General features: G+C 37.3%; 61 protein-coding genes and 1 tRNA gene (2 of these 62 running past the window's edge). 37 read left to right on the top strand and 25 right to left on the bottom strand.

The features are described from left to right. The 5 genes from AC0L6O_RS05130 to AC0L6O_RS05110 all read left to right on the top strand — a co-directional run. Positions 1-2,421 carry the 3' portion of a hypothetical protein gene (locus AC0L6O_RS05130; RefSeq protein ID WP_473306814.1) on the top strand. 1,209 nt of this gene lie to the left of the window's left edge, so the window shows 2,421 of its 3,630 coding nt (coding positions 1,210-3,630); the start codon falls outside the window, past its left edge; its stop codon occupies positions 2,419-2,421. A 2-nt stretch (positions 2,422-2,423) separates the two neighbouring features. After that, the gene (locus AC0L6O_RS05125) at positions 2,424-6,140 is read left to right on the top strand and encodes an RHS repeat domain-containing protein (protein ID WP_473306813.1); all 3,717 of its coding nucleotides are present in this window, start codon (positions 2,424-2,426) and stop codon (positions 6,138-6,140) included. Positions 6,141-6,143: 3 nt separating this feature from the next. Further along, complete coding sequence (locus tag AC0L6O_RS05120; RefSeq protein WP_473306811.1) at positions 6,144-6,437, top strand: hypothetical protein; 294 nt, start codon at positions 6,144-6,146, stop codon at positions 6,435-6,437. 578 nt (positions 6,438-7,015) lie between these two features. After that, a complete protein-coding gene (locus AC0L6O_RS05115; RefSeq protein WP_473306810.1) occupies positions 7,016-7,483 on the top strand; it encodes a hypothetical protein in 468 nt (155 codons plus the stop codon). Positions 7,484-7,571: 88 nt separating this feature from the next. After that, a complete protein-coding gene (locus tag AC0L6O_RS05110; protein ID WP_473306808.1) occupies positions 7,572-8,273 on the top strand; it encodes a hypothetical protein in 702 nt (233 codons plus the stop codon). Positions 8,274-8,394: 121 nt separating this feature from the next. Here AC0L6O_RS05110 and AC0L6O_RS05105 read toward each other — a convergent pair whose 3' ends face one another. Further along, positions 8,395-8,997 carry a tyrosine-type recombinase/integrase gene (locus tag AC0L6O_RS05105; protein ID WP_473306807.1) on the bottom strand — a complete coding sequence of 201 codons (603 nt, stop codon included), beginning with the start codon at positions 8,995-8,997 and terminating at the stop codon, positions 8,395-8,397. Positions 8,998-9,329: 332 nt separating this feature from the next. Between AC0L6O_RS05105 and AC0L6O_RS05100 the strand changes: the two genes are divergently transcribed. Then, positions 9,330-9,920 (top strand): hypothetical protein, encoded by a 591-nt coding sequence (locus tag AC0L6O_RS05100; RefSeq protein ID WP_473306805.1) that lies wholly within the window; start codon positions 9,330-9,332, stop codon positions 9,918-9,920. Here the strand turns inward: AC0L6O_RS05100 and AC0L6O_RS05095 are convergent. Next, positions 9,917-10,870 carry a hypothetical protein gene (locus tag AC0L6O_RS05095; RefSeq protein WP_473306804.1) on the bottom strand — a complete coding sequence of 318 codons (954 nt, stop codon included), beginning with the start codon at positions 10,868-10,870 and terminating at the stop codon, positions 9,917-9,919. The genes AC0L6O_RS05100 and AC0L6O_RS05095 overlap by 4 nt on opposite strands. A gap of 204 nt (positions 10,871-11,074) precedes the next feature. On the opposite strand from AC0L6O_RS05095, the gene AC0L6O_RS05090 reads away from it, so the two are divergent. The 5 genes from AC0L6O_RS05090 (at position 11,075) to AC0L6O_RS05070 (ending at position 12,743) form a co-directional block, all read left to right on the top strand. After that, entirely contained in the window at positions 11,075-11,347 is a 273-nt protein-coding gene (locus AC0L6O_RS05090; RefSeq protein WP_473306802.1) for a type II toxin-antitoxin system CcdA family antitoxin, read from the top strand. Then, a complete protein-coding gene (locus AC0L6O_RS05085) occupies positions 11,347-11,655 on the top strand; it encodes a CcdB family protein (RefSeq protein ID WP_473306801.1) in 309 nt (102 codons plus the stop codon). Before AC0L6O_RS05090 ends, AC0L6O_RS05085 begins: the two co-directional genes overlap by 1 nt. Before the next feature lie 38 nt (positions 11,656-11,693). Continuing rightward, entirely contained in the window at positions 11,694-11,948 is a 255-nt protein-coding gene (gene mazE / locus AC0L6O_RS05080) for a type II toxin-antitoxin system MazE family antitoxin (RefSeq protein ID WP_473306799.1), read from the top strand. Beyond that, positions 11,948-12,286, top strand: coding sequence for a type II toxin-antitoxin system PemK/MazF family toxin (locus AC0L6O_RS05075; RefSeq protein ID WP_473306798.1), 339 nt, complete (start codon positions 11,948-11,950; stop codon positions 12,284-12,286). The genes mazE and AC0L6O_RS05075 overlap by 1 nt, the downstream gene beginning before the upstream one ends. 91 nt (positions 12,287-12,377) lie before the next feature. Further along, positions 12,378-12,743, top strand: a complete 366-nt coding sequence (locus AC0L6O_RS05070) for a hypothetical protein (RefSeq protein WP_473306796.1) — start codon at positions 12,378-12,380, stop codon at positions 12,741-12,743. On the opposite strand, the gene AC0L6O_RS05065 is transcribed toward AC0L6O_RS05070, so the two are convergent. After that, on the bottom strand, positions 12,733-14,073 hold the full coding sequence (locus AC0L6O_RS05065) for an ApeA N-terminal domain 1-containing protein (protein ID WP_473306795.1): 1,341 nt from the start codon (positions 14,071-14,073) through the stop codon (positions 12,733-12,735). The genes AC0L6O_RS05070 and AC0L6O_RS05065 overlap by 11 nt on opposite strands. Before the next feature lie 536 nt (positions 14,074-14,609). Here AC0L6O_RS05065 and AC0L6O_RS05060 point away from each other — a divergent pair. The 5 genes from AC0L6O_RS05060 to AC0L6O_RS05040 all read left to right on the top strand — a co-directional run bounded on the left by AC0L6O_RS05060 (position 14,610) and on the right by AC0L6O_RS05040 (position 17,742). After that, a complete protein-coding gene (locus AC0L6O_RS05060; protein WP_473306793.1) occupies positions 14,610-14,819 on the top strand; it encodes a hypothetical protein in 210 nt (69 codons plus the stop codon). A gap of 48 nt (positions 14,820-14,867) precedes the next feature. Next, positions 14,868-15,194, top strand: coding sequence for a hypothetical protein (locus tag AC0L6O_RS05055; RefSeq protein WP_473306791.1), 327 nt, complete (start codon positions 14,868-14,870; stop codon positions 15,192-15,194). Then, the gene (locus AC0L6O_RS05050; RefSeq protein WP_473306789.1) at positions 15,160-16,131 is read left to right on the top strand and encodes an ArdC family protein; all 972 of its coding nucleotides are present in this window, start codon (positions 15,160-15,162) and stop codon (positions 16,129-16,131) included. The genes AC0L6O_RS05055 and AC0L6O_RS05050 overlap by 35 nt, the downstream gene beginning before the upstream one ends. 85 nt (positions 16,132-16,216) lie before the next feature. Next, on the top strand, positions 16,217-16,918 hold the full coding sequence (locus AC0L6O_RS05045) for an N-6 DNA methylase (RefSeq protein ID WP_473306788.1): 702 nt from the start codon (positions 16,217-16,219) through the stop codon (positions 16,916-16,918). A gap of 206 nt (positions 16,919-17,124) precedes the next feature. Beyond that, positions 17,125-17,742, top strand: a complete 618-nt coding sequence (locus AC0L6O_RS05040; RefSeq protein WP_473306787.1) for a hypothetical protein — start codon at positions 17,125-17,127, stop codon at positions 17,740-17,742. A gap of 11 nt (positions 17,743-17,753) precedes the next feature. On the opposite strand, the gene AC0L6O_RS05035 is transcribed toward AC0L6O_RS05040, so the two are convergent. After that, the gene (locus tag AC0L6O_RS05035) at positions 17,754-18,161 is read right to left on the bottom strand and encodes a hypothetical protein (protein ID WP_473306786.1); all 408 of its coding nucleotides are present in this window, start codon (positions 18,159-18,161) and stop codon (positions 17,754-17,756) included. A 40-nt stretch (positions 18,162-18,201) separates the two neighbouring features. Next, positions 18,202-19,596, bottom strand: coding sequence for a hypothetical protein (locus AC0L6O_RS05030; protein WP_473306785.1), 1,395 nt, complete (start codon positions 19,594-19,596; stop codon positions 18,202-18,204). A 144-nt stretch (positions 19,597-19,740) separates the two neighbouring features. Here AC0L6O_RS05030 and AC0L6O_RS05025 point away from each other — a divergent pair, with 144 nt between their 5' ends. From AC0L6O_RS05025 to AC0L6O_RS05010, 4 genes are all read left to right on the top strand, one after another. After that, positions 19,741-20,367 carry a hypothetical protein gene (locus AC0L6O_RS05025; RefSeq protein WP_473306783.1) on the top strand — a complete coding sequence of 209 codons (627 nt, stop codon included), beginning with the start codon at positions 19,741-19,743 and terminating at the stop codon, positions 20,365-20,367. Positions 20,368-20,379: 12 nt separating this feature from the next. After that, positions 20,380-20,865 carry a hypothetical protein gene (locus AC0L6O_RS05020; RefSeq protein ID WP_473306782.1) on the top strand — a complete coding sequence of 162 codons (486 nt, stop codon included), beginning with the start codon at positions 20,380-20,382 and terminating at the stop codon, positions 20,863-20,865. Between the two features lie 25 nt (positions 20,866-20,890). Further along, complete coding sequence (locus AC0L6O_RS05015; protein WP_473306781.1) at positions 20,891-21,634, top strand: hypothetical protein; 744 nt, start codon at positions 20,891-20,893, stop codon at positions 21,632-21,634. 302 nt (positions 21,635-21,936) lie between these two features. Continuing rightward, on the top strand, positions 21,937-22,716 hold the full coding sequence (locus AC0L6O_RS05010) for a hypothetical protein (RefSeq protein ID WP_473306779.1): 780 nt from the start codon (positions 21,937-21,939) through the stop codon (positions 22,714-22,716). Between the two features lie 3 nt (positions 22,717-22,719). Here the strand turns inward: AC0L6O_RS05010 and AC0L6O_RS05005 are convergent, their stop codons facing one another. Continuing rightward, on the bottom strand, positions 22,720-23,403 hold the full coding sequence (locus AC0L6O_RS05005) for a hypothetical protein (RefSeq protein ID WP_473306778.1): 684 nt from the start codon (positions 23,401-23,403) through the stop codon (positions 22,720-22,722). A 70-nt stretch (positions 23,404-23,473) separates the two neighbouring features. On the opposite strand from AC0L6O_RS05005, the gene AC0L6O_RS05000 reads away from it, so the two are divergent. The 4 genes from AC0L6O_RS05000 (at position 23,474) to AC0L6O_RS04985 (ending at position 28,768) form a co-directional block, all read left to right on the top strand. After that, a complete protein-coding gene (locus AC0L6O_RS05000; protein ID WP_473306777.1) occupies positions 23,474-23,920 on the top strand; it encodes a hypothetical protein in 447 nt (148 codons plus the stop codon). Between the two features lie 12 nt (positions 23,921-23,932). Next, entirely contained in the window at positions 23,933-25,477 is a 1,545-nt protein-coding gene (locus AC0L6O_RS04995) for a type IV secretory system conjugative DNA transfer family protein (RefSeq protein WP_473306775.1), read from the top strand. 188 nt (positions 25,478-25,665) lie between these two features. Next, positions 25,666-28,425 carry a MobF family relaxase gene (gene mobF, locus AC0L6O_RS04990; protein ID WP_473306774.1) on the top strand — a complete coding sequence of 920 codons (2,760 nt, stop codon included), beginning with the start codon at positions 25,666-25,668 and terminating at the stop codon, positions 28,423-28,425. After that, entirely contained in the window at positions 28,355-28,768 is a 414-nt protein-coding gene (locus tag AC0L6O_RS04985) for a hypothetical protein (RefSeq protein ID WP_473306773.1), read from the top strand. Before mobF ends, AC0L6O_RS04985 begins: the two co-directional genes overlap by 71 nt. Before the next feature lie 148 nt (positions 28,769-28,916). On the opposite strand, the gene AC0L6O_RS04980 is transcribed toward AC0L6O_RS04985, so the two are convergent. From AC0L6O_RS04980 to AC0L6O_RS04950, 7 genes are all read right to left on the bottom strand, one after another. Further along, positions 28,917-29,648, bottom strand: coding sequence for a hypothetical protein (locus AC0L6O_RS04980; RefSeq protein WP_473306771.1), 732 nt, complete (start codon positions 29,646-29,648; stop codon positions 28,917-28,919). Further along, positions 29,629-31,911, bottom strand: a complete 2,283-nt coding sequence (locus tag AC0L6O_RS04975; protein WP_473306770.1) for an N-6 DNA methylase — start codon at positions 31,909-31,911, stop codon at positions 29,629-29,631. Before AC0L6O_RS04975 ends, AC0L6O_RS04980 begins: the two co-directional genes overlap by 20 nt. A 144-nt stretch (positions 31,912-32,055) precedes the next feature. Then, entirely contained in the window at positions 32,056-32,532 is a 477-nt protein-coding gene (locus AC0L6O_RS04970) for a hypothetical protein (RefSeq protein ID WP_473306769.1), read from the bottom strand. A 9-nt stretch (positions 32,533-32,541) separates the two neighbouring features. Further along, positions 32,542-32,748, bottom strand: coding sequence for a hypothetical protein (locus AC0L6O_RS04965; RefSeq protein WP_473306768.1), 207 nt, complete (start codon positions 32,746-32,748; stop codon positions 32,542-32,544). A gap of 6 nt (positions 32,749-32,754) precedes the next feature. Beyond that, positions 32,755-33,018 carry a helix-turn-helix domain-containing protein gene (locus AC0L6O_RS04960; protein ID WP_473306767.1) on the bottom strand — a complete coding sequence of 88 codons (264 nt, stop codon included), beginning with the start codon at positions 33,016-33,018 and terminating at the stop codon, positions 32,755-32,757. Positions 33,019-33,022: 4 nt separating this feature from the next. Further along, the gene (locus AC0L6O_RS04955; protein ID WP_473306765.1) at positions 33,023-33,520 is read right to left on the bottom strand and encodes a hypothetical protein; all 498 of its coding nucleotides are present in this window, start codon (positions 33,518-33,520) and stop codon (positions 33,023-33,025) included. A gap of 361 nt (positions 33,521-33,881) precedes the next feature. Beyond that, positions 33,882-34,082 carry a hypothetical protein gene (locus tag AC0L6O_RS04950; RefSeq protein WP_473306763.1) on the bottom strand — a complete coding sequence of 67 codons (201 nt, stop codon included), beginning with the start codon at positions 34,080-34,082 and terminating at the stop codon, positions 33,882-33,884. Positions 34,083-34,738: 656 nt separating this feature from the next. Between AC0L6O_RS04950 and AC0L6O_RS04945 the strand changes: the two genes are divergently transcribed. From AC0L6O_RS04945 to AC0L6O_RS04920, 6 genes are all read left to right on the top strand, one after another. Beyond that, the gene (locus AC0L6O_RS04945; protein ID WP_473306761.1) at positions 34,739-36,181 is read left to right on the top strand and encodes an SIR2 family protein; all 1,443 of its coding nucleotides are present in this window, start codon (positions 34,739-34,741) and stop codon (positions 36,179-36,181) included. A 45-nt stretch (positions 36,182-36,226) separates the two neighbouring features. Beyond that, positions 36,227-37,114: a MazG nucleotide pyrophosphohydrolase domain-containing protein gene (locus AC0L6O_RS04940; RefSeq protein WP_473306759.1), complete on the top strand. Its 888-nt coding sequence runs from the start codon at positions 36,227-36,229 to the stop codon at positions 37,112-37,114. 89 nt (positions 37,115-37,203) lie between these two features. Next, complete coding sequence (locus tag AC0L6O_RS04935) at positions 37,204-38,205, top strand: nucleotide kinase domain-containing protein (protein WP_473306758.1); 1,002 nt, start codon at positions 37,204-37,206, stop codon at positions 38,203-38,205. A gap of 25 nt (positions 38,206-38,230) precedes the next feature. Continuing rightward, complete coding sequence (locus AC0L6O_RS04930) at positions 38,231-38,515, top strand: nucleotide modification associated domain-containing protein (RefSeq protein WP_473306757.1); 285 nt, start codon at positions 38,231-38,233, stop codon at positions 38,513-38,515. Then, positions 38,502-38,981, top strand: coding sequence for a TIR domain-containing protein (locus AC0L6O_RS04925; protein WP_473306756.1), 480 nt, complete (start codon positions 38,502-38,504; stop codon positions 38,979-38,981). The genes AC0L6O_RS04930 and AC0L6O_RS04925 overlap by 14 nt, the downstream gene beginning before the upstream one ends. Before the next feature lie 11 nt (positions 38,982-38,992). Next, on the top strand, positions 38,993-39,604 hold the full coding sequence (locus tag AC0L6O_RS04920) for an Nmad2 family putative nucleotide modification protein (protein WP_473306754.1): 612 nt from the start codon (positions 38,993-38,995) through the stop codon (positions 39,602-39,604). A 379-nt stretch (positions 39,605-39,983) separates the two neighbouring features. Here AC0L6O_RS04920 and AC0L6O_RS04915 read toward each other — a convergent pair. Further along, a tRNA-Arg gene (locus tag AC0L6O_RS04915) sits at positions 39,984-40,057 on the bottom strand. 223 nt (positions 40,058-40,280) lie between these two features. Here AC0L6O_RS04915 and AC0L6O_RS04910 point away from each other — a divergent pair. Next, positions 40,281-41,675, top strand: coding sequence for an aminopeptidase P family protein (locus AC0L6O_RS04910; RefSeq protein WP_473306753.1), 1,395 nt, complete (start codon positions 40,281-40,283; stop codon positions 41,673-41,675). A 3-nt stretch (positions 41,676-41,678) separates the two neighbouring features. Next, a complete protein-coding gene (locus AC0L6O_RS04905) occupies positions 41,679-42,140 on the top strand; it encodes a YehS family protein (RefSeq protein WP_473306752.1) in 462 nt (153 codons plus the stop codon). Between the two features lies 1 nt (position 42,141). Here AC0L6O_RS04905 and AC0L6O_RS04900 read toward each other — a convergent pair whose 3' ends face one another. Next, on the bottom strand, positions 42,142-42,537 hold the full coding sequence (locus tag AC0L6O_RS04900; protein ID WP_473306751.1) for a hypothetical protein: 396 nt from the start codon (positions 42,535-42,537) through the stop codon (positions 42,142-42,144). Between the two features lie 103 nt (positions 42,538-42,640). Here AC0L6O_RS04900 and AC0L6O_RS04895 point away from each other — a divergent pair, with 103 nt between their 5' ends. After that, the gene (locus AC0L6O_RS04895; protein ID WP_473306750.1) at positions 42,641-43,057 is read left to right on the top strand and encodes a DUF1761 domain-containing protein; all 417 of its coding nucleotides are present in this window, start codon (positions 42,641-42,643) and stop codon (positions 43,055-43,057) included. A 71-nt stretch (positions 43,058-43,128) separates the two neighbouring features. Here the strand turns inward: AC0L6O_RS04895 and AC0L6O_RS04890 are convergent, their stop codons facing one another. The 7 genes from AC0L6O_RS04890 to AC0L6O_RS04860 form a co-directional block, all read right to left on the bottom strand. Next, positions 43,129-44,112 (bottom strand): alcohol dehydrogenase catalytic domain-containing protein, encoded by a 984-nt coding sequence (locus AC0L6O_RS04890; RefSeq protein ID WP_473306748.1) that lies wholly within the window; start codon positions 44,110-44,112, stop codon positions 43,129-43,131. Between the two features lie 3 nt (positions 44,113-44,115). Beyond that, positions 44,116-44,439, bottom strand: a complete 324-nt coding sequence (locus AC0L6O_RS04885) for a type II toxin-antitoxin system RelE/ParE family toxin (protein ID WP_473306747.1) — start codon at positions 44,437-44,439, stop codon at positions 44,116-44,118. Next, positions 44,440-44,655 (bottom strand): hypothetical protein, encoded by a 216-nt coding sequence (locus AC0L6O_RS04880; protein WP_473306745.1) that lies wholly within the window; start codon positions 44,653-44,655, stop codon positions 44,440-44,442. It abuts the gene before it with no gap. A 29-nt stretch (positions 44,656-44,684) separates the two neighbouring features. Beyond that, positions 44,685-45,575, bottom strand: a complete 891-nt coding sequence (gene cysM, locus AC0L6O_RS04875) for a cysteine synthase CysM (protein WP_473306744.1) — start codon at positions 45,573-45,575, stop codon at positions 44,685-44,687. A gap of 1 nt (position 45,576) precedes the next feature. Continuing rightward, complete coding sequence (epsC, locus tag AC0L6O_RS04870) at positions 45,577-46,386, bottom strand: serine O-acetyltransferase EpsC (protein WP_473306743.1); 810 nt, start codon at positions 46,384-46,386, stop codon at positions 45,577-45,579. An 81-nt stretch (positions 46,387-46,467) separates the two neighbouring features. Next, complete coding sequence (locus AC0L6O_RS04865) at positions 46,468-48,858, bottom strand: TonB-dependent receptor (protein WP_473306742.1); 2,391 nt, start codon at positions 48,856-48,858, stop codon at positions 46,468-46,470. A gap of 3 nt (positions 48,859-48,861) precedes the next feature. Next, positions 48,862-50,064 carry a DUF4249 domain-containing protein gene (locus tag AC0L6O_RS04860; RefSeq protein ID WP_473306741.1) on the bottom strand — a complete coding sequence of 401 codons (1,203 nt, stop codon included), beginning with the start codon at positions 50,062-50,064 and terminating at the stop codon, positions 48,862-48,864. Between the two features lie 193 nt (positions 50,065-50,257). On the opposite strand from AC0L6O_RS04860, the gene htpG reads away from it, so the two are divergent. The 3 genes from htpG to AC0L6O_RS04845 all read left to right on the top strand — a co-directional run bounded on the left by htpG (position 50,258) and on the right by AC0L6O_RS04845 (position 53,747). Further along, entirely contained in the window at positions 50,258-52,069 is a 1,812-nt protein-coding gene (htpG, locus tag AC0L6O_RS04855) for a molecular chaperone HtpG (RefSeq protein WP_473306740.1), read from the top strand. A gap of 29 nt (positions 52,070-52,098) precedes the next feature. Beyond that, entirely contained in the window at positions 52,099-52,395 is a 297-nt protein-coding gene (locus tag AC0L6O_RS04850) for a hypothetical protein (protein ID WP_473306739.1), read from the top strand. Between the two features lie 233 nt (positions 52,396-52,628). Continuing rightward, positions 52,629-53,747, top strand: coding sequence for a T9SS type A sorting domain-containing protein (locus tag AC0L6O_RS04845; RefSeq protein WP_473306737.1), 1,119 nt, complete (start codon positions 52,629-52,631; stop codon positions 53,745-53,747). A 255-nt stretch (positions 53,748-54,002) separates the two neighbouring features. Here AC0L6O_RS04845 and AC0L6O_RS04840 read toward each other — a convergent pair whose 3' ends face one another. The 3 genes from AC0L6O_RS04840 to AC0L6O_RS04830 form a co-directional block, all read right to left on the bottom strand. Continuing rightward, positions 54,003-54,530, bottom strand: coding sequence for a hypothetical protein (locus AC0L6O_RS04840; RefSeq protein ID WP_473306736.1), 528 nt, complete (start codon positions 54,528-54,530; stop codon positions 54,003-54,005). Between the two features lie 149 nt (positions 54,531-54,679). Then, the gene (locus AC0L6O_RS04835; protein ID WP_473306735.1) at positions 54,680-55,810 is read right to left on the bottom strand and encodes an ATP-binding protein; all 1,131 of its coding nucleotides are present in this window, start codon (positions 55,808-55,810) and stop codon (positions 54,680-54,682) included. Positions 55,811-55,944: 134 nt separating this feature from the next. Continuing rightward, on the bottom strand, positions 55,945-56,544 hold the full coding sequence (locus AC0L6O_RS04830) for an IMPACT family protein (protein WP_473306734.1): 600 nt from the start codon (positions 56,542-56,544) through the stop codon (positions 55,945-55,947). A 124-nt stretch (positions 56,545-56,668) separates the two neighbouring features. Between AC0L6O_RS04830 and AC0L6O_RS04825 the strand changes: the two genes are divergently transcribed. Beyond that, on the top strand, positions 56,669-56,792 hold the 5' portion of the coding sequence (locus tag AC0L6O_RS04825; RefSeq protein WP_473306732.1) for a glutamine--tRNA ligase/YqeY domain fusion protein. Its footprint extends 1,535 nt past the window's final position; the window shows 124 of its 1,659 coding nt (coding positions 1-124); it begins with the start codon at positions 56,669-56,671; its stop codon lies beyond the right edge, outside the window.

Here is a 56,792-nt window from a genome sequence, read left to right as displayed (position 1 = left end):
GAGGCCAGTCCGACCATCTATTCAAGCTACCAATTTAATTACGGTTATTTTAATGGAGAAGATACTCAATCCTTACCGTCTGGCTATGTCAGCGGTGATGTAGGAAGCACTCATAAAAAGCGGTTAAAACTAAGTTCCTTGTCCATGCCTGACAATACCACCTACAATTTTAGCTACCTGAACGAGTCAGATACATTGGCCAGTAGATTTAGTTATGGTGTGGATCACTGGGGATATGCCAACGGAAAGGAAACAAACACCAAAGGGTTAATTGGGGTGGATTATTTGAACACAAACACCAGCTGTAGCAGCGATCGTTCGGTTGACTTTGCTTTTGCCCCAAAACATGTACTTTCCAAAATTGCTCATACGGCAGGAAGTGAGACCAGTTTTACCTACGAAGCCAATGAAGCCTATAATTATAGTCCACCAGTTGGGGGATTGAGAATCAAAGAAATTCATTACAAAGATTTAGTTCGGAATCAGGAGACTAAAAAAACATATGAGTACCTAAATGCCGCAGGCTCAGGCTCTTCTGGATTTCTTTTTATAAAGCCCATTTATAGAGTTGTTCAATATCCAAATTATTTTACCCACTCAGAACTTTATGCTTCACTTTTGGCAGAATCAGGCAGGCCATCGGTTGGTTATAGTCGGGTAACGGAAAAAACAAGTTCTTCTGACAATACTATTCAAACAGGGAAAGTAGTCTGGTATTTTGATCAGGACGAAACAGAGGGAAGTATTAAAGTTCCTTCCTGTAGTGGTATTTGTGATTACAACCCAGTCTATTTTAACCTAAGTCATGATTTTAGTTTAGGACAGCTTTTAGAGAAAGAGGTTTACAATCAAAGCAATGATACACTTCAAATAGAAAACTATGGCTATACCGCCAATGGAGGCATAAAATATGACAGCACCTATTCAGCTAAGTTTTACCAACAAAACTTTAGTAGTGGTTACTTTACTACCACAATACCTTACTACGAAGTTTTTAGAAAATATCGCCCTGAAAGCCAGCTAAGCAAGCAATTTTCAAGGGATGGGACGGGTACACCAATCGTTCAAGAGGTGGACTATACCTATAAAGATGAAATGCCCACGGCGTATAAAAACACCTACAAGGGCAAGCACAATATGCCTGTTAAAATTACCACCAACGATGAAGCGGGCACAGCCATTGAAAACCTAACTAAATACACCGCTGATTTTAACTTCGATTCCTACATCATTAACTTCTGCGACCCTGAATGTGAAGACAGAGTTTGCCCGCATCCCTTATGCTATAGAGATTCCATTGTAACCATTGTTCCGCCCATGAACTATGAGTCTAGAGGTATTTTTGAAGCAATCGAAAAACACATTTATAGTTATTCGGTAGAAAGCCTGACAAAGATGAATGACCAGACCGTACAGGCCATGTATCAAAACTATTATCCGGCAAATTCAGCCTATAATACTTTGCCCAACAGCTCCTATGCGTTGAGAAGTATTCCTAAAGCTAGTTTTCAGGAGGTGACTTATAATGAGTCCAATTACCTGATGGACAAAGACAGCGATTATGGCACAGCTCGGACGGCTACCCTAACTTACAATACAAAAGGTATGCCCCTCAGCTCAGAAATTAAATACGGAGCAAAAGCAATGCAAACCTATGATGCTACGGGTACTTTGGCTTTAAGTGGCACTTCTAATAGTGGTAAGAGCGACTCACTTAGACAAACGGTAGAATATGGGAAAGTTTTTCAAGGGGTGACTAAGAAGATTAGCCCTAACTTAATGGAGAGTCGTTATACGTATCAGGCGGGGACTAATCGTCTACTGAATGTCAGAGACCATAATAATAGGGTAATCAGCACACAAGCCTATAATGTCAATGTTACCCCTCAAGTCTCTAACTTATTATGGGATAACAGCCAGCGTTCTAAACTTTGTTCTGGCGGACAAATTAGCCTAACAATGGGCGTATCTGGTTTAGAGCTAGGCTCGACCGTTGAGTTCAGCACCAATGGTGGCGGCTCCTGGCAAGCGGCCAATTCGGGAGCAACAGCCTACACGTTGACCCTTAGCCCAACGAATGCCTATCAGAATTTCAAGGCTAGAGCTTCTGACAATTTGGCCACGGTAATTTCTCAGGATTATCATGCTTCTTGCACCACCAGTCCCCCCTTAACTTGGAGCAGTAATTCTTGCACGAATAATGCAGGTAATTGTGATTTTTTTGTTTCAGTGAGCGGCTTGGCGACAGATTCTTATGCAGAATTTTCAGTTGATAATGTGAATTGGTATAAAGCCAATGTTGGTGATAGTGGTTACAACGTGACCGTGCCTTACGATACGGGCGGCCCACAAGGCTTTTGGCATCGAGCGGCAGAAGACCATACACAATGGAGTTTCGGTTCACTAACTAAATGTCCATAACTATGAAAAGGTTACTGTTTTTCTTCCTTCTCCTTTCCAGTTGGGCACATGCACAGTTACAGCCTAGCACCAGTAAATTGTATATCCAAAGCAGTAGAGCACGGATTGCTACGACCAATCCCGCTGACCTGAGCGACCCTACAAAGGGCATCACAACCATAAGCTATCTTGATGGCATGGGCAGAGGTATACAACAGGTATCCTTTGGAACAAGTCCTGACAGCCTTGATATGATTCAAGGCACATCGGAACTGGATGCACTAGGCCGGCCGAAATATGGCTATTTACCTACACAGGCCAGTAGTCAAAGTGGAGCTTTTCAGAGCGGTTATGCCGCCTTAGCTCAAAGTTTTTATGACGATATTGCTCCCTTTAGTGAGGTGGATAGTTATGATGCTTCTCCTTTCAGTAGTCCCATCAAAAGTATTGCTCCGGGTCAGGCTTTTCAGGCAGGGAGTAAAAAAGGGGTGGTACAAAACTATGAAACAGCCGGAGCGGGAATCCGTAAATATGTGATTCAATCAAACGGAACGATTGACGGCACACAGACCTACAGCAATGGTGACTTGATAAAAACCACACTGGTAGATGAAGATGGAAATACCATTTTGGAATACAAAGGCGGAAAATCTGGTCGTTTGCTGTTGGTACAGCAAAAAGACCGTAACAGCAGCACCTATTTAAGTACGGCCTATGTCTATGATTTTATAGGACGACTTTGTTACATTGTACCGCCAAAGGCCTTTAACAACCAAAATACCTTTACAGAAACAGGCAGTTATTTTGAGGAAGGTATCTATGCCACACATTACGACGGAAGAGGGCGAGCCGTAGAAACGCATGTTCCTGGCGGAGGATGGACATACAGCATCTATAACGAATTGGATCAGCTGGTGCTATCACAGGATGCTCGCCAGCGTGAATCAAACCTATGGGTATGGGTTAAATACGATGGCCACGGGCGAACCCTCATGAGTGGCACATATACCAGTGCAGACAGCCGCAGTACTATTCAAAATGCGTTTTTAGCCTTTACGGCCAGCGAACAGTTTGAAGAGCGAAGCACGGCAGGCGGTAACCTGTTTGGGTATTCTAATCGAAGTTTTCCAAGCAGCATTACCCTTGCGTCTACAGATGTAAATAATGTCATTTACTATGATGATTATACTTGGGTCGGCAATACGGCTCTTAATTATCAGACTTATAAAAGCAGCCAATGGACAAGCACCAAAGGCATGACCACAGGAAGCTTGGTTAAAAACCTTGGTAATGGGCAAATGCTCAAATCGGTGGTGTATTACGATGATCGGGGCAGACCTATTCAAACACACACCGAAAATCGCTTTGGAGGAATTAACCAAACCGATGCCGTACTCAATTTTGCAGGGGATCTGCTGGAAGAACGCAGTATCTACAGAAAACCTAATGCTGATACCTTACAAATCCGTAAATACTATGCCTACGACCATGTAGGGCGATTGTTACGGGCGTATCATCAGGTGAATAATGCTGAACCAGAAGCCATAGCGGGCTATGAATATGACGGTATCGGCAGAATGGTAGCCAAGAAATTGAATGCCGGAGGGCAAACAAGCATTATTCGCAGTGCGGCTATTCCTGATCAGACTTTTGACTTAGCCGGAAAATCAGTTAACCTTTTACCAGGCACATACACGGCAACAAATGGCGTTTACCTAGCGAAGGTTGCAGGGGAATATATCCAAAAAGTGGACTATGCATATAATATCCTTGGGCAACTCAAAAGCATCAATAATGGCTCTTTAGATACTACAGAACATGACCTCTTTGCACTGAGTCTAGATTATTTTGAAACGGCTCAAACTTATAATGGAAAACTGAATAAGCAGCGTTGGGAAACCGTTAATACCGCTACAAGCACAGCAGAGGCTAGGTCTTTTACTTATGCTTATGATGGTTATGACCGTCTGAGTGCGGCTTCCTACACAGGACAAGGGGCAGAAAACTACAGCTTACCCGCTGTAAGTTATGACCCCAACGGGAATATCAACAGTTTGCAACGAAACGGACTTACTGCGGCCAGCACTTGGGGCGGTATAGATAACCTTTCTTACACCTACCTTAACAGCACCATAGGCAATAGGCTTCAGGGTATCACAGATGCGGCAAGCACAAGTCTTGGGCACAAAGACAATGGCAACGCAGTAGATTATACGTATTACGATGATGGTAGTATGAAGAGCGATGCCAATAAGGGTATTACGCTGATTGAATACAACTACTTAGGTTTACCAAACAAGATACACTTTGGTCTAAGCCAACTCATTGAAAACATCTATGATGCTGAAGGAGGGAAACTAAGCCAGTACCTAATTTCAGGAACAGATACCGTTAAAACAGATTACATAGGGGATCTGATTTATAGGAATGATACTTTAAAGACCATCTTTCATGATGAAGGCATTGCCTTATACAAGAAAGACACAAGCATTTTTACATGGTCTGACACTTTAGGGAATTCTTACTCCGACACCACAATTTTTGATTCACCTGATTATCAGTTTTTCATTACCGATCATCTAGGAAACACAAGGCTTATTCTTCAAAGGATTGATGACAGTACCGCCATCGTACAAGAAACCCATTATGGTGCATGGGGTGAAGCATTAACGGGTATTGGTGTTACAGGAGATTGGGACTTTCTCTTTCAAGGAAAAGAATATGTAGATGCCTTTGGTTATAATACCTCAGATTTTCATGCACGGCAGTACGATGCCTTTACGGGTAGATTTAATTCCATAGACCCCAAAAATCAATTTGCTTCTGGATATGTGGGGATGGGGAATAGCCCCGTTAATGGTATAGATCCAGATGGACAGGTTTGGAATTTTATTATTGGCGGAGTATTAGGCGGTTTTAGCGGTTATCAAATAGGAAAATCTCAGGGTGCTAAAGGCTGGGGAATGGCGGGATATATCTTAGCAGGGGCAGGCATTGGTGTTGCTACAGCTGGAATAGGACAAGGTGTTTTAAATAGTTTTTCAACTGCTGCTACAAGTGGCGTGAATCTAGGGCAAGCGGCTGTGGCCTATGGTACTGCCGGAGCGGCAAGTGGAGCATTTGGAGGTGGAGCATTTGCCGGACTGGCTGGTCAGGACATTGGCCGAGGTGCTTTGAATGGCTTACTTTGGGGTAGTATAAGTGGCGTAGCTGCAGGTGGCTTGCAGCATTTGGCGGCGTCAAGGTATGTTCATGGTCAGCCATTTTTAGCAGAAATAGACCCCAAAGGCTCAAGTAACAATCCTATTGATTTAGCGGGTGTAGTTGTCAAAGGTCAGCGTTTGGCTTATGCAGGTACTGGGGCAGTACAGCCTAATTACTTTTTTGAGGAATTGTTAACAGGAGAGGCAATATTTAAGGGCTTAGGGGTTGGACTTAAATATGGTGCTGGTTTCTTTGGTAGTCTTTTAAGAAGGGGGGCAAAGCAATCTTCAAAAGCTTTTACACATGGGTTTAAATATGCAGAAAGAGTAAGGTTAAGAGCACTTGAAGACCCTCTTAGCCACAATTTCCCTTATTCTTTTGACGATGCTATACTAAAGGTCGAACCTTTATTAAAGAAAAATGGGTATAAAATTTTTCAACAAGCAGGAACAATGAATAATAAAACAGGGGTGTTCGAAATAGGATTAACAAAGAGTGGAATAATAGATCACAGATTTTTTAGACCAATAAGGTAGAATATGAAATATTTAATAATTGATGGCTATTCTGGAGGGACAGGAATTAGGGACAAATATGAGGGAGGATATATAGAGCCTGAAAAATTGAACCTTAGTAAGAAGTTTTTAAAAAAATTACGTAGTTGGTTAATCGCATACGAAGAGGAAAAGTACTATGAGTACTCTAGGGAAGATAAAGTATTAGCTCTGGATGAAAAGGGAAAGGAGATAGCACATAATCTAAAATGGGAAATTCCTGATATAAAAGTCGAATATTTTTCGGATGCGACATTAACAAAAATTTTTATTGATTAAATTGTAAATTATTGAATCATTCAAAATAATTCATGTGATGAAACTTCAGAAATTTTTAATAACTATTCTGTTTCTATTTTTTTCATTTTTAGGAGTACTAGCACAAGAAAGGGTTGTGGAAAACAGAGTGATTTGTACTGTTGTTACCGTAGGTCTTCTTGAGGGCGGCGGGTCACTATTGGTGCAGATTTAGAAATAGTTACACCAGGAGGTTTTGGAGTTCAAGGCGGAGTCGGGATATTAGGCTATGGCTTTGGTATCAATGTACATCCTAAGAAGACACCCGCTTCTTCGTTTTTTTCTTTATTATATTGGCACCAGGGATTTGGGTCTGAGGCTTCACCAACTTCTCAGTCGGCAATTGGGCCAGCGTTTATATGGCGAGCGAAGAAATTGCTTACCGCCCAACTAGGACTCGGATTTATAACCTATAGAAACCCAGAAGTTTTTTCTCAATATAAATGGTATAGAGAGGGTGGAAATACTCCTGTTATGCTTACCTACGCTATCGGCTTATATTTTCCTTCAAAGCAACAGAAAATTGGAAAATATTAAAAGAATTAAAACAATTGAATAAAATGATAAATTCATCAACTCTATTTGCACTCTGCTTTATAATGGTAGTACCTTTTTTATCCCATGGACAGGAAGCGATTTATTTAAAAGGAGGAAAAGTTTCAGTAAATGGGTTAGCATTAAAGACGCCCAATGAAATAAGCCTTGCACTTAATACGGAAAATTCACAAGAATTAACCACAACGTTCAACAAATATAAATCACAAAGAGGATTTGCAAATGTTTTAGCTTTTGCTGGAGGACTCGCTACTGGCTATTCAGTAGGTGGAGCAATAGGTGGTGGTAAATTGAACGGCGGCCTACTTGCAGGCGGCCTGGGTGTTCTTGGTGTCGGTTTGATTGTAAATTCAGGAGCTAATAATAGTTTGAAGACTTTGATCTCCGAGTATAATAAGAATATACAGAGTAGAAAAGTTTCCATGCGAGTAGAGCTAAGCTCTAATAGGGTGGGAACAATAGTGAGTTTTTAGCCGATATACTAAAAGAAAGCGGTAGAGGTTATCAACACTAACACGATGAATCAAAATTCCTAACTTTGTGCTTATTCAAATGAAAAAAATGCATAAACGAATTGTAAGCAATAATCCGCTAAATCACACATTTATTCTATTATCTATATTGTTTGCTAGCATTTCGTTAAAAGCACAAGATTTTTCTTTGGCCGACCAAAAAAACCAAGTTGGCATTTCTTACAAGCTCTTTATACCAATTAGAAATCAATATGATTACATCATAAAGAATTCCAACGACCTCGGTCTATTCTATGGTCGAAAAATTGGCAAAAAAGGCTTCTTAGTTGTCAATCCATATTACCTAAGAAGTGAGCTGTTTCACAATATGCTCGGCGTTGAGTTGGATTACAAAAGATATTTTTTTGATCTTGATGTGAGAAACAATTTGTACATTTCTTTTGGCGGAGGTTTTCAGACTTCTTTCAAAATCAATGCTTTGCAATACGAAAAAACAGAAACCAATAACGGGCTAGTCACTTATTCAACTAATACTTGGTACACAAAACCTAAGGTAGTGTACTTCCCTTTAAGACTTGGATACTCATTGTTAGTCCTAAAGAAGTATAAAATAGAAGCCTCTATGGGTTATTTTCTGTCTGTGAGAAATTTCAAAAATAAAAGTTTGGACGCTTTCTTGCAGAATATTACTTTTCAAAACAGTAACACCTACGAGACTAACTCTATTAATTCAAACTATATAGAGCCTACCAATTTCACGGCTGGAGTAAAAGTCTTTCGAAGTTTCTAGCTAAATCTCTCTTTTAGTATCTCGCATCTCAGGGTATTTCACAGAACAATCTCTCAGCAAGAGAAATAGGATTTAAGAATCCTAATAAAGTTCTCAAATACCTGATTATGAGATAACCAACTCAGTCCTCTTCATCCCACATCTTTTCTGCCCATTCACGTTCTTCTAGGCCGCTTACCTGTAAATATATGCCAGTAGTCTCCACAGAGGAATGTCCCATCCAGATCTGAATCTGGGTTAAAGGCACTTTTGTGACACCATGAACAGCAAAGCCGTGCCTAAGACCCTTTGCTGAGGCACAAATGCCATATACTTTGGCCTGATTCATTGCTGTTTTTACAATTCTTGAGGCCGTCCTTACGGAAAAGGGCCATATTTTTTGATTGCCAAGCTCATACTGTCCTAGCTCTTTTCGGCTAATGTCTAGAAATGCAAGTAACCGGCCTAAAAGATGTTCTGGCAAAGGAATCTGTCTGTAGACATCATCCTTTCTTTGTTTCAGCGTACGCAGAATGACCGTCTTGTCGGTAAAATCAATCTGTGGAACACGTAGCTCTGATATCTCGCTGATGCGGGCTCCAGTGTAATACAACATTTGACAAAAAAGGCTCTTTTCAAGAGATAATGATAAGATAACTTTATAAAACCTTTGCCGTTCAGCGGCATTTAGATACTTACGTTGACCCCTTCGGTCAATCAAGGAAAAACTACGATAGCCTTGCAAAATTTACTCCTTTATTGGTGCGTGGATATAACCGTCCGAGTATTCACTATTCTCGGTCAAAATTGCAAGCGATTTGTACAAATATTCTCTTAAAACGGGTAGTTTCTACCGTTTTCAATCAATCACCAAGCCTATTCATTCCTAAAAATGCAAAAAATAAGCAGGTGTTGTCATACTATAGTGAATTTTCGGACAGCTAAGCGATGAGTTCCCAGTAACGCTTCACAATAAGGCTGTTGCGTGTTTGCAACTAGTCAAGTGGGTGCATGTGAATATTTATTGCTTTTTGGAGTCAAAGAATGATATAAATAGTCCCGAAAGGGCATTATGGTATGAAAAGCCTGAAAAACATATTCGATAATTTGAGCAACGCACCTGCCAAGGCTAAAGCTTTGGGGGCAGGGATGTTGTTTGGTGCAGTTTCCTTTTTGCCTTTTAATTCCTTTTCTCAAACAGCCTCTACAGACAATTCTTATAAAGAAACGCCAACAGCGACAATCAAAGCCAATACAGCTTCGGTGACAAATGAAAAAGAGCCTGAAAATGCCGCACCAATAATCTTGGAAGGTGATGCCTTTACTGCTCAAGACGCCTCATATAAACCGAATAATCGTTCTGTGGGTGTTTATATGATAATTGATAAGGGTGTTTCGGTTACGCCAGAACATCTAATAAAGGGACTGAAAGAGTATTTTGATCATTATGGATTGCCAGTAAAGTTTGTGAAACAAGCCGTCCCAGACGAAGGCGATGGGTTTACAATGAGGTTTTATGTTGGAGGAGAATCTTACGATGGGAATCTTTGGAATGGAAATGTGTCAATGAAAGAAGTGATCGAGAGTCATCCAAAGGTTTTTGGCAAATTACAGCAGATGTATCATGATAAAAATCCTGAAACCGCACCATCAATTGGGATGAATTAAGGTTTCGGTATTCCTATTCCTGAATTCGGAGATCTAGATAAGCCGAAGCTTGCCTCGCTAGAGAATTTCACTTCGTCTACATATTGCTTATCAGGAGCTCCATCATTTTTCATGACATTACCCATGTGTTCTCGGTGTTTCTCCAAATCTTGTACACTATTATTGTGAATGTTTTCATTCTCCGCCTTCTTTGCTTTCTGTCTGGCGTCCAATTCCTGACCGGCTTTGGCTTTTTCTTCAGGATCTTCAATTTGTAAAATCTGCTTTTGCTCAACCTCAAAACCTTTCATTGCTTTTTCAGTATCTAAAGCTAAATCCAGTTCATCTTGATGAATACGAGATGTGCCATCAGCAATACGTTGATAGCGAGGGATAGCTACAGTTTCTACGAATTGGTTTTGTTCTGTTAAAATGTCTAGCCATTCCTTTTCTGTTTTAGGTGTTTCGGTATTCGGGTGGCGTAGTTGATAATCCCGCAACCACTGCATCATAACGGGATCCGTTGTACCGCCATCCTTGTTTAATTTGAGATTTTTACTTTGGATAACATCTGAAATATGTTGGTGACCATTTGTATAGAAATCTACTTTTTCCATGGCTTCATTCATAAGATCTAATGCCGCCGCCGCCGTTTCATAAGCTTTATTTGCTAAATCGGCCAAAGCCTTATTATTTGCATTGATACTCTCATTGATTTGTTGAATAATTTGTATCCAGCTTAGGCGTTCACGATTTTCTTTTTTTCTGACATCCGCACTTTTCTTTTCAAGAGCGACTGTGTGAGAAAAATGTGAGGCGGATGGGACATGAGAAGCGGTATCAGGGTCAGCAATATTCGCTCTTTGAATATTCTTATACTCTTGGGAGTCAGGGTCAAGAATAGGGTCTTGTGCCGTGGTTTTTCCACCTGCGGCATCATTAAAAACCAGTCTGTAATTATCGCTTGTCATTGCCTTATCCTTGTCCCTGTAACTCAAAGTGTTTCCACTCTATGCCTATGTTTTGGCGTGACGGTTTATCCGTCTTATATAATAGTATAGAGCAGGGTGTTTATGATTCTGTAAATTATTGGGAGGATTTATCTTAAATTTTAGATATTAAGACATACCCATTTTTTATAGGCATGTTTGACGCACATAAATAATAGTGTTAAAATGGAAAAAGTAGAAAAGGAGAAAACTATGCTCGAAATACACACAGAACAAAAACGCCGACCTATAAATTTAACCATAGATGAAGGCATATTAGCACACGCAAAATCACTGAAACTCAATACCTCAAGAGCCGCAGAAATTGGGATTTTAGAGGCTATAAAACAAGCTCAAGCGGAACAATGGAAGGAAAGGTATAAGTCTTCCATTCAGGCCTATAATGAAAGAGTTGAAGGCACAGGTGTACTTCTTGTGCCCGAGTGGGATAATAGCTAATGGCTAGATTTGATGTTTTTGAATTTAGTGGGGAAGCGATTAATTATGTATTGCAAATTCAGGCCAATTTATTCGCTGATTTCTCTACCGTGGTAGTGGTTCCTCTTTTGCCATTGGCCAAAAATGAAAAGGAAATATTAGGAGAACTGACACCAGTTTTTCTTATTCAGGGCAACAAATACCTCATGCAAACCGCTAATATTGGTACGATTAAAAAAACTTCATTGGGCAAGTATGTTGCAAACCTAGAAGGAGAATATCGCCTAGAAATAGTGAAAGCCGTAGATTTTCTATTACAAGGATTTTAATCAGGCGTACCACCAAAGTTGACGGACTCAATAATTGTATGATAAAATCATCATATAAGGAGTATGATAAAATGTCACACAGAACCACTATAACCCTCGATCAGGAAGCTTTTGGTTTTCTAATTAGCGAAGGCGAAGCCAACAGAAGCCGGTTTATTAATGCATTGCTTTTGGCCGAGAAAAAAAGAAAGCTCAAAAGCTTACTTTATACGGCTAACCTTGAAGAGGCAGAAGACCAAGAGTATCAGCTGGAACTAAAAGACTGGGATACCACTGTAGGGGATGGACTTTAATGTTTTATCAACTGGATATTCATTGGATAAACCTTGAGCCTACGGTTGGAGCTGAAACAAGAAAAAACCGACCTTGCATTATATTACAGGCCACTGACGTCAATAATGGGTCAAAAACAATTATTGTTGCTCCCTTACTTCCTAATCATAAATATTGGCCTTTTGCTATAAATGTTATACCGACCGCTAAAAATGGTATTGATAAAGAACGCCATGTAAATGCAAAACAACTTCGGGCTGTTGATATCTCTCGCATTGGCAAGAAAATTGGCCGTTTGGAATCTCGTTATCTGGGTGGTATTCATGAAGCAATAGAAACTGTTTTTGGTTTGAAGTAACTTAAAAAAATTGTATCTAAATGCCATTATTACGAATGATTTCAAGGGGATAATCGTGTTAGATAATCAGATACAAGAACTCTCCAAACAAATGGAAAGAACCGGAGTAGGGGCAAATGCCATACTTAAGAACCGCCGGCATGAAATGCCTAAAGGTCTTAATTCGCAATTAATCAGAGAATGGATTAGAGGCAATATTCTAACATTTAAACCAGAATACATGAATTACCTTCTATCCCTATACGCACCGCTTCCCGATAATCAATGGATAGAACTTGATGATGCTCTATTGGCTAAGTTGGAATGGAAAAGGAAATTCCTTAAAGGACAGCTACGATCTTTATATCGGAAACTACCTCCTGAGCATGAGGTTGGTTATCCCGTTTTGCTTAATATCTTGAATGGCCATGTTAGCAAGGCTAGAAAGCTTAATGTTGAGTATTTACTTAATCTTTAATTTTTGTTTGTTCATCCAAAATAAGTAATGTTGTGTTTCTATAAGATTCATTATTAGAGTCGGTATCAGCAACAAGTTCGTTATTGACCACGGAAAGAAAAACTTCCGAAATTAATTGGATGTTTCTTTTTAACTCTTCATCCGTAAAACAATCTTCATTCTTATCGTTCATGTGGACAAACTTCACTCTGGTAGCCCGTACTTTTTTTGCAAAACCTTTAACCTCATCTGGCTGAATTTTAACATTTGACGCCGTGATAAGTTCTGCAACTCTGTCCTGAAAACTTATTTCACGTTGCTTTTCGGCCACCTGAGTTCTGAACCATTCATAATGTGATGTTCCTTTTAACTTTTCCAAAATTCCAGAGATTTGTTTTAAGCGTTTTTCTGAGTAGGATTCTGTCCTTTTAAAGAACTCTCGATGAAATAGCTCCAATGAAAAACAAAATGCTAAAAATTCGTTTCTGATAGGAACTCCTTTCTCAACGTATGCTATATGGAAGTTCTCCAAAGCAAAACCAATTCGGGAACACAGGTTAAACCAGTTTACAAAAAGTCTTGAAGAATTTCTTACAAGAAAATTTAAATCATAAGAGTTTAAACCATGATTGTATTTTTCCTTTATGCCGAAGACTAAAAAATTAACTTCGCCCGATCTTAATTCAAAGAGATCAAATGACAGCATATTTTTTGACAAAATTGTAAAGAATTGCTCAAAACTATTTTTAGTTTTTAAACATGCGTCAAAGCTTTTGGGTGCTGAAAATTCAATATTTAACCATCCATCTTTCTTGATTGTAATTTCTCTTGAATTCCCCAAAGGAAATCTAATCCTCCACCACAGATACAACTTAAGCTCGTCATTACTATAAAGGGGGTACTCTTTTGAAAAATTGGAGAGATAATCAATATTGCCATTATTCTTACGATTGACCACTATGTCATCAGTGACCATGCTCTTCTGAAGAGATTCGCTGGAAAGCATTATCGTGTGGAATTCTAGGCCATTCTGAAGGTTAACGTCTCCCTTCCCAATCAATGCAAATTGGTATTTAAAGGAATAATTGTATCCTCCCCCCAATACTGATTTTGTATGCCTACCATTTATTAAAATAATAGCATATGCTTTCAAAGAAGAAGTTTCTGTAAAATCGCCGTATACTACATTCAACAGCTTTTCATTCATGGATAAAATAATGGAAGAAAAATTAACAATATCCAGCCTCGCAGAACCATCTGGATTCAAAAAGATTGAGCCAGAATGTTCGAGTGTACCGTCTTCATTTTTCCAAATTCCGACAAAAGTTTTACCCAACAATTCACTTTCCATACTTTTCAAGGTGTAATATTTCGAAGGGAAATAAGATAATTTAACATTTAATTGGTCTTTATAATCAATGCTATATCCTAACTCTTGAAGGTTCTACATGAACTATAAAGTTAAGATTTTCATCCCCCAAAGCTACCTTAAACTTGCTGTATTTAAAATGCAGACTTAAGGTCTAGGCTCAATCCCTTGTTATTAAATGTTTTTCCACTTTGCGTGACTTGTTCCGTTCGACAAAGAATATTTATTAGGGCGTAATCTGAGGGCTTGCTTTGTGGATATCTCCATTCAGAGCTCTTGAACCTTTGCTTTCAATTTGAATAACTAAAGGTTGAGCTGGTTATAGGATGTGCGGCTTAAGATTGCTATCCCTGGCGAAGCCCCCTTACGGCTTCAAACAAATAATTTCTCTCTGGCAATAGAGCCATTCACTCGCTCACACAAATTATTTGTTTTCGGGGAAGCAAACACAAGCCTGATGCACATCCCTTTGGTTTAACCAGCTTTAGTCATTCAAACCAAACGAAAGGAAGACCATCATGAGCGATAACACAGAAACCAAGAAAACCCCAGATTACAACATTTTTGTAAAAGTACTTGTAGGCAATGAAACCCAAATTGGCTCGCAAATCGGAAGGGCATGGAAACATAGTAAAGGAAACGGATTAAACCTTGTCCTCGATGCCCAGCCCATTCCGCTAAATGGCAAGATTGAATTGGTAGCGTTTGAAACCTCAAAGAAATCTTAATATAAAGCTGTTGTCTTTCTCTGGCTTCATGCCTGAGGAAGATAACAAATGAAAGAGAAATCAATGCCTAAGACATATCAAATTCATAAATCCACATGGAGGAACATTCCTATAGAAGTACGTTTCTGTGAAATCTGGTCAAATGCCGTATCCAAAAACTACGGTGAAAATTTCTCTCATCTGGAGGTTCGCCAAGCGGATAAAATCAAACTACCCATCACCGAAACGGGATATATCTCTCATTTTGTATTTGCCGCAAGGGTATATCAAGAAGGAACTCCCTTAGAATACGTTCACAAATGGCTCGATCATGATGCCCAATCCAGCGAATGGAAACGTCATGAAAAGGAATCCAAACAACTCAACCTGTTTTAGAAAGGAAAATAAAATGTCTACCAATGAAATTTATGACTATGTAACAAACACCATTATTGATTTACTAGAGAAACATCAGACCGAAGAATTCAGTATCCCTTGGGTTCGGCTTGATAGCGATAATAAACCTGCCAGAAATGCAATTTCGGGTAAGAAATACCGGGGTGTTAATCAATTACTTCTCTCTATTGTGTCTACACTTCAGGGTATCCCAGCCAATCAATGGTTGACTTTCAATCAGGCAAAAGCCGCCGGTGGAAGCGTCCGTAAAGGTGAAAAGGCTTTACCGGTTATTTATTACAAGTCAGCCTTCATTGATAACAACAAGAAATATTATAAACCTGAAACCATCAAGAAAATGAGCAGGGCAATCATTGAAGCCAAAGGTATTCAATCCATTCCTATCATGAAGCTCTACTCCGTCTTTAATCTAACGCAGACAGAAGGTCTTGAACACCTTCGGGAAGCACCGGAGAAAACACCTGACCTGAATGAGCACTTTGAACGTCATTCCAGAGCAGAACAGCTCATGAATGCAACCCAAGCTGATATACGTATCAAAGAAAGTAATAGGGCCTATTATAAACCAATAGAGGATTATATCACTTTGCCATTGCGTGAGCAGTTTCAGGAGGTTTCTGATTTCTATGCCACTGCTTTTCATGAGCTCGCTCACTGGACAGCGGCTGAAAAACGCTTGAATAGAACTTTTGGTAAATCATTTGGAGATAATGACTATGCCATGGAAGAACTTGTCGCCGATATTTCCAGTGCCTTTGTTATGGCCTCATTTGGCGAAACGAAGCGTATTTCAAAGAATGCATCCTACGTAAAGTCTTGGCTTGGCGTTCTGAAGCAAAACAATCGGGCTGTTTTACAAGCCGCACAACAAGCTCAGAAGGCGGCCGATTTCCTTCTTGAATTCCAAAAGGAGTAATTCTTTTTTCTTCAGTTAAGCAAAGCAATTTGATTCCATCTATTTAATCCATTACAACCATTTAACAATTAGGAGATAGTGCTAAATGACCTATCAAGAAAAACATAAAGCATTTGAGGACGGTTTACTGCAACTTGGTCGACGCTTTGACCTTTCAAGGGTCTTTGATGATTTTCTGACCATGGGCATGTGTAGCCATCATCAAACAAATATTTCAAGTAGACTAAGTGAGATAGATGAAGAGAATGAAGCAGAGTATATGAAGGTCATTAAGCCTTACTCCAAAGAAGAACTAAATCAGTTTGCTAAATTATTGGCTAATTTTCAGGAAGGGATAAACCACCGGCAATATAGTGACATGTTAGGCCAGTTCTTTACACAGCACATTACCCAAGGCCACAACGGTCAATTTTTTACGCCAGAACCTATATGTGATTTGATGGCAAGAAGTTTTGGGATCGATAAATCCGTGAAGGGCCAAAGAGCCTATGACCCTGCCTGTGGTTCAGGAAGGCTTTTGTTGGCATTTGCAAAGGTTGCTCCTGATAACGCTTTCTATGCCAATGATGTGAGTCTTACTTGTGCCAAAATGACAAGTCTAAATTTTATGTTCAATGGTCTTCGGGGGGAAGTTGCTTGTATGAACACTCTTTCCATGGAGTGGACAAGGGGTTGGAGAGTCAATTGGCCCACTCTTGGCATTAAGCCCATAGAGAAGGAAGAATCCAAAATATGGACTGCACCGTTCCAAAAACCAGATCAGGGGAAACAATTAGGACTGTTTTAAAATAGGTTTTCAGAAAAATACATCGAAGATTAAAATCAACGTTTAAATGCTCTTTAAACGCTATTTAAACAATACGAGATAGCAACTGTATGAAAAGTTTTCTGTAATTTTACCCTCGGTCTGTTTCGTGTTTTTTTAAACCATAACAATAAGATAATCAATGGATTATGTAGACTTTTTTTTCTAACTTAGGTTTTGACTTCAATATGGATTTGAAGCCAAAAGTTATTGATATTGAGAAAGAAGCTACTTTATCTCAAAAACTTAAAAATTCGGTTTTTTTTTATAAAAGTCCGAATAACACTAATACCTCTTTTTACCTTATTACTTCTTCTTTAGAACCCACAGAACTCGAACATTTTAGAAAATATGTTTGGAATAAGAATGATGCTGATATAATTTTCTATTATCCTAATGATGCTGATGAAATAAGAATGTTGTATGCAAAATATTCTCCTAAAGTTTCAAATATCGATAGTGTTTTAGAGGTCTTTTCACCTACTGAAAAAGATTTAGATACGATTGAAAAAATCAGGCACTGGCAGTTTGATAGTGGAGTATTTTGGTTAAATTATCATTCGTTTATTGATAAAGCGAAGTATAAAGGAATTGATAAAGAGTTAGTTGCAACTTTGACGGCATTAAAAAAGCAATTAAGCAATATTTTAACCCAATTAATTTCTGATGATAGTAAGAGAGATGAAGTAGTTCAGGCATTAATTGATAGAACACTGTACATTAAATACTTAGAGGACAAACATATTATTAACTCGTATTTTTTTAGTCATTATTTTAATGATGATAATGTTAATTATGTAAAATAAAGCGATAAGGTTTAGTCCAAAGTAAGAATGTTAAAGTCTTTAGGAGTGTAGGAGTTAACTTTCTTAATCTTTATATTATCTAAGTTTTGGCTTTTTCCGTTGAATTCTCGTTGAATTTTATCTTGGCAAATCACAGCTCTTGCTTTGGGGTGTATGATATTAGATAGATTTGTGTCATTATGCCAAGCTTTTAATACGGACTTGATGTTCCAGTCGTATTGCTTAAGCCAGTTTTTCATGTCGTTATAGTTCTCAATAGAATCAAATCCAATATACTCTCCCGAGATATATTCTAGGTCAAAAGACTCCTTAATGTTAGTGTAAAACAAAAGGTTACACTTGCTAAGATTAATTATCTTTTCAATTTCTGACTTAGAGTCTCCATCATTAATTGGCAACATAATTTTTGGATTCGACATTAAAACTCTCCATATCTATTTATTCAGAAAGCTGTTGTTATCAGTTTTCAAGAAGGAAGTCAATACTTTCTCCTATTTGAACCTCTATTGCTTCGGACATTTTTTCTGATAAATTTTCTACTGGAATAAAAGTGGTGTTTTGAAGATTCCTTAATCTTAATATCCCCTTCGAAAGCTGATATGGGTCACATATAATTATTGCTTGCTGGCAATAGGATAAGCTTTTTCCAGTTTGGATAGTGCTAAATGAAGCCAAATCGGAGCCCATATAGAACCAGACAAATAAATTGCATCGAGTTAAGCCAGAGAGGCTTGGAGGGATAATATGTTTGTTTTTGAAGCTTTTTTCTCTGCTAATAATTCTATTAAACTCTGCTCGGTCATTATATTTATCTTTTAACGATTTAATTATGGAGTCAATTTGAGGTTTGGTGCTTTCAAATTTTTCGTCAGAAATAGCTGTATTAGGGATTGCAAAAAAAACCTGAACCTTATGTGGAACGAGTGATCGTACACCCCAGCTTTCTTTATAGTCCTCGGTTTGTTGTTGTAGTGTTTCTAAATTGAATACAGTGTTTGGTGTTTTATGATAATTTAGCCATTTCTGTTGTAGGTACTGGATTATTTCAGATGGTATCTTGAAGTACTCATCACGGTTGTGATTATGATAAAAATATCCCACTGAGATTTTTTCAAGTGAATCAACAAACACTCTTCTTAAAACTAAAGATCCAGATTCTATATGAAATAACTCTCCGCCTAGATATTGTCCAAGAACTATTTCATCTCGTAAAAAGTCAGAAGAAAATAGTTGAATGTTTATTTGCTTGTGCGTTTCGTTATCAACCAGATTAATTGAGAATATTTTTGGATTCCAAGATGGGTTAAGTTTACCAGAGTAATTTCTAGAATCTACTTCTCTAATGTTTTGTAATCTAACTTCATTGTTATCAATAGAGATTGCCGCCCTTCCAATTCCCTTCTTTTCCTTATTAATATAGAAGAAGTATACTTCAAAAAAAGCTTTTGGAATACGATGAGTTAGTCTTTGATTTAGAACAGTTTGCTTGTTTTCTTCTAGAAGAAACGTTTCTAAGGCCTCCACCGACCTTTCGGCAGCTTGAGTAAGTTTATTAGTATCTTTTACTAGCTCCTTCCTTTTATCCTCAGTCAGCGTTGCGTTTTTAGTTTTGGATAGATAATCCCAGTTTCGACCTTTTGATGTTTCTATATGGGTTTGAAAATTAAACCAATCTGACTTGTTTATGCCAAACCTATCCTTTGTTACATACTTTGCTTTGACCCAATTTCTGAATTCTTGATATGTAAAATCTGATTGACTAAGCCTTTCAATCAATTTATTAAGATCGGCAAATAGCTGCTCCATTTCCTCTCTAGTGTAGGACAATTCTTCATCATTAAACTTAGTTGCCATAATAAACTGTAGTTATTTAAAATAAACCAAAATAAGTATTTAGTACAAATATAAGTTTATTTTGAATAATATTTGTTTTTTTAGGAATGTTTGTATCGTCTTTAAAGTAAAGACCTTATTAATAAACCTTTCTAATGAATACAAATGAAAAATTTACATCCAAACAAACTAATGGTTTTTCAGGTGCCTCCTCCAATTGAATTGCCTCCCGTTCAAAACTACCTAGCCCATCTGGGTTCGCTGGCAATCAGAGGTAAGGCTACTGAATCAGAATTGGTGAAAAAACTTGAACACTTTAAAGAGCAAGCATATTTCAAGGAGGAAATTGAAATACAGGCCAAACTATCCATCTGTAAATTAGAAATTAAACGGATAGATGAAAAATTGAATCGTTCTCCCGATGAAAGAGCAAATGAGCTAGTTGGCACCAAATACTTACCCGATTTTCAAGGTATGCGTGAAAAATTGGATTGCCAATACGAAGACAGTGAAAGAGAATTAAGACTAACTCGCCCAGATTACGAAGAGGCGGTCGATAATTTGGAAGCCGAAAAATTCATTAACCCACAATTCCGCAAGAAGACATTTTTGGACTCCGCTTTCCTTTATACTATGGCTATTCTTATGGGAGTCTTAGTAGAAACTTTCTTACTTGGACAGGGAATAGCCCATAGCGGGATAGTAAGCCATTGGTTTTTTTCTTATGCGGCGGCATTTGGAATTGGATTGTTATACGCGGCATTAATTGAGGCTTATACCGAGAAAATATAAACATTCAAAATTATGAAAGGAATAAATAATCGTAAAAACAGGATACTCTTCGCTCTGATTGCAATTCTGGCAACCAATACTCTTATTAGGTTATATGCTAAAGAAAAAACAGACGTTCTGCTGCCTACTGTTATAGGAATAGCCTTAACAATTGCACTTATTCAACTTGGCAAAAGATTCCATATGAATGGGAATTTGCTTTTCTGGAAGAAAAGGGAAAGAAACATTCGGAGAAAGAAAACAAATCTTGAATTCGAGCTTCAGAAGTATGGTCCAAGATTAGACAAGTCAAAGCTCATTTTACATGAAAAAGCTCTAAGTGATGTTGTTGAAGAAGGCAACAATCTTTCGGATAACAAAGAGAACTTAGAATATAGCCTTGATATTGGACAGAGTTTACTCGCTAAGATCGAACAATTCAGGAATGAGATTTACCAAACTGGGGTAACACGTATTAAAAATGGCGTAGAAAATCGCGGCAATTATCCTTTAGATTAAAAACTATTCATTAAACAAATTACTTATGAAACTAAAATATATACTCTTTACATTAACCATACAGCTCGTTTCGGCGAGCTCCTGTCAGCCTGAGTCCTCTAGCCTCTTTAAATTACAAGAAAGGATAGAGGTTGCAGAAGTGCTAGTAGACCATAGTGAAAGTGCGGATAACAATAGTTCGCTGGCTACAGCAAAGAACCTCATGCCTTATATAGATAGTAGAATTTCTGCTATCGAGAGTCAGAACACAATGGCACGAATCTATTTCGTAATAAGGGTTGCAGAAATTGGACAGACCGATATCAAACCATATAAGGAGTTTTGTTTGCCGGCAATTGTTCCCTCACTGATGAGAGAGGTCGTTTACCCTGAAAAGCGAGATGAAAAGCTACAAGAACTAGAGGCATATTTGACTCAAATGCTTGAAAAAGAGAAAAACGAAAAATACACTTTTCTTGCCAGTGCACTTAATGAAAGCCTTAATAGAGTAGCTGAAGCGGATAAGGCCGTAATTATTGTAATTACTGATGGCCAGGAGGACGATACCAAAGTTGCTTTTTCAAAAGAAATGGCCAAAGAAAGTGTAAATTTTGAAACGCTCGCCAGTAAAGTTCGCTTCGAGCCATTAGAGAGAGTTTTAGAAGCAGAAGTTATTTTCCTTAATGAGTCTAAAATATTTGACCCCATTTCTGCCAAATCCTTTGAATTCTGGAAGTTTTTATTAACCCCATCTGTTAAAAATGGGGTACGGGTTACAGCAATGCTTTAAATGACACTAAACACCTACGCAATGGAAAGAATTTTATCACTTCTAATCAGTCTTGCATTAATTCTTGGAGGCTTCTACTTCTGTCTTTGGGTATTTCGTTCACTAGTGAACTGGCTATTTGAAGACAACTCCTCGAAATTCATCCCAAGAACCCTCAGTTTGGGAATCATTGTTTACCTGATCTATTACTTCATATGAAGTCCGCTAAAATGCGGTTTTAGTATTGCAAGCGGAAATGGCGTGTCGGGTACTGCTAAGAAATAGGCCCGACACCCTGATAATCAATTTAATAATTTACGTCGATGGCAAATTATAGAAGACAAAAACAGTATATCTCTGAGTCTGAACTCGATGCTGCTAAACATAAGAACTTACTCCTTTATCAAGCCCAAAGGTTTGGGTGGCCTATAGGTTTTAGTATATGGCTTTGTAATACCTTGTTGAGGAGCATTGAGTTAAATGGGATAGTTTGGGTTCGGTGGAAGATTGGAAGAACATCTCATGGGTTCATAACTATAATAATTAACTATATACTATTGGCTCTAATTTCCATCTGGGATATTGACCTTTTGGTCGGAGTTACTGAAGAGACGCTCGATTATTACGTATACTATTTAGGGGTAGCGAGTATGAGTTTTATAAACCCAATCTATATGGTAGAGGCAAATCCAATCCTTGGCATGTTCAATTTAATGGTAAGCGGTCTTGCAATAAGCAACAAGGCTTTGGAACAAGCACTTCCGGTAAACAAGAAACCTGCTCTTTACTCCAGAGGGGAGAGCATCCTAATGTCATTAATCAGTCATTTTATAACCTCTAAACCTCATGGTTTTTATGCCTTTCCTTTTGGAGTGATAGAATCTATCCAACATTACGGTCGAGCGACTGATTTAATAGGGATTTATCACCGGATCTTACAACCCATAATTCTAGGAGGCCTTGGTTATGGTATTTATAAATATAGTAAGTACAGCTTGTGGGGACAGGATTGGGAAGTTATAGGGTGTTTGCTGATAGCCAGTGGGTTCATGATTTTTACAAGAGATCTTGCCATCTTTTCTAGCGACAGAAAGAGCCGCTAAAAGCTATTGTGGCGTCGATAGTCCAAGTTCTTTGCGGATATCTCCTTCCAGATCAATGGCTTTAACGTAGTTTCTAGGCCAAATAGAAAGGTTTTGGGTCAGAGCGGCAAGACTAAGGGCAAACGGTAGAATTTCCTCTGGCTGCAAAACCTGATCGGCGATAAACTTCTGAAATATAAGCGATTCAGCGACTTTTAAATGACGTGGAGCCCCTTTGTGAAAAACAGAGATGAAGATTTCCACGGCTGCAATAAAAGTAGGTAAGCCATGAAGTTCAATGGCTTCCTTGCGTAGGTAGGATTCAAATTCAAAATCCTCCGGTGGTAAGTCCAGTGTGGTTTCATCGAATTTGACAATCTGCGGAACAAATTTGAGTCCAATGGATTTACGGATGGCAGCATCAATACGTGCATGATCAGGTTGATGCCCTTTGGCATAGGCTCTGTAGTGAAGCTCGCAGACCCACATACAGGCATTCCAGAGGTGCTCACGCTCTAAGGACCAGTCGTCCAAAAAGTCATGAGTAATACGGCCGAGAAAAACAACGAGTTTTTCAGGTGCATGGGTTTGAAGCCAGTCAATCAAATAGTGGTAACCGCTCTGAAAAGTCAGCGGGTATTTACGGACGCATAGTTCCATCAGATGAATGCCGGTAATAGCTCCAACGACTTTCTCTGCATCGTACATGCCTTGCTCCTTTTTACATGTGAAAACGAATTATCAGTGTATCATAAAATTCAATTAAAGTCAAACAATTATGCCAAATCAAAAAGACAATTCTGAGGTTAAGAAAAACTTTCAGGAGCGAATTAAAAAAGAAGAATTAGGCCAATTCAAAACGCTCAGAGATGTTGAGGTTTTCACTTCAAAGCTGAAAGCCAAAACAGCTGATAATGGAATTGGAGAAAAGGCCTATAGTGCATTGAACAAAAGGCAAACCACCGAGCGTGAAGACCTTAGAGAAACGCAAGCAGGGCAAAAGCAGAATGCCCAACGAGCCAACGCTGATGTATCAGCTCCAAAGGTTGATATGAAAGAACTTGAGCAAACGCTTTCGACGGCCGAACACAATCTTTCTCAAAATCAGGGCAAAGAGTTACTGTCCTTTAGAGATAATTATGTGACGAGTAAAGAACAATTTTCCAGAAATGCTTCTGAAAGCCTTGCTCCCGATAAAACAATTTCCAGTCCGGTAAAAGAATAAACATAGAAAATTATGAAAAAAATATTTGAGGTTTTACGAAACACCCAGACACAGAGCTGGTCATTAGATCAGGTTGTTACAAAAATTTCAGGAACAGACCATCAAGGTATTTCTGGTGAATTTCCTTTTACCATTGGTGATAGCTGTGAAGGGGTTTTAACCCTTGGTGAACCTGGTTCTGGTAAAACATCAGCCATAGCACGGGCATTTATCATGGCCTATTTAAAAGCCCAATATGGAATGGTTTACATTGCTGTAAAACCAAAGGATAGAGACTGGTTTGAAAGCCTTGTTAGAAAAGCAGGACGGGAAAGTGACCTTGTCATTTTTAATGAGAATTCAGGTTTTAAGTTTGACCCCCTGCTCTATGAAATGGAGCGAAATTCTCGGGGTGGTGGGCAAGTCAACTCTATTGTAGAGACCATTGAACTGCTGGATTCACTGGTGAACCCGTCTGGTTCAGGCATTGAAGACGCAGGGTTTTGGAAAAACAGTAAACAGCGTTTGACAAATGCTGGCTGTACTTTACTTTTTCTGTCAGGCGAGGACATAAATATTGAAAACCTTAAGGAACTAGTGATGCTTGCAAATGAAAGCGAGGGCATCATCAATCAATACAAAGATTTGGATGCTGTACTGCACGATATTACAATCCCTGAAAAGGAGAAGAGAATAGCACTCGATGAAATGGCTGAATTGATGGAACGTAATTTCCTGATTAAATGTATCATGCACGCTGATGACAATACCTATGAGATGGAGGAAGAACATGGAGAGTTTAAAACGGCATCTGAGTACTTCTTACGGCAATGGAACAGGATTGCCGATAAGACTAGATCCAGTGTCATTGAAACTTTGCTGGGCCAAATGGAGCAACTCAACGGCAGAATTTTAAAACGTTGCTTTACGGGAGGTATTTCAGACGAAATTCGTCCTGAAAAAACCATTGAAGGGAAAATAATCTGTGTAGATTTTTCAAGTCAGAATTTAGGTTTGGCCGGAAAACTGGCGGCGGGATATTATCGCATCACCTGGGCAAAGGAAATGCTCCGTAGAAAGTGCCCGCCCTCCTCCTCAACGGATAGGCCCGTCGCCCTGATAGTCGATGAGTACCATGCCTCGATGTTCCCAGAATTCGACCCATCATTTCAGAATACAGCAAGGTCGGCCCGTGTAGCGACCCTTGCATTAACCCAAGGGGTAAATGCAATCAAAATGTCACTTGGCAATTCCAATGTGGAGTATAAAGCTAAGAACCTGATGAGTTGTTTTACTACCTCTATTTTTGCCTCAAATTCCTGTTCAGACACAAACAAGCATAGCAGTGAGAAGATCATGGAAACACCACAGGAAAAAAAATCCAAAAGTGTTACCAGCGGTTCAAAAACAGAGAACACTTCAGAAGAATATGTTCCTCAGGTTCGCCCGATTGAGTTCACTAAGCTAAGACGTGGGAGCAAGGCTCATGATATGAAAGTTGATGCCTTTGTGGTAAAGGCTGGTAAGTGGAGAGACTGGCGAGGCGGTAATTTCATTCGGGCCACATTTAGCCAGTAAAGTATGCAATCGAGGGTTGTGGAAAAAAGAAAATTACCCTTTGTAACGAAGATTTGAAGCCGCTAATCTAAAGGCATCAAATCTGAGTGTCTAAATTCTTAGACGAGTCGTCTGTATCCTAATTTCTCTTTACTTATTCACCAGGAAAACCTTCTTTTTTGAAGGCCTTATCATTTCAACACTGTCTTATGTTACGAATAAACTCCTTAAAGAACGCTGAAAAAGCAGTAACCTACTACGATGATGGATTAGCTCATGGTGATTACTATGCTTCAGGAGAGAAAACAGCTGGTTATTGGCATGGTAAGCTTGCAAAAAAACTAGGCATACTGGGTGAAGTTCATCGAGAACAGTTCAAAAATATTGCCAAAAACCGTCATCCCATAACCGGAGAAAAGCTCAAACCCCGTGACAAGGCCAATGCTCGCATTGGCTATGATTTTACATTCAATTGCTGTAAGTCGGCTTCTCTAATTCACGCCATTACCAAGGACGAGGACATTCTAAAAGCTCATGAGTATTCTGTTCGGTTTGCTATGAATGAGGTCGAAAAAAACATGCAAACGCAGGTAGGTCAGGGAAGCGATAAGCATTATGCAGCTACAGGTAATTGCCTTTATGGAGCTTTTACACATTTTACTACGCGTCCTGTAGCCACAGAAGATAAAGGGGAAGTGATAGCTGTCCCAGATTGCCACCTTCACACACATGCCGTTGTTCAAAATCTAACCTTCTATCAAGAAAGCAATAGCTACAGGGCTATAGAAGTCTCTATCATAAAAAGAGAGGGTTTGTATTACGAAGCTTTATATCAATCAAAATTTGCAGAGCTGCTCCAAAAGGCAGGCTATAAGATACAAAGCCGAGGCCGTTTTTTTGAAATCGCTGGCATTGAAAAGCAAACCTTGGATAAGTTTTCGAATAGAACAAAGGTGATTGAGGCTCTTGCCAAAGAGCGAAAAATCACCAATCCAACAATCAAAAGTAAGGTAGGAGCATGGAGTAGAAAGAAAAAAGAGGAAGGTCTAGCCACAATTGATTTAGATAAACTCTGGTTAGATAGACTTACTCCTGAAGAGCATACAGCCATCTTGAACGCTAAAGGCATGCATAGCCAAGAAGAAAAGGAATCGAGAACCGTTGAAAAAGAACTTAATCTGGCCTTGGAGCATTTTCTGGAAAGAAAATCAGCCATTCCTGAAAAACTGGTATTAGCTAGGGCAATAAGTAAAGGAATAGGTGATTTTTCTACTGAAGACGTCAAAAATGCCCTGAAAGAGCGAACTGACATCGTTGGTGCTAAGAGAGGAAATACCAGAATAATCACCACCAAAGAAATGATTCGGCTGGAGGAAGAAAACTTAAACTTTGCAACTGAAGGAAGAAATTCGCAGAAGCCTCTTAATGCTAACTTTCAAGCCACTAATCCCATTTTGAATCAGGATCAAGTGAATGCCGTCCACCATGTTTTAAATAGCAAAGACAAAGTTATTTTGGTGGGTGGTGATGCCGGTGTTGGAAAAACCACCTTGATGAAAGAGGTGAAAATAGGTGTTGAACTCGCAGGTAAAAAAATGCTCGCCCTTGCTCCTTCAGCAGATGCTTCTAGAGGGCAATTACGAGACAAAGGTTTTGAGAATGCTACGACGATTGCAGAATTCCTGCAAAGCGACAAAATGCAGGAAGACTTCAGAAATCAAGTCTTGTTGGTAGATGAGGCCGCCATGGTTGGAACACGAGACATGAACGCCCTCTTCAGGGCTTCTGATAAATCCAATTTACGTGTCATCCTTGCCGGAGATTTCAAACAAATACAGGCTGTTCAAGCCGGAGATTCCATGAGAGCAATTGAGCAGAAAGCTCAGCTTCCGATTGCTAGAGTAAAGGAAATCGTTCGGCAGAGGGACAATCCCCAATTAAAGTCCGCAATACAATATATGGCAAATGGCGAGCAGTTAAAAGCTTATAATACCCTAGAAAAACAGGGTGCTGTTAAGCAGATTGAAGATAAGCAGGACAGGGAAAAAGCCATTGCCAAGGAATTTGTAAAAAACCTAAAAAATAAAACCTCCGTCATGTTGGTTGCTCCAACGCATAAGGAAGGCGAACAGCTTTCTAACCAGGTCAGAAGTACAATGAAGGAGGCCAATTTGATTAGGGGAGAGGAGCGAAAATTTGAAACCCAAAGGTCTTTGAATTGGACGGAAAGTGAGAAACAGGAGGCGGAAGGATACAAAAACGGAATGATTGTGCAGTTTCATAAAAGAACGGAGCATTACAGGCATGGCTACCAGTATAAAGTCAATGGACACGATGAAAAGGGCAATGTCCGTATCAAACGCGGGGAAGAGGAGGCCACCCTAGATCTGAAAACCCATCAGAACTTTCAAGTATTTGAAAAAAGGGAATTACCCATTGCCAAAGGTGATCACATAAGAATAACGGGCAATGGCAAATCCATTGATAGTAAACCTGTCCATAATGGCCAAATTCATAAGGTGGAGGGTTTTGACCCAAGCGGAAATATTCAACTGGAATCGGGCAAAACGATAGGTAAAGACTTTGGTAGTTTTGCTCATGGGTATTACCGCACGGCCAATGCCTCTCAGGGCAAGGACGCTTCTGTTCTATTGCTTTCCCAAACCGTCCAATCAGCTCCTGCGATTAATGAGCGTACATTTTACGTCAGTATTAGTCGTGGGGTGAAACAGGTTCAGGTTTTTACTGATGATAAACAAGAACTCAAAAAATCTATCTTAAAACAAAGCGACAGGATGGACGCTCTTGATGTAGCCAGTGAGGCGGCGGAACAACGAATGTGTAGCAAAGAACATGAAGCCATAAATCAAAAAATCAGGGAGCAAAAATCATATACCCATGAATCAAAGCAAACGAATAGAGGATTTACGCCAAAAGTGGCGGAACGAGAACACAATCCAACCCGCTAGCGAAAACGAAACGAAGAAAAAACTTTATGAAACTACTTTTGTAAAATGTTTGACCGATGGCGATGCTCTAAAGCGTTTTTCCCTTCATCTAAAAAACGGGAGACAGCTTGCAATTCCCTACGCCCTGCTCCCTTTGTTTGAGCTAGAAGCAGATGGTTGTTTGAATGTTGTCTCTGGTAATTTTAAAATTACCATCAAAGGAAGAAATCTAAGAAAACTCATGGATTGGTTTTGTAGAGAGGTGGTTATAAGTATTTCCGAAAGCAAAACTGGTATGGATACCGAACAAGAAAATGAGGTCTTTGTCTCCTCCATTACCATAGAAGGAAGAGCATTTGAATAATTTACGCGATTTCTTAAAAAATGCTTGCTGACTGAAAGAAAAAGTAATGTATAGGGTCTTCTATTTTAAAGCTTTCAGGGATAGTCCTTTTAGTTGAATACAAGGCTTTTATAGAGATTCTCAAGGTATTGGAAGATAACTATCGGTGTTAGTTACTTTTGGGGAATAAATCAAAAAGCAAATGGTGTATTGTAAATTCTGTATTCAGGCGTAAGTGTAGGCTGTCAAAAGTAAATTGATTTTCTTCTATTGAATTATCTTTCGTACGAATTAAATCGCCCTCGGGAGAAATCAGAAATTTATCACTTAACTTTTTCAGAATTGCAGTTTTTATGTTATTACTATCGCCATCTATAATAAAACCAATCATTCCGCCAAAGGTTAGATTTTGAGCATACTTTCCATTGAAATAGCGTAAAACCCCACCATCGAAGATGTTTTCATTGTTAGCGTCTTTTTTATAGGTATTGTAGCAAACATACTTATCTACCAAATCTTTACTACCATCTAAATTTTTGCATTCAAAATAGAAGTCTTGATTTTTCCAATATGTATTATGAATGGTAATGTCATAATTACCTTCTACATCCTCATCATTAGTTTCTTCTCCCTTCACAGAAAAATTTAAACCAAATTCTCTGTTCGCTTTCAATTTGAGGCGAACAAATTTTGCTATTTCCCGTTCAGTTCTTGGATATTGCTTTTTCTTTTCTTCTTCAATTTTAGACTTTAATTCAACACTATCATAATTCTTATAGAAGTCAAGCAAATAATAAAACACCCACTTTTTCCAAAACTCATCATCTAAAGTTTTTAAACGATTAGTGTTTTTTGGAAATGGAAGTGACGGTCTTTTAATTCTAATGTATTCCCTCTCCATCTACATTAGGTATTAAGCGTTTTAAAATATCCTGCCCATCTTCAAAGGCTTTTGTTTCTGTCCAGTTTTTATTTGTATCTTCTTTAATGATGAACACACAGTCCTTCCCGAAAATCTTTTCCTGACTTGCTAAAAAGTTTGCATTAGGGTTTTGCTCAAAAATTTCATTAAGCAAATATTTCTTTGCTTTAGTAGCAATTGGACTATTGGAGTTATTATTAAAAGATATTTTTACAACGATTAAATTGAAATCTGTAGGGGTTTCTTCAATGGTTATTGAGCTTTCAAAATAAAATCCTACTATTTCCTTTAAAGTATTCTTATATCCGTCTAAAGCTTTTCTCTTTCTTCCAATTCTTGATTTTGGAAGAAAATAATCATTAACTCTCTGCTTTTCCCAATATGACAGCTCGAATAAATCATAAATCAACTCATTCAATTTCTGTTCTTTTTTAATATATTCACACTGTCCTTCCGACAAACCTTTACTTATATCTGATATTTGTTTTACAATATCTTCATTTAGTTCTCTCGGTACAGGAATATTCAATATTGCATCATATCCTATCTTCGTATAAGATCCGTCAACCCTTTTTCTAAAAGACAGGTCAATCACATAATTAATAAGATGTGAATTGATTAATGCAGTATATAGATAGATGTTTTCATTTTCTTTTGGAAAAATGGAATATACATCAAAATTGTAGAATATTTTATTTAAACTAACAGTAGCTTTTAATTCTTTTCCTGTCCTATTGATAAGGATTTTTGGAAGGGCATAAATATTACTATTTCTTGTTCTCTGAAAATTAGAAATATCTCCCAAGTACATTCTGGGGCTGTTATTATACCCAAATCTATATAGATCCCCAGGTTCTAATAACGGAGTAGGAAATTGTTTAACATATGATGTGTTTGTATATTTTTGTTTGAATTTATTGGAATAGGTTGTTCTTTGTTCTTTAGTTAGTTTTTTGTATTCACTTTCCGAAATGTTGAACTCTGATAATATTTGTTCTTTACCTACGATTTGAAGTCCATTATTTATTTTGCTTTTAGAACCTTCAAGAGTGATAATACGATTATCTAAAATATCATTTTGAAAATGAGTTTTATTTACAAAATCTAAATCAAATTGATTTCCTACCAAAAAATTTCTTAGTCTTATTTGTTTGGTTTTAAGTTCGATTTGAACAATTTCAATTGCTTTGTCTTCCTGAATTATAAGTGATTCAAAGGGTTTTTCTGAAAACAGCCCCAAATCCACAGGATAATAATCAATAATACTATCTTCAAGATTATTTGTAAAAATAATAGCTACAACGCTCTCTTTCGCCTTTTCAAACAATATCTTCTTTACCCTTGACAGCTCATAAATTTTTTCAATTCCATAGTGGGAATAAAAATACTCTTGAAAAACCTCCGAATAATCATTGTAAAAATTAGAGCTGTTTGAAACAAATCCAAATCTTGTATTCTCATTGCTCCAGTCTTTGATTTTTAAAAAAAAGCATTGAGATATTTGAGATTTGCCTACGATGTTCTTTGCAACTTTTTTAGTATCATCAGAAATAGCAACCTGATAAGAATTTAGAAAAGATATTTCATTCTGAAATTCTTCTGTATTAGGTATTTTAAAAAATGGCGGGTTCCCAACTATATACGAAAATACCTTGTCTTCAAAAGGTTTGTCCGAGGCTTTAAGCGTATTAGCGTGTTTTATATTCTGAAAAAACGAATACTCTGAAAAAAGATTAATTTTTTTGCTCTCTTTTAGTTTCTTTGCTATAAAATCTTTGATTTCTGAAGGGTTAATCCCAATAAAAATCTGTAATGAAAGAGAGAACAATGTAAATCGCTGAGCTGTTAATTCTTTTTCTATTCCAAATATATTTTCAGACAAAAGTTGTGTTCGATACTTTATCTTTTCAATACTATCTTTCGGCTCTAAATTCTGCTTTTGAGCTATTTCTAAAAGCCTTTGATATCCTGTAATCAAGAACATCCCCGAACCACTCGAAGGGTCTAAAATCGAACCTATTTTATCTTCTTTTATTACATCATCTACAATTAATTGTGCTAATTTTTTAGGAGTATAAAATATACCGTTATCCTTTTGCTTATCGGATAAAAAGACTTCGTAAATGTAACTTATAAACTCAACAGGTAAAACATCAAACCTAAAATCGAACAACCTTAACTGACCTGTATTTACATTGTGATTAAAAGAGCGTGCTATCAGTTTACGTACCTCACTCGTCAAATACTTATCATCTATCGTTGGCTGGTCAAAAAGTGCATTGTTAAATATTTCGTGAATGATTTTATAAAGCTTGTTGATGTCTGTATTAGAATTGTTTTCTAGTAACTTTTCGTAATTAACATTATCACATTAATCGTGAAAATTTCAAATAGGGCTTATTGGAAGGAAATCAAATAATAAGTCCAGCTCTTTTTGTGTTTCCGGCCTCCTCCCAAAAAATATAATATTTTGACTTTCAAGTGTTCTAGTAGTCATTGATATATTGTTTCCTTCTTCATTAACGATGGTTCCATCCCAGTACAAAGTTAAAGATAGGTTACCCATTAGGTATGAAGATCTCTCGTCTTTGCCACAGTCTAAAGAGAACCCTTTGTTACATATTGCCTTTTCTATATCAAACGACTCTTGGCCTAAATCCAATTCTGACTCCCAAGCTGTTATAACTTTATCTGCTAATTCAAGAGTTTCGAGATTATCTACAAGGAAAGTTTTTAAATCTGTCTTGCCGTCTGCCAAAATTTGAAAGCTCTTTCTGTATGTTATGGCCGAATTTGCTAAAGAACTAACTGAATGATACGAATCACCGGCAGGCAAATGTGGTATTTCTGGTACACTTCCCATTCTAAATGATTAATTAGGTTCAATTGTTTTGTTTTTTTCAGAACTCCTTCCAATTCTCGAATCTTTTTCAAACTGCTTCACTCCAGCCCCAAAATATTGAAAAGATGAAACCTTCTTACCGTTTATATTACTAAACAGGCTCTTAGCTAGTTTCTGGTCTCTCTGAGCTAATTCATATCCAAGATTAAAGTATTTTATTTCCTTTTCGTCCGACATAATGTTTTATTTTGATGCATGTAATTCAAGGTACTCATTTATTGATTCACAATCGTAAAGAATCAATTTATGCATTGGTTGAGAAAATCTTATATCCCCTTGATCCCTCAGTCGTTGCAAAGTGCTTTTTGATTTTATTCTTAATAAACGCATTGCTTCTACATCACTGATCCATCGATCTTTTTTTTCTTCTCCTTCCGGCCGTAGTCGTTCAACTGTTAGCTCGACAAGGCGGTAGAAAGCCATTTCCTCCAGACAAATTACTTCCATCCAATTAAGTATTATTTCCTACACGGATTTCCAAAGACTCAAACACCTCTCTATGGAAAAAGCCAGCAGTGAGTATGTCCTCCTTTTTAACAGAAATATCAATTTCAAATTGCCTATTTTCTTTAGTCAATCTGGAATGATTAAAAACTCTATCCACCAATTTAACTAAGGCTCCTCCAAAATTTCGTTTATCTGAATCTCCATTCTGCCTTGCAGGGCTTTCAATGTCATATTTTTCGATTGCTTTCATGTAGAAGACGTTTAGACAAATCCTCTTTTTATCATCTCTGTATCCACTTATAAGTGGTTTAAACTTTAAATATGTAGATTCCTTTGGAACAGGAACAATACTTCCAAAACCTACAAATATCTTATCATTTCTTAATGTCATATATATAGGTTTGCCTTCTTTCACAGAACTACTAAACAACTTCTCTAATTCGTCTCCATGTTTTTCAACGGATCGAATTATAGACACCTCATAGCCATCATCTCCCTTCAAAAAACTAGTTAACTTAGTATAGCCATTTAGTACAGATGTTATTAGTATGGCTAATATAAACGATATTATAGAAGTCCATAAATAACTTATGTGACGTATCGGAAAATGTGATAATTCAGTATCTAAAAAGCTGACGGTTGAGAAAAAATAAATCTGGGCAAAATGCCTAATAACAAAAGATGCCCCAAGAAGAAATATTCCGACTATTATTGAATTAATAAGAATTCTTTGTGAGCTTAATCGCTGATGATTAAACTTAAATATAAGGCAGTTCAGTAGAAGATAATATCCTCCGCATAAGGGAAATATAAGTAAGTTATATGGTAACAACTATTATTTGAAAGTCAAATTCATTTCCAATTTACTTAGTAAAATCCAGCGACTGCTCCGATTTGTTTTGGTTTAAAATTTGCTGATAAACCTTCATTTGCTTAATACTATTAATAGCTTCCTTCACTTCCTTTCTATTGTAAAAGACAGCGTCTTCTACATACAATTCCCCGTCTGAGGTACCCCTAACCCCATCGTCCTCTTTTTTCCTAAAAAGCGTTGTTAGATACATATAAAAATCCTTGAAAGGGTTAAGTGTTTTTTTAATGATGCGACGAATATAAGTTATCATAACAGAAAATAAAAAGCAATTTGACGAAATAACACATTTACCATCTAAAATAAGATATAGGCAATACAAAGTAAGAAATCGGGAAATAAATCACCCGTGTCATAAAATTTTAACTTCAAATTTGTTGCCAAATTTCACAGAAAGGAGAATAGAATCATTTAGCAACACTTTTCAACATTAAACTATTGTTCCAATTAACTATTAAATTTTCCGGAGACATATTGTAAATAATATTCCTCACTAAGGGTTACAAAATCCTCAAACAAATTTAATCCTTCTACTTGGTATATTCAGTTAACAATTTTGTTATTAATGTAATTCCAGAACGATTAAACTATTCGACGGACACCTTATTAGCGAGATTATGTTGGTTTTTCAGTATACAATAAGTGAGCTACCGCAGTAGCCTGAGCGGTTAGACCCCGAAATTCATTACCAAGTTCAATAAACGAGCCTATGAGAATAAAAAAATATACCTTATTAAGCTTCTAAAGAAAATAATTAATCCCGCTATATTCACATTTAATTAGAAAAGAGTACTCAATTAGCCATTAATCTAGAGTTAATTAAAAATTAAAATAAAGCATAAAAAACATATGACCCCACAACAAGAAAATTTTATTAGCGACTATTTAAAACATCTTATTAATGGAAACGCAGCAATTTTTGCAGGAGCTGGGCTTTCTGTAGGTGCCGGATTTGTAGACTGGAAAGGTTTACTTCGTGACATTGCAAAAGAGGTAGAGTTAGAAGTTGACAAGGAAACAGACCTTATATCACTGGCACAGTTCCATGTAAATCAAACGGGAGGCAGGGGTAGGTTAAACCAAAAGATAATTGATGAATTCACCGAAGAGGCTGAATTAACAAATAATCATAAGATACTTGCTAGTTTGCCTATACGAACTTTTTGGACTACAAATTACGACTCTCTTCTAGAAGATGCTCTTGTAGCAGCAAATAAACGGGTAGACGTAAAGCACACCCCTTCTCAATTATCAAATGCAAAATATAAACGTGAAGCTGTAGTCTATAAGATGCATGGAGATGCTAGGCACCCCGAGCAAGCAACACTTACAAAAGATGACTACGAACAGTATTATAAGAAAAACGAGGGTTTTATAACAGCCTTAAGCTCAGATTTGATTTCTCAAACTTTCTTGTTTTTAGGTTTTAGTTTTTCTGATCCAAATCTAGATTACATTTTAAGTAGGGTAAAACTATCTTTGGACGGAAACACACGTCCTCATTATTGCATAATAAGAAAGGTTTCTAGAAGTAATTACAATAGCGATGCTGATTATGAGTATGCTACACGCAGACAGGTCTTAATGATTGCTGACTTACGAAGATTCCAAATACAATCGATAACAATTGATGAATTCTCCGAATTAACTGAAATATTAGCAGAAATAGAAAAACGATATAAACAAAATACCATATTTATATCAGGAAGTGCTGTTCATTATACACCACACAAAGAAAAAGAGTCTTTGGAGTTTATCCATAACCTAAGCAAGGAGTTAATTAAAAAAAAGTATTCGGTTGTAAATGGTTTCGGTCTTGGCATTGGAAGTGCTGTGATCAATGGAGCTTTAGAAGCAATCTACAGTTCTCCTAATAAATATAGTGAGGATCAACTTATAATGAGACCATTTCCACAAAAGAAGACAGGGAACAAAGACCTCCCTGAATTGTGGAATGATTATAGAGAAAGGATGATCTCATTTGCTGGGATAGCAATTTTTGTTTTTGGTAATAAGTTGAGTGAAGATAAAAAGGAGGTAGTTTCAGCCGGTGGTGTAAAAAAAGAATTCGACATTGCTTTATCGCAAGGGGTAATTCCTTTACCAATAGGTATCACAGGAAGTATTGCAACAGAGCTATGGGAAGATGTTGAGAAAAAATTTCCCGTTTTATTTCGCGATAATAGTGAAGTGAAAAATGATTTCATTCTATTAAATGACCCAAAAACCACACTCAAAAAATCTATTACTTTAGTTGTATCTATCATAAATCAAATAAACAAGAGAGGATAGATACTAAGTAAATTGTTTATCTAAAAGCATTTGTTTCTAAATAGTATGGATTTAAACGAATATCAAGAAAAAGCCAAAAGTACTGTTCAAAAATATAATTCTCCTGATCAAGAAAATTTCTTTCTTGGATACCTTGGTTTGGCAGGGGAAGCGGGGTCTGTTTTGACTACTGTAAAAAAATTAATTAGGGACGGGGACGGTTTTGGAAGCTTTAAAGAGAAACTTAAAGAAGAACTAGGAGATGTCTTGTGGTATGTCTCTGCTATTTCTTCCCACTATGGTTTTACTCTTGAAGAAGTTGCTAAGTTTAATCTAACAAAGGTGCTTGATCGTTACGAGGAGATTGCTCTGGCCCAGATCCCAAGGTTCGACATAAATTATGCAGAACAATTTCCAGATAATTTTATTGTCAACTTTATTGAAGAGCCTGGAGAACACTTCCCATCCGTTAAGATGGTTTGGGAAGAATCGAACTCAGGTCAAAATACTGACTTAGGAAGTCCACTAACAGATAATTCAAAAATAAAAAACGACTATCGCTATCATGATGTTTTTCATTTGGGATATGTGGCTTACCTTGGCTGGTCACCCGTATTAAGAGACCTTATGAAATTAAAACGAAAAAGCGATGCCATTACTCTAGATACCGAAGACAGAGGGAGACCCCAGGTCGCAGAAGAAGCTGTGACCTTGATTATATATAATTACGCCAAAAGCAACAAGATGCTAAAAGAGAGTGATAAAATTGATACTGAATTATTGAATTTCATAAAACAACTTGTAATGGATTTAGAAGTTGCAACAGTAAGTTCGTTTCAATGGGAACAAACCATTATCCAGTCTTATAAGGTCTTTCATCAAATTGTTGAAAATAATGGTGGTCGCGTTCTAGTCTCTCCGGGCAACAAGCAATTGACTTATTTAGGTAAATAGGCTCAATAAATTAAAGAAGCATCCTCAGATTTAGTCAATAGAATTAAACCAACTTACTTGCTTAACAGTCAAAGTTTGCAATTACAAAAATGATAAAGCCTAAAGAAGAAATATTTTATTACTATTTTTATTTCGTCCAAGAAAGAATGAATATTTTTTGGAACAAATACAATCAGCAACTCCCATGGACTGACGATGATATAATCCAAAAACATAAATTTACCAATGTTTACAGAGCATCCGATAGAGTAAGCCAGTATTTAATAAAAAATGTAATTTATCAGGAAACTAGCTTTACGCAAGAAGACATCTTACTGAGGATTATTGTTTTCAAAATATTTAATAAGCCTGAAACTTGGGAATATTTAGAAGATCAAGTTGGGGTGATCACGCTTGATAACTTTGACGTTCAAAAAATTAACAAAGTATTATTAAAACGCAAGAGTAAGCATCCAATATTTAATAACGCTTATATGATGACGGGCACTCATTCTTTATATAATCATTTACGTTACAAACATGAAAAATGGCTCGATATGGTTAAGAAAGAGATGGTTGGAAATTCAGTCCTAAAAAAAATACTAGATTCAAATTCTTTATCGGAAGTTTATGAATTATTGAGGGGTTGTTCTTTTATTGGTGATTTCCTTGCTTATCAATATGCAATTGACATTAATTATTCTTCCGCAATTAATTTTAGTGAAAACTCTTTTGTTAAAGCTGGTATTGGGGCAATTAGGGGTATAAAAAAATGCTTTGGGCCGTTAGATAAGGGGTACAGCTATGAAGATGCTATAAGATTTACGCAAGATAATTTCGTCGAATATCAGGAGAAGTTTGGATTTACTAAGTTTGAGCCTCTTTTCGGAAGGTCTCCGGCTCTAATAGATTTACAGAATTGTTTTTGTGAAACAGATAAATACTTACGTGCCAAGCTTCCAGAGCTTCAAGTTGGTAATAAAAGGATTAAGCAAAAGTATAAAGAAACTAATAGGCCAATTGAACTCTTTTTCCCTCCCAAATGGAATTTAAATAATAAAATAACAACTCCATCTATAAAACCAAGTATGACAAGCTTAACACTCTTTTAATTAACGCTTAAAAAATATTTCAACTATGAACGAGGAAAGTATAAAAAAAATCACTGACGATATTTCAACCATTCTTTTAAAGAAGAATCAGGACTATGGTGGAGCCAGTTTTGATTTAGGTCTTAATGGAAACATGGTTCATTTATGGGACAAAGTAAGTAGGTATCGCAACCTCGTAGAAAAAGGACGGATGGAACCAAACTTTGAAAGTGTTGAAGATACATTGAAAGATATGATTGGATACGCAATTATAGGCCTTCATATACTTGCCGATAAGACAACAGAAGATAAAATTTATGGCAAAAACTAACAATGTATTTATAAGCCACCACGGTAAAGATGATAGCCACGTACAAAATTTAAAGCAGCGGTTAAAAAACGGTGGTTATAATATTAGAAATAGTTCAGTTGATAGCACAAAGCATCGACCTACACGTCCAAGTGATGAAGTTGTTTCACGACACCTTAGAAAAGGTATTAGTTGGGCTGGAACATTTATTTGCCTTATAGGTGAAAAGACACACACCAGACCTTGGGTAAACTTTGAAATACGGCAAGCCCATCTTCAAGGCAAACAGATTATTGGAGTCTATAAGTACGGCTGTGCAAACTCAGTTATACTGCCGGAACCATTCAAAAAATATGGTGGCCCAGTAATAGGATGGAATTCTTTGGATAAATTAGGAAAAGCCATTGCTGGTGAAAATATTCCATCGGAAACACCATCGGGTAATACTCGAGAACCCATTTATAATATTACTAGAGTAAGTTGTTAAACATAAGAAGTATGAATCTTTTTTCTTACAAAATTGAACACGATTACGGCCTTGCACCTAATCCATTTCATGGTTATTGCACTTTAGCGGTGTGTAAATCCCAGTTGAGAAACAATAAAAATCTTGAAATTGGAGACTGGGTGATTGGAACAGGAAGTGTTGCTTTAAAAAACCTCCATAAACTCGTTTTCGCTATGCGTTTGGAAGAAAAAATCCCTTTTAACGAATACTGGGAAGACAAACGGTTCAATAAAAAGAAACCAATTGTAAACGGTAGTTTAGTTCAGATGTATGGTGACAATATTTATCACCAAATCAAAGGTTCTGGCGATTGGTTTCAAGAAAACTCTGCACATTCTTTATCTAATGGCATAGCAAACAAAGGCCATTTAAAGCGTGATATAGGTGGTGAATTTGTTTTGGTATCCGAAGAGTTTTACTATTTCGGTAACGAATCTCCTTTAATTCCTGATGAGTTTAACGAAATTTGCTCCAAAGGAAGAAGCTTTAAGAGCTCTGCCATACCTCCAGATATAGCTAAGAGCTTTGTAGTATGGCTAAAGAATAATTACTCGAAAGGTATACATGGCGACCCTGTAAGTTGGAAAGAACATCTTGAATAAGCAATGGGTAGAGTACCATTCAGTTCAATATAAGTTTCAATTAACTCTCAAAATCCATCAACAAACCCTGTAAAACCCTCTCTATAAGATACATACGGACACTACATCTCAATTTACATCAACTTATAACCTGTCCCAACCTCTGAAAAAAATAATTCCATCAGTCTCAAATCCGAAATCAAATAAAATTTGAGAAAGAACAAATTCCGTCCTTACAAAGCAAACAACTATTTCACCTATTAAACAGTGTAATTTCATTACAATTTTTGATAAACCTTTGCTCTTAAAGTACTACTTATTCATCAAGTCTTTGTTTGAAAATTGTTTGAAAACAAAAAGACGTTAGAAAGTTAAACCTCCTAACGCCTTGTTTACTAAGTGATCCCAGAACGATTCGAACGTTCGACCGTCTGCTTAGAAGGCAGATGCTCTATCCAGCTGAGCTATGGGACCCTCATGATTAAAAACAAACATGTTTGTTTCAAATCGGAGTGCAAAAGTAAGTGACTTATTATTTTTATGCAATACTCACAGCAAATAAATTATTAAAGTTTTTCAAAAACTCTCCGAAAACCTAAAAATTAGCCCAAAATGCAATTATCAAGAAAGCAATCCTCCTAAAATATCTTTGTTTTAAGACTAATAAGTAGATTTGCATATCAACAAAAAGAAAGAAATGAAATTTTTCCCAGCCCAAACGTACATTGACAGAAGAGCAAAGTTAAAATCTGATGTAAACTCTGGACTTATCCTTCTTATGGGTAATAACGAAGCTCCTATAAATTATCCTGACAATCATTTCAGGTTTAGGCAAGACAGCAGCTTTCTTTACTTCTTTGGTTTAAACCAATTTGGATTAAACGCTATCATTGATACTGAGTCTGGCGAAGAAATTATTTTTGGTAATGAGTTTTCTGTTGAAGACATTGTATGGGTTGGCCAGCAAGAAACTATTGCAGCGAAAGCTGCCCAAGTAGGAATTAGCGATGTAAGACCTAGTTCTAAAATTGCTAGCATACTTTCTGCTGCAAAATCTAAAGGTAGAGACGTGCATTTTCTACCACCATATAGGTTTGACAACAAACTTCAGTTAATGGAGTGGTTAAACTTAGGTGCTAATGAGATTACACCAAGTGTTTCTACTAAATTAGTTAATGCAGTTATTAACCTTCGTTCTTATAAATCGGCTGAGGAAATAACAGAGATGACCCATGCTGTGAATATTTCAAGAGAAATGCACATCAACGCCATGCGTACCATAGCTGCTGGCAAGAAAGAATATGAGGTGGTTTCTGAAATTTATAGAACAGCTAAAGCAAACAACTGCTACTTGGCATATCCTGCCATACTCTCCATAAACGGACAAACGCTACATAATCATGGACACTACAATACCATGACTGGCAACAGACTAGTTCTTAACGACTCTGGTGCTGAAAATGAGATGTGCTACTCGGGTGATATCACGAGAACTGCTCCTGTTTCTGGTAAATTCTCTGACAAGCAAAAAGAGATTTACAACATTGTACTGGAAATGGAGGAAAGCTCTATTGCCGCATTAAAGGCTGGCATAATGAACCGTGACCTCCACATTGACGCGAATAAATTAATGTTACGTCGCCTAAAAGAATTAGGCTTAGTTTCTGGAAACACAGACGAACTAGCTGAACAAGGAATGGGTGGCTTATTCATGCCACACGGTTTAGGCCACCAAATAGGCATGGACGTTCACGACATGGAAGACCTTGGTGAAACCCTTGTAGGTTATGGCGAAGGCTTGACCAGAAGTACGCAACTAGGTTTAAAATCATTGCGTTTAGCTAAAAAACTTGAGGCTGGTTTCGTGATTACAGTAGAGCCAGGTCTTTACTTCATTCCAGAATTAATAGAGCAGTGGAAGGCTGATAAAATGTTCGCAGAGCATATCAATTACGATAAACTAAAAGACTACTACGACTTTGGTGGTATTAGAATAGAAGATGATATCCTAATCACTGAAAATGGACATCAGATTTTAGGTGACAAAATCCCGAAAACGATAGAAGAGGTAGAAAACGCAATGGCAAATTAAGACATGACTAACAACGATATTTTAAGAAGGCTCCGATATACTTTTGATTTATCTGACGACCAAATGATGGAAGTGTTCAAACTGGCCGATTACCGAGCCAGTAGAGCCATGGTGAGCGAATGGTTAAAGAAAGAGGAAGATGAAGACTTTCAGCCGATTGACGACCTCCTTTTAGCTACTTTCTTAAATGGTTTCATCACAAAGAACAGAGGCAAAAAAGAAGGCCCAGCACCAAAACCTGAGCGATATTTGAGCAATAATGATATTCTTAGGAAATTAAAAATTGCCCTTAGCTTTCAATCTGGAGACATGCTTCAGGTATTCCAATTAGTGGACACCAAATTAAGCGAGCATGAGCTTAGTGCTTTTTTGAGAAATCCGAAGCAGAGCCAATTCCGTAAAATGAACGACCAATATTTACGAAATTTCTTACACGGATTACAACTAAAATACAAGCCCAAATAGGTCAGGGACATTTATAAACCATAGCCTCTTTGTCATAGATAAAAGTATCGGTTCCGTAATTCTCTAAATCGGGTCCAACTAGCATAGTCAGTTCAAGTACACCATTTCCTAAAAGCTCTCCTGACACTTTTGCAGGATTGGCTTTATAGTATTCAGGGTCGTCAAACTGTACGCCAGATTCTCTAAAGTACTCGGCAGCCGCTTCAAACTTACCATTGGTAAATTCGACAGGCTCTTGTACTGTGGCGTGAGCACAGTCAAACTCTATATACCATGAATCTTCTTGGACTGCTAAGCTCGCATGCTCTGCTCCCCAATTTCCTAATTGAAGATTACCTAATTCTTCTTTTCCACATGAAAAGAGAAACAAAAGGAGTATTAGACTGAATACTTTCATGTTTTTATCTTTTGACTACTTCTTAATAAACGTATATTCGTCAGCACTTTATATACCGTAAAATAAGTATATGAAGCATTTTTAACCCTAAACACTACAAAATATGGACTTTTCAAACATTAACTTTTTAGCTGTCTTAGTTGGAGCATTAGCCGGATGGATGTTTGGCTCATTATGGTACAGCCCTATTCTTTTCTCAAAAGCTTGGCAAGCCGAACTTGGAATGACAGAAGATGACCTTAAAAATGCCAATATGGTCAAGATTTTTGGTGGAAGTTTTATCATGATGTTAATCATGGGACTTGGAATGGCCATTATGCTGAGAGGACATGAAGACGGCGACATCAACTGGCAAGTTGGAGCAATGCATGGCCTTTATGTAGGTGTCATGTTTCTTGCTACCTCCATGGCTATCAACATGCTTTATGAAAGAAAATCCATTAAACTTTGGCTTATCAATGCAGGCTACCAGATAATTATGCTGATAATTATGGGTGCAGTAATTGGAGCTTGGGCGTAGAAACCAACAAAATTGACATAAAAAAATCCCCAAAACGGAACCGTTTTGGGGATTTACTTTTAATGAGGCTTCTACAGCTCAAACAAAACCTTCCCTGAAGACATTTCGGTAGTGTAAGTTCCTATTGCTTTTGCAAAGTCTTTTAAATTAAACTTCGCATTGATATCTGTTTCAAAACCATCTTTCAGCATGGCTTGTACTTTTCGGGTATCTTTCATGGTTTGGAAAAAGCTCTTTCTAGAAGCTGTTTTGCTCAACCAATAGCCAGAAACTTCGTACTCTTTGAAAATAAAATCCCTTCCGTCAATTATATTATCATTCTCCAAGTCTAGCTTTCCGTAAATCACCATTTTTGACATAATCGGTAGCGTTCCTAAAATTTGACTTGGCAATAGTCCTCCACCAATCGCATCTAAAAACAGCATCTTGCCCTGTGGTTTCGCCCAGTCAGCAAGTCCTTTTTGCCAACCTTCTTCTGACGAATTTGCAATATAATCTACCCCACGAGCTTTTAATTTATCAACTTGCTCTTGCCTACGAACCACACCCGCAAAACTCAGGCCTTTTTTCTCTGCCTGATATTGCACCATCGCACTTAAAGCACTTGCAGCTGCCGACATCACAATTCCCTTATAACCGCCTCTAAGTGCCGTTTCTGATAACTCTATGGCCGTTAAGGGGTTCACAAAAGACATAGCTCCTTGCTCCAATGCCACACTATCGCCCAAAACCACACATTTGGTGGCGTCGGTAAGCATGTACTCTGCATAGGTGCCATCACCTTGTTCTGACGCCACACAGGCCACTTTTTTCCCTTTAAGATAGTTGGCGTAAAAACCTCCACCGGATTCTATCACCTCGCCACTACCTTCAAAACCTGGTACCACTGGAAATGGCTTTTGAATACCATATTGACCCGTCAAAAAAGCTAAATCGGCTGGATTGATTGGCGAATACGCCATTTTAATTAATACCTGCCCCTTTTTAGTGGCTTTTGGCGTTTCTAATTCCACCAATTCTAAGGTGTTCGGTGCTACTAAATGTAGTGCTTGCATGTTTTATTGTTTATTGAAAAGTGCTATTAATTCTTCGTGAATCATTTTAGGATTTTGACAATTGTCAGTTAAAGTGATAATCTCAACTTCTCTTCCCTTAATTCTATAAAAGCAACTGGTTCTTCTCGTTACGACGCATTTATAAACCCCTGAAAAGTTAGGAAGCTTTATGGAAGACTCTGGAAAACGCTCTATTTTATCAAGAGATGCGTTAAACTTTTTTAGGAAATTGTTTTTAGCGGAAATGCCCCAATTCTGTTCGATGAAAGGAATCAATCTTTCCAACTTCTCAGAAGCAAAAACAGAAAAATATACCCTGTATTTCATTTAAGAAAATTTCTGTAGAAATTCTCTTGCAGGTACTCTCATACCCTTATCTAATTGCTCTATCCCTATTTGAATCTCCTTTTCCTCAATTTCTGTCAATGCGAAAGCATCCTTTTCTTCTGACTTAAGCAAATCAAAAACTCTTTGAATTAAAGATGGATTCTCAATATTCAAGATTTCTTTGACCAGTTCTATTTTTGAGGTTTGTAAATCCATATTCAAATCTAACAAATATTTTCGGTCAATCAGCTATACAAATCACTACTCAAATAACGGTCTCCTCTATCGCAAACGATGAAGACAATATTACCATGTTCCAGCTCCGAAGCAAGCTCAATAGCCGCTGAGGCTGCACCTCCACTACTCATTCCCGCAAAAATAGATTCTACTTTTGCTAAGTCTCTAGCCGTTTTAGCAGCTATTTCTGTAGAAATATCAAAAACTCTATCTACTCTAGTCTCGTCAAATATTTTTGGCAAATACTCCTTTGGCCAGCGTCTAATTCCTGGAATTGAAGAGCCCTCCGTTGGTTGACAGCCTACTATTTGAATATTAGCGTTTTGCTCTTTTAAATACATCGAAGTACCCATAATAGTACCTGTGGTACCCATAGCACTCACAAAATGCGTAACCTTACCATCTGAATCTCTCCAAATCTCAGGCCCTGTAGTTTTATAATGTGCTAGATAATTATCAGCATTGGCAAACTGGTTAAACTGAAAATAGCCATCCTCTTTGCCTTTTTCGTCGGCATAATCTCGGCATGTTTCTATACCGTCTAATAGCGTTACTTTTGCTCCGTAGGCTTCCATCGTTTTGGCACGCTCCACCGTGCTGTTCTTCGGCATTACTAGCTCAATATCTAAGTCAAATTGACAAGCTATCATCGCTAAAGCTATACCCGTATTACCACTGGTCGCTTCTATTAACTTATCTCCCGGCTTGATATCTCCTCTTTCTAAGGCAGACTGAATCATATTTAAAGCCGCTCTATCTTTTACAGAACCTCCAGGATTATCCCCTTCTAATTTGGCGTAAATCTTAACCTTAGGGTTATCACTGTTTTTATAATGTGGGTTGAGCCTTTTCAGCTCTACTAAAGGAGTATTTCCTACTAAATCTATTATGGTAGCCATATTATGCTAATTCTCTTTCTTTAACTTCAATTTCTGGTTTGTGGTACACGATACTGTTCGCAGGGACACTTTTTGTGAGCCAAACGTTACCACCAATAATGCTATTAGCACCAATGACCGTTTCTCCTCCTAAAATGGTGGCATTGGCATATATTACCGTTCCGTCTTCTACCGTAGGGTGTCTTTTTACATTTGCCAAAGCCTTATCTACACTCAGTGCTCCCAAAGTAACACCTTGATAAATTTTCACGTTTTCACCAATGACAGACGTTCCTCCAATTACTATTCCCGAACCATGGTCAATGAAGAAGTTTTCTCCTATCTGTGCACCTGGGTGTATGTCAATTCCGGTTTTAGAGTGCGAAAACTCTGTCAATATTCTTGGAATTAATGGGATGTCCATTTTTAAAAGCAAATGAGCCAACCTATAAAATGAAATAGCATGAAAACCCGGATATGCTCTAATGATTTCAAACTCGCTAGTAGCGGCAGGGTCACCAGCCATTATAGCCTTTACGTCGGCACTTAATAGCCTAAAAAGCTCTGGAAGCGACTCTTTGAAAAGCGTTGCTCTTTCGTCGTTGTCACAATCTTTGCATTTATCTGTCGCATTCAACATGATTTTTAACTCATTTCCCAAGTTCCAGATTTCACCCTCTATCTCGTCTACACTAGGGAAAAAATCTTTAGCCTGTTCTGGAAATAAAAGATGAAAAACCTCAGTAGCCCACTCCCCTATTTTCTTGGTTTGTGGCACAGCTTCAGTCTTTTGATGCTTTTCGTAGATATGTTGCAAAAACTGCTTTTCCATTTATTTAAATTTTCATTTCACTTTTAACGAACAATTTGCCTGCCACGTTCAATTTAAAAGACCCTTTTAAACATAAAGCGTCTACTCAAAAGTAAAATTATATACCAAGGAAACTATTGGGGCTCCTAAAATTTGAAGCTTATAAGCTTTTGTTTGACTGTCTTGGGTCTTAAAATAAACCGAATAGACATTTTTATGAGCATATAGGTTATAGACAGAAAAAGCCCACCTGCCTTGCCATCTTCTTTTCTTCATAGAAGGGTTATAAATATTCCATGAGAAATCAAGGCGATGATAATCTGGAATTCTTTCATTGTTTCGCTGGTCATAAAAAGGGTACAGGCTGTTCAAATAACTTACAAAACCAACAGGCTGCGTATATGGCCTACCTGTACTATACACAAAGTTAAACGTGAAAGAATTATGATCGTCTACATTAAATTCTAAAGACGTATTGAAGGTATGTGGTTTATCATAATTGGCAGCATACCAGTCACCGCCGTTTACTAGCTCTAACTGATTGACACTGGCGTTTACTTTATTAAACGTTCTAGCATAGGTGTAATTTGCCCATCCAGTCATAACTCCTTTTTTCTTTGATACCATCAGCTCCATACCATAGGCTTTGCTTTGTCCCTGAATCAATTGCGTTTCTGGATATTGCTGCAGCAAAAAATCGGCACCGGGTTTATAATCCATAATGTTTTGCGTAGTTCTATAATATCCCTCTATCGTAGCCTCGTACACATCGCCTTCAAAGGCCTGATAATACCCAGCCGTAAAGAGATTACTAACTTGAGGTTTAATGTTGGTATCTGCGGTTTTCCATCTAGAGGTTGGGATAGGTGTGGTGGTGTTTGATACTATTTGGAGGTACTGTCGCATCAAATTATAACCAAACTTAATCGAGCTTTTAGGGCTAATAGAGTATCGTAAGCCAAATCTCGGCTCCAATCCGCCATAGTTTTGAATCTTTTCACCTTTACCGTAAGTGGTAACGCTTTCTACTGAAAAGTCATCCCGTGGCTCACCAGCTCTGTAAGAACGTACACTGGCCGCTCCGTAATTATAGAAGTAACTGTATCGGAGCCCCATGGATACTGCAAAATCATCACTTATTGCAAATTCATCATCTATATATGCCGCATACTCATTCCCTTGTTCAAAAGGCGTTTGAATTTCATTGACACTTGTGCTGTTTCCTGGATTTAACCTTCCCGGATTTAGCGAGTAATTTGTAAAAATAAGTCCGCCCTCTGTTTTATGTTTCTGAGTTTGATAGTAAAAGTTTGTTTTGATTTGCTTCTGCAAAATCCCAGATTCTAGTTTGACATCATTATTGGTATCAGCTTCCTTCGTCGCAATATTCGGTTTATAATCCGCCACTATTACAGCTGCTTGTAAGTCTAGTTTGTCATTGAAAATATGCGACCATTTGGCACTTCCATTTAGTGTATTATGCTGAAAGTAGGTGGTGGTGCCTACTACGTTTGGCAAATTTGCAAGTAGGTCTGTTTCAAAATAATCTGAACTATAATAGCCCATGGCAGTAAATGTATTTTTATCATTCACTCGCCAAAATGCCTTCCCTACCAACTCTCCAAACCTAGTTTTGATACTTTCTAAATCGTCAGAAATGATTGGCAATATCACATCATGATTAGAGCCTCGGCCGGCAATGTAAATCCCAGCACGGTCTTTCACTATGGGCACATTTAACATGAGTTTTTCAGAAATAAGGCTTATGCCACCCTTAGCTGTAAACTTGGTCAAATCAGGATTAAGCAAGGCTACATCTAAAACAGAAGCCGCTCTTCCTCCATACCTAGCAGGTACATTCCCTTTATATAAATCAAGGTTTCGAACAGCGTCAGGCGGTGTCACAGAAAACAAACCAAACATGTGTGTTGGATTGAATACTGGGGTATCATCAATCAAAATGAGGTTTTGGTCAGTTGTACCTCCTCTAATATTTACTCCATTTGATGCCTCACCCACGCTGGATACGCCCGGCAGCATCTGAATACTTCTAAATAAATCAACCTCACCAAAAGCCGCAGGAATTTTCTGCAAGGTTTTCATATTGATGCTATTTGCTCCCAAAACTGGCTTTCTAACATTTTGGTCAAAGCCTTTGGTGGAAACTATAACCTGCTCTAAGGTATTAGAAACCTCCTCCATCTTAATGCTTCCATCTATCAGCGATACACCTTTCTTCAGATATATCCATTTGGCTATATATCCAGTATATCTAATCTGAATAGCATTGTCTGCGTAAGGTAATTCTATATAAAATTTGCCATCGGCGTCAGACTTCACTCCAGTCTTTTTACCCTGATGATTAAGCAAAACAGAAGCTCCTTCCAGCGGCATATTAGTCAAAGAATCTAAAACTTGACCCGAACAAAAAAGCTGTGCATTAGCATTCATGCCACCAATGATAAACAACAGTATGTAAACTACTTTCTTCATAATTTATAAGCCAAACTGCCAGTTTCTTGGTGCTATAGGTGTTCTGGTTTCAGATGCTACGCAGGGTGCCAAAGGAATAGGAAAACGAAAATCTATATCTGATTCAGGAATAGGGTCTCTGTTATTTAGGATAGAGAAAAGGTTGTCTTTTTTTAAACCGGAAATACCCTCTCTGTTTAGCATGTGCCTAATTTCTTTGACGGCTGATGCCGAAAAATAGCCTAAAACCAATTCTTCTTTTTGGTTTACATTAAGCACATTACTTCGGATAGGTGCTGGCGGTGTATCTGCCAGCGATCCTGAATTGATAGATTGGTCTTCTATCAATTTTAAATACCTAAAAGCTCCTGCGGTCAATGACTTTTGCTGAATTGTTACCAAACAACTGTTTGACTGAAAAGCAGGCACCTGAGCCACCAACTTTCCTTTCTGGTTTTGACCATTGGTAAATACATCAGAAAAAATCTGAATATCTTCTCCTTCAAATAACTCCCAACAAAAGCCCTGACAGTAATAGTCGTAAATGTTATTTGGATGTAATAAATCGTCGGTAACGCATTTGCCAGTGGCCGTGCCTAGCTCATCTTTAGAAAAAAAGCGACCTTGCTGACAGCTATGACAAATGTTTTGGATTTCATAATCTGTCCAAGACCAACTGTAAAAATTAACCTCGTCTGCAGGGTCATTAAAATCTAAGTAATAATCGTGTGTTGGAATTTTGAGATTATAAAGCCTCGGTTTTGTAATACCCTCTTCATTATACTTCACTTCAAAATTGGCCACATCAGCCACCGGAAGCATTTCTTCTATACTCGATTCGTAACTATCGCCACTAGTCGTAGTAAACTTCAATTGATACGTGTTCCCAATTTTTGCAAAAAAGCCATTTGGCATTTCATAAACACCTGGACTACGCTCTATCAAATCATAAACCGTTTGGTCGTTTTCATACACTTTAACTGACAAGTTTTCTAGAGGAACCGCCTCATTGTCGACAGAGAAAATGGTTTTAGAAAACTCTGTGCTATTGAAATCGCTTTGGTCGTCAGTCTCAAATATCTTAACTATCTGCTTTTGGTCGGAGACATTAGTAATAGTCCCTTCCACTATCAAGTACTTCTTACTCCCCTCTATACTAACCGAATAAGTATCAACACAAGCCTGACATAAGAAAATCAGACAGAAAAGCATTTTTATATTTCGCATGAAAATTTGTATTCCAAAAGGCCGGACACCATTTTATAAATGAAAAGCAAGACTAAATTAACCCAAAATACTATAAGACCACGTCAAAACTGTCAATCTGTCAGCCTTTTGTCAATTGGAATATCCTTTGTTCAGTCCTTTGTGCCGAAAGGCAATTCAAAATAGAATGTTCAAAACAAAAATATAAGATAACATGTCAACTGAAAAAGGTAGTATTTCCATTAATACGGAAAACATCTTCCCGATAATCAAGAAGTTTTTATACTCTGACAATGAGATTTTCCTAAGAGAATTAGTTTCAAATGCCGTAGACGCCACTCAAAAAATCAAAAAACTTGCTTCAATGGGCAAATTTGATGGTGAGTTGGGCGATTTAAAAATCAAAGTAGCGGTAGACAAAGAAGCTAAAACCATTACCATTTCTGACAGAGGTTTAGGAATGAGTGCTGAAGAAGTGAAAAAGTATATTAACCAAATAGCTTTTTCTGGAGCTAAAGACTTCTTAGAAAAATATAAAGATGTAGATGATAAAAACCCGATAATTGGTCAATTTGGACTTGGTTTTTACTCAGCCTACATGGTGGCTAAAGAGGTAGAGATTCATACAAAATCTTACCAAGACGCACCTGCAGTAAAATGGTTATGCGATGGAACTACGGAATATGAAATCTCGGACATTGAAAAAGCAGAAAGAGGTACAGACATCATTCTTCATGTAGCAGAAGACTCTGAAGAGTTTTTAGAAGAAGCTAGAATTGAGACCATCCTTAATAAGTACGGCAAATTCTTACCTGTAGAAATTGAGTTTAAAGAAGAGGTTATCAATAACCCTGCTCCTATTTGGATTAAAGCACCTTCTGACCTTAAAGATGAAGATTACATAGCTTTTTACAAAGAACTTTACCCTGCAGGCGAAGACCCACTTTTCTGGATTCACTTAAATGTAGATTACCCGTTCAATTTAACTGGTGTACTTTACTTCCCGAAAATCAAGCAAGATTTCCAATTAAGTAGAGAAGGTATTCAGTTATATAGCCGTCAGGTGTTTATTACGGATAATGTGAAAGACATTGTTCCTGAATTCTTACAGTTACTTCATGGTGTAATTGACTCTCCAGATATTCCTTTAAACGTATCTAGAAGTTACCTTCAGGCTGACGGAAACGTTAAGAAAATCAATAGCCATATCACTAAAAAAGTAGCTGATAAACTTGGCGAACTTTTCAATAATGACCGTAAGGCGTTTGAAGAAAAATGGGATAGCATTGGGCTCTTTGTGAAATACGGAATTATCTCTGATGATAAATTCTACGACAGAGCTCAAAACTTCTTATTGTTCAAAAACACGGAGAATGAGTACTTCACTCCAGAAGAATACAAAACGAAAGTAGAGGCTCTTCAAAAAGACAAAGACGAAAACACTATTATTCTTTATACTTCTGATGCAGAAAAGCAAGATGCATTCATTAAAGGAGCTAAGAAGCGTGAGTTTGATGTTATAGTTCTTGATGATGTGCTTGACCCTCACTTCATAAACACCATGGAGCAGAAACTTGAAAAAGTAAGCTTCAAACGTGTGGATGGAGATTCTTTAGACAAACTAGTGGACAAAGGTTTAACTACGGAGTCTGTTCTTGGAGAAAAAGAAAAGGAAAAAGTAGAAGGTCTTTTCAAAGAATTAGCTGGAAACAACGTGGTTCAGATAGAGGCTCTTCCTGCTGACGATGCTCCTGTGAGCATAGTACAGCCTGAGTTTATGCGTAGATACATGGACATGAGCAAGCTAAACGGCCAAGCTGGCATGATGGGCAACATGCCTACTATGTATAATTTGGTAGTAAACGGCAACAGCCCAATTATAGCGAAGATGCTTAAGATGAAAGGTGAAGACAGAAGACAGACTTACGCAAAACAACTGCATGATTTAGCTCTTCTTTCTCAAGGCATGCTTTCAGGTGGTAACTTGACGGACTTTGTAAATAGAACTTTTGAGGAGATGGCTTAGTATTTTTTTTGATAAAAAAAACAACAAATATGGGGAATTCAGCAATGGTTTTTGAAGATATTATAAGTGGACTTCTTTTTAATAAGCCCCATCAAACTGGTCATTATTATGCCAGCTTTTACAATGACTTTCACCTTAAGGCAAAAGCTCTTTTGTTTGCACTTTGTGTAAAAGAATTAGATTTTAATTCTGAAAAGTATAGTGCTGAACAGATTGAGAAAATTGAGAAATTTCGAGATGAATTATTAGATAACACAGAAGATAACGATTCTGTAATGATTAGCTGCGTTAAGTTCTTTGGAGATTTAGAAAAAAACAAAGAGTAATATATTGACCTAGTTGATACAACTATGTCGCCGATATTAGGGAGTTACGCTTTATTATTAGACCTCGTGGATTTGTTCTGCGAGGTTTTTTATTGTTTTTTTACTAAAATAAGCATCCCTACACTTAATTTACGAACACAAAATTCATTCGACTATTTATCCTTTTATTCCCTCTAATTTCATTTCAACATTCTTTTGCCCAGTGGACAAAGAAAAGTGATTTTGTAACATTAATGACTTCGGCAATAAATCAAAATTCCGCTTTTGCTTTGGTGGGTAAAAATAACAGTTGGCTTGGCCCATTTGAAATAATAAAAACAAATAACAGAGGAGAAACATGGGAAGATTTCATAAAGATTGATTCAGCGACAATCATTAATATGCAATTCTTAGATGATAAAACTGGCTTTGTAACAATTAAGAGTTATAATAAAACATATCACATTTTATCCTCCAACGACTCTGGACAAACATGGACTAGTATTTTCTCCAATGATTATTCTCCAGATTTTCAATTTATATCTTCCAAAATAGGGTTTGTTGAATTAAAGGATGAAATCATAAAGACATCGGATGCTGGTCTAACATGGGATCCTATTTTTACAAATGATGATAAGCTCATAGCCTCTTTTCATTTTTTGGACGAATCTACTGGTGGAATATTGCTTAATAGTAAAGACTTCAATAATGGCTTTCTTTCACTTACAACTGACGGTGGTAATTTTTGGAAAAGTATTGAGTTAGATAATGATGCAGATAAAATTAAAATATCAAACCCAGAAGAAATTCTAATATCATCTGGGTCTAGTAGATTGCTATCATCTAATGACGGAGGTGAAAGCTGGACTGATTTATGGGATGGTTCAATTGGCTGCTTGGTGGGCGATATGGAAATCATTAGACCAGGGGTTTATTTTGTTGCCTGTACAACTGATGTGTTTAAAGTTCTAAACACCTATGATCATGGCTTAAACTGGACTCAGACTATTGATAGTAGTTATACGATAAATAATAAAAATCCAGGGTTGTGGGACATCGAATATAACAGTGGTACAGTATGGGTATCTGGACCTTTGGGTATCTCCGCATTCAACGAAGAAGGTGCTTTGAATGAGAATCCAATTTTGGGAATAAAAGAAAAAACCAATTTAAACCCCTACCCAAATCCTGCAGAAACACAAATTTATATTCCAGAACTCACGCACGGGCAAACCGTTAGAATTTATAGTTTGACAGGACAGTTCTTAGGAAAAAGCAAGTCGAACCCCATAATACTAGACAATTATCCTTCTGGAACCTATTTATTAATTTCAACAAACGGACAAACAAGAAAAAGATTTATTAAAAAATAGACGGGCTAAAAGACTTTTCCCAAGATACCCCGCAATCAAAGACTGCTTTAATTACTCAAGGTTAATTTGTGACACATATGCTTTTATCCCTTGAAACTCGATACAAAAGTATCTACTCCTTCAAAAACTCAGCTTCCACCCTATAGTCCTCATACTGGTTTATAAATTGAAGCTATCATTATACGCTTCTTCAGAGAGCCAAACTTTGTTTTTTTTCAAGACCTGCAAGAGTCAATGATTTATCTTAGTCTAGACCTAATTCTTAGTAAAATAAGCCTGCTGGTCATATCTCGTATAAACTGAAATGGCGGACGTCTTGGTTTCGTAAGCTTCTGTTGAGAGTGCTGTTTTGCTAGCCTCCAAACTTTCTTTTATTAACTCTTTCGTCAAATTTATTTCAAGTTCTGTAACATTCGCTATGCTAGCGGTAAAACTGTGCTTTACACCCGCTTCCGTGGTTAAGGTTACTTTATTTGCTATCAATGTATAGGTTCCATTGATAGTACCTGCTCTAAAAGAATCAAAGCCATAATCTCCTATGGAGAATTTATTCATGGTGAAAGTACCATCTTTCATAAAAACTATTTGACTGCCATCTGGTGAGTTGATGGTAGAATTCAGAACATTAGCACCACTTTTTTGACTAACAGTAAAAACATAATCCGATTCCCAAGTACCCACAATATTTAACGTAGACTGTTGTTCCGGCTCCATCTCCGAATCAGAATCCTTTGAACATGAAAAAGTGAAAATTATCAGAAAGGCGAAAAGTAGATTTTTCATCGATGAATTATTAATCGTTTTTTCATAAAACTTATTCAATAATCATACCTAAATCTAGACTTTGAAATTTAGGAGGCTTGCCTCTCCTTAAGATTAACTATCATCTTACTAAAGTAGAATTTAAAGACAGTTCTAAAATCAACTTAGCCTCATTTAATAAAGGTCAAATAATTATCCTTAGAAATCACTTCAAAAACACTTTCAGGATATGCCTCTCTAAAAGCTACAGGAAACTTTGCTTTGGAATTACTCCATTTAAACTCAAAGGCATACAACTTTTCAGAATTTACTTCCACACAATCTATCTCTTGCTGGTCATAAGTACGCCAAAAATATGTTTCACTATATGTTTTATCATATTTGATCTTTTTGAGTCTTTCAGTCATTAGATAATTCTCCCATAATTCTCCTACATCATTTCTGCTACTAAGCGGTCTAAAGTCACCAATTACGGCATTTCTAACACCATTATCCCAAAAATAATACCTTGACGTTTTAGATATTTCCTTTCTCAAATTTCGGGAGAAACCTCCAATTCTCTTAAGGATATAAACCTTTTCAAGTAGGTCAATGTATTTTTCAACGGTATTTTTACTCATGCCTAATTGTTTCCCAAGCTCCTGCAATGAAACTTCTTTTCCCAACTGAAAAGCCAACAATTTTAGTAAGTCCATTACTTTCCCAGAATTTCTTATCCCATCAAAAGCGATGATATCTTTTAACAAATAAGCATTAGCCAAGTCTCGCATGTATTCCTCTTTTTTTTGTAAGCCCTCCGTTAAATACAACTCCGGGTAACTACCATAAACCAAACGTTCTTCTAACCTTTGCTTAGTTTCTATCAAATTTTCAACTTTATCAAGTTCCATTTGTGCCAACGGAAACATTTCATACCAATAAGCTCGCCCCACAAGCGGCTCACCCAGATTATTATTTAAGTCGAATGCAGAAGAGCCACTTACCAATATTTTCACTTTAGGAAACTCATCTACCATCAGTTTTAGAGCTTTGCCAATATTAGGCACCTCTTGTGCTTCATCAATTATCAGAATCTCCTTATGGCTAATTAAATTCCTATACTCGTTTAAGTTTCGAGCACTAATTATCGTTTGCGTTTCTGGAACTTCCCCATTTAGCCATATATAATCTAGATTAAGTTCGGCCATTAAGTGCTTCATAAAGAATGTCTTCCCTACGCGTCTGGCACCGTAAATAACATTTACTTTTCCTTGAACAAGTGTATTTTTAATAGATGCTGAGAGTTTTCTTTCAATTATCATACTCAATAGATTTGATGCAAATATAGCTTAATTGACACAATTTAGCTAAATACCGTCATTACACTGACGCAATTTAGCTAAATACCGTCATCATACTGACGCAATTAACGAAAACGGGTTCATAAGAATCAAAATCACTCCAGCTCCACAAACCTTAAATCCAAAACGGCCTCTTTGACCTCTTCAAGAAGAGAAAGTCTCACCTCAATGGTCAATATGTATTTATCCGTATAGTCCTGCGATAAAATATTGAGTTCATATTTTTTGATTATCCGCATCACCTCATTCATGTATTGAATATTAAAAGAAAGTTGAAGTGACTCGTTGATGGTTCTTTCTTCTAGTTTGACCTCCTCCAATGCTTCCATACTCGCCATTTTATAGGCATTGATAAGTCCGGGCACGCCTAAAAGCGTTCCGCCAAAGTACCTAACCACCACTATAAAAACATTTCTTAGGTTTTGCGACAGCAAAACATTCAATATTGGCTTACCTGCCGAACCTGACGGTTCTCCATCATCATAGGCTCTAAAGTTGTCATCATTGGTTCCCAAACGGTAAGCAAAACAATGATGCCGTGCCTTAGGATGAAGCTTTTTGGTCTCATCTAAGTGAAACTTAATATCATCTTCATCTTCCACCGGAAAAGCAAAACCATAGAACTTGCTCCCCTTATCTTTAAATAAACTTACCGATGGTTTAGAAATAGTGAAATACGTATCAGAAATAGACATGTTTTAAGGAATTCTTAAGTATTTTTGCCGCCTTATAAAGTCAAAATTAGGCTTTAATTTTAAAGTTAAAGACCAAATAAGGCATACTCTCGTATTTAAGAGAAGTAAGCAAGGAGATAACACAATGGCAAACGAGGAAAAAGAAAAAAGCTTAAACTTTATTGAGGAGATAGTTGAAAACGACTTATCCTCCGGGAAACACAAATCTATACTTACTAGGTTTCCACCTGAGCCAAATGGCTATTTAC

The sequence above is a fragment of the Arcticibacterium sp. GJ41-1 genome (assembly GCF_055808875.1).
This window is presented reverse-complemented; position numbering and strand designations above follow the sequence as displayed.

What these genes read in the sequence shown, in the direction of transcription:
- AC0L6O_RS04960 (WP_473306767.1), bottom strand. Translation starts at nt 33,018, where the DNA reads ATGGAAGTAATTTGTCTGGAGGAAATGGCTTTCTACCGCCTTGTCGAG.
- AC0L6O_RS04945 (WP_473306761.1), top strand. Translation starts at nt 34,739, where the DNA reads ATGACCCCACAACAAGAAAATTTTATTAGCGACTATTTAAAACATCTT.
- AC0L6O_RS04925 (WP_473306756.1), top strand. Translation starts at nt 38,502, where the DNA reads ATGGCAAAAACTAACAATGTATTTATAAGCCACCACGGTAAAGATGAT.
- AC0L6O_RS05110 (WP_473306808.1), top strand. Translation starts at nt 7,572, where the DNA reads ATGCATAAACGAATTGTAAGCAATAATCCGCTAAATCACACATTTATT.
- AC0L6O_RS05040 (WP_473306787.1), top strand. Translation starts at nt 17,125, where the DNA reads ATGGATTTGAAGCCAAAAGTTATTGATATTGAGAAAGAAGCTACTTTA.
- AC0L6O_RS05065 (WP_473306795.1), bottom strand. Translation starts at nt 14,073, where the DNA reads ATGGAAAGTGAATTGTTGGGTAAAACTTTTGTCGGAATTTGGAAAAAT.
- mobF (WP_473306774.1), top strand. Translation starts at nt 25,666, where the DNA reads ATGTTACGAATAAACTCCTTAAAGAACGCTGAAAAAGCAGTAACCTAC.
- AC0L6O_RS04935 (WP_473306758.1), top strand. Translation starts at nt 37,204, where the DNA reads ATGATAAAGCCTAAAGAAGAAATATTTTATTACTATTTTTATTTCGTC.
- AC0L6O_RS05120 (WP_473306811.1), top strand. Translation starts at nt 6,144, where the DNA reads ATGAAATATTTAATAATTGATGGCTATTCTGGAGGGACAGGAATTAGG.
- mazE (WP_473306799.1), top strand. Translation starts at nt 11,694, where the DNA reads ATGATAAAATCATCATATAAGGAGTATGATAAAATGTCACACAGAACC.
- AC0L6O_RS05010 (WP_473306779.1), top strand. Translation starts at nt 21,937, where the DNA reads ATGGCAAATTATAGAAGACAAAAACAGTATATCTCTGAGTCTGAACTC.
- AC0L6O_RS05020 (WP_473306782.1), top strand. Translation starts at nt 20,380, where the DNA reads ATGAAAGGAATAAATAATCGTAAAAACAGGATACTCTTCGCTCTGATT.
- AC0L6O_RS04860 (WP_473306741.1), bottom strand. Translation starts at nt 50,064, where the DNA reads ATGCGAAATATAAAAATGCTTTTCTGTCTGATTTTCTTATGTCAGGCT.
- AC0L6O_RS05115 (WP_473306810.1), top strand. Translation starts at nt 7,016, where the DNA reads ATGATAAATTCATCAACTCTATTTGCACTCTGCTTTATAATGGTAGTA.
- AC0L6O_RS04885 (WP_473306747.1), bottom strand. Translation starts at nt 44,439, where the DNA reads ATGAAATACAGGGTATATTTTTCTGTTTTTGCTTCTGAGAAGTTGGAA.
- AC0L6O_RS04930 (WP_473306757.1), top strand. Translation starts at nt 38,231, where the DNA reads ATGAACGAGGAAAGTATAAAAAAAATCACTGACGATATTTCAACCATT.
- AC0L6O_RS05090 (WP_473306802.1), top strand. Translation starts at nt 11,075, where the DNA reads ATGGAAAAAGTAGAAAAGGAGAAAACTATGCTCGAAATACACACAGAA.
- AC0L6O_RS05035 (WP_473306786.1), bottom strand. Translation starts at nt 18,161, where the DNA reads ATGTCGAATCCAAAAATTATGTTGCCAATTAATGATGGAGACTCTAAG.
- AC0L6O_RS05045 (WP_473306788.1), top strand. Translation starts at nt 16,217, where the DNA reads ATGACCTATCAAGAAAAACATAAAGCATTTGAGGACGGTTTACTGCAA.
- AC0L6O_RS04965 (WP_473306768.1), bottom strand. Translation starts at nt 32,748, where the DNA reads ATGTCGGACGAAAAGGAAATAAAATACTTTAATCTTGGATATGAATTA.
- AC0L6O_RS04920 (WP_473306754.1), top strand. Translation starts at nt 38,993, where the DNA reads ATGAATCTTTTTTCTTACAAAATTGAACACGATTACGGCCTTGCACCT.
- AC0L6O_RS05030 (WP_473306785.1), bottom strand. Translation starts at nt 19,596, where the DNA reads ATGGCAACTAAGTTTAATGATGAAGAATTGTCCTACACTAGAGAGGAA.
- AC0L6O_RS04890 (WP_473306748.1), bottom strand. Translation starts at nt 44,112, where the DNA reads ATGCAAGCACTACATTTAGTAGCACCGAACACCTTAGAATTGGTGGAA.
- AC0L6O_RS05125 (WP_473306813.1), top strand. Translation starts at nt 2,424, where the DNA reads ATGAAAAGGTTACTGTTTTTCTTCCTTCTCCTTTCCAGTTGGGCACAT.
- AC0L6O_RS04895 (WP_473306750.1), top strand. Translation starts at nt 42,641, where the DNA reads ATGGACTTTTCAAACATTAACTTTTTAGCTGTCTTAGTTGGAGCATTA.
- AC0L6O_RS05070 (WP_473306796.1), top strand. Translation starts at nt 12,378, where the DNA reads ATGGAAAGAACCGGAGTAGGGGCAAATGCCATACTTAAGAACCGCCGG.
- AC0L6O_RS05085 (WP_473306801.1), top strand. Translation starts at nt 11,347, where the DNA reads ATGGCTAGATTTGATGTTTTTGAATTTAGTGGGGAAGCGATTAATTAT.
- AC0L6O_RS04865 (WP_473306742.1), bottom strand. Translation starts at nt 48,858, where the DNA reads ATGAAGAAAGTAGTTTACATACTGTTGTTTATCATTGGTGGCATGAAT.
- AC0L6O_RS04985 (WP_473306773.1), top strand. Translation starts at nt 28,355, where the DNA reads ATGAATCAAAGCAAACGAATAGAGGATTTACGCCAAAAGTGGCGGAAC.
- AC0L6O_RS04850 (WP_473306739.1), top strand. Translation starts at nt 52,099, where the DNA reads ATGGGGAATTCAGCAATGGTTTTTGAAGATATTATAAGTGGACTTCTT.
- AC0L6O_RS05095 (WP_473306804.1), bottom strand. Translation starts at nt 10,870, where the DNA reads ATGACAAGCGATAATTACAGACTGGTTTTTAATGATGCCGCAGGTGGA.
- AC0L6O_RS05005 (WP_473306778.1), bottom strand. Translation starts at nt 23,403, where the DNA reads ATGTACGATGCAGAGAAAGTCGTTGGAGCTATTACCGGCATTCATCTG.
- AC0L6O_RS05075 (WP_473306798.1), top strand. Translation starts at nt 11,948, where the DNA reads ATGTTTTATCAACTGGATATTCATTGGATAAACCTTGAGCCTACGGTT.
- AC0L6O_RS05060 (WP_473306793.1), top strand. Translation starts at nt 14,610, where the DNA reads ATGAGCGATAACACAGAAACCAAGAAAACCCCAGATTACAACATTTTT.
- AC0L6O_RS04940 (WP_473306759.1), top strand. Translation starts at nt 36,227, where the DNA reads ATGGATTTAAACGAATATCAAGAAAAAGCCAAAAGTACTGTTCAAAAA.
- AC0L6O_RS04840 (WP_473306736.1), bottom strand. Translation starts at nt 54,530, where the DNA reads ATGAAAAATCTACTTTTCGCCTTTCTGATAATTTTCACTTTTTCATGT.
- cysM (WP_473306744.1), bottom strand. Translation starts at nt 45,575, where the DNA reads ATGGCTACCATAATAGATTTAGTAGGAAATACTCCTTTAGTAGAGCTG.
- AC0L6O_RS04910 (WP_473306753.1), top strand. Translation starts at nt 40,281, where the DNA reads ATGAAATTTTTCCCAGCCCAAACGTACATTGACAGAAGAGCAAAGTTA.
- epsC (WP_473306743.1), bottom strand. Translation starts at nt 46,386, where the DNA reads ATGGAAAAGCAGTTTTTGCAACATATCTACGAAAAGCATCAAAAGACT.
- AC0L6O_RS04970 (WP_473306769.1), bottom strand. Translation starts at nt 32,532, where the DNA reads ATGGGAAGTGTACCAGAAATACCACATTTGCCTGCCGGTGATTCGTAT.
- AC0L6O_RS04995 (WP_473306775.1), top strand. Translation starts at nt 23,933, where the DNA reads ATGAAAAAAATATTTGAGGTTTTACGAAACACCCAGACACAGAGCTGG.
- AC0L6O_RS05055 (WP_473306791.1), top strand. Translation starts at nt 14,868, where the DNA reads ATGAAAGAGAAATCAATGCCTAAGACATATCAAATTCATAAATCCACA.
- AC0L6O_RS04950 (WP_473306763.1), bottom strand. Translation starts at nt 34,082, where the DNA reads ATGTATCTAACAACGCTTTTTAGGAAAAAAGAGGACGATGGGGTTAGG.
- AC0L6O_RS04900 (WP_473306751.1), bottom strand. Translation starts at nt 42,537, where the DNA reads ATGAAAGTATTCAGTCTAATACTCCTTTTGTTTCTCTTTTCATGTGGA.
- AC0L6O_RS04845 (WP_473306737.1), top strand. Translation starts at nt 52,629, where the DNA reads ATGACTTCGGCAATAAATCAAAATTCCGCTTTTGCTTTGGTGGGTAAA.
- AC0L6O_RS05025 (WP_473306783.1), top strand. Translation starts at nt 19,741, where the DNA reads ATGAAAAATTTACATCCAAACAAACTAATGGTTTTTCAGGTGCCTCCT.
- AC0L6O_RS05000 (WP_473306777.1), top strand. Translation starts at nt 23,474, where the DNA reads ATGCCAAATCAAAAAGACAATTCTGAGGTTAAGAAAAACTTTCAGGAG.
- htpG (WP_473306740.1), top strand. Translation starts at nt 50,258, where the DNA reads ATGTCAACTGAAAAAGGTAGTATTTCCATTAATACGGAAAACATCTTC.
- AC0L6O_RS04835 (WP_473306735.1), bottom strand. Translation starts at nt 55,810, where the DNA reads ATGATAATTGAAAGAAAACTCTCAGCATCTATTAAAAATACACTTGTT.
- AC0L6O_RS05050 (WP_473306789.1), top strand. Translation starts at nt 15,160, where the DNA reads ATGAAAAGGAATCCAAACAACTCAACCTGTTTTAGAAAGGAAAATAAA.
- AC0L6O_RS04980 (WP_473306771.1), bottom strand. Translation starts at nt 29,648, where the DNA reads ATGGAGAGGGAATACATTAGAATTAAAAGACCGTCACTTCCATTTCCA.
- AC0L6O_RS04880 (WP_473306745.1), bottom strand. Translation starts at nt 44,655, where the DNA reads ATGGATTTACAAACCTCAAAAATAGAACTGGTCAAAGAAATCTTGAAT.
- AC0L6O_RS05015 (WP_473306781.1), top strand. Translation starts at nt 20,891, where the DNA reads ATGAAACTAAAATATATACTCTTTACATTAACCATACAGCTCGTTTCG.
- AC0L6O_RS04905 (WP_473306752.1), top strand. Translation starts at nt 41,679, where the DNA reads ATGACTAACAACGATATTTTAAGAAGGCTCCGATATACTTTTGATTTA.
- AC0L6O_RS05100 (WP_473306805.1), top strand. Translation starts at nt 9,330, where the DNA reads ATGAAAAGCCTGAAAAACATATTCGATAATTTGAGCAACGCACCTGCC.
- AC0L6O_RS04830 (WP_473306734.1), bottom strand. Translation starts at nt 56,544, where the DNA reads ATGTCTATTTCTGATACGTATTTCACTATTTCTAAACCATCGGTAAGT.